The organism is Microbacterium esteraromaticum, from assembly GCF_016907315.1.
Taxonomy (GTDB): domain Bacteria; phylum Actinomycetota; class Actinomycetes; order Actinomycetales; family Microbacteriaceae; genus Microbacterium; species Microbacterium esteraromaticum.
Window position 1 is genome coordinate 2,028,848 of record NZ_JAFBBS010000001.1, and the last position, 56,911, is coordinate 2,085,758.

General features: G+C 69.5%; 49 protein-coding genes and 1 pseudogene (2 of these 50 cut by a window edge). 29 read left to right on the plus strand and 21 right to left on the minus strand.

The annotated features are described in order from the left end of the window. Positions 1–552, plus strand: the end of a protein-coding gene (locus JOE67_RS09765; protein WP_204976869.1) for a heavy metal translocating P-type ATPase. Its footprint begins 1,779 nt before the window's first position; only the last 552 of its 2,331 coding nucleotides appear in the window; its start codon lies beyond the left edge, outside the window; it ends in the stop codon at positions 550–552. A gap of 192 nt (positions 553–744) precedes the next feature. Here the strand turns inward: JOE67_RS09765 and JOE67_RS09770 are convergent, their stop codons facing one another. Beyond that, positions 745–1,329 (minus strand): DUF305 domain-containing protein, encoded by a 585-nt coding sequence (locus JOE67_RS09770; RefSeq protein WP_204975395.1) that lies wholly within the window; start codon positions 1,327–1,329, stop codon positions 745–747. Positions 1,330–1,422: 93 nt separating this feature from the next. Beyond that, a complete protein-coding gene (locus JOE67_RS09775) occupies positions 1,423–1,827 on the minus strand; it encodes a DUF6153 family protein (protein WP_204975396.1) in 405 nt (134 codons plus the stop codon). A 179-nt stretch (positions 1,828–2,006) separates the two neighbouring features. Here JOE67_RS09775 and JOE67_RS09780 point away from each other — a divergent pair, with 179 nt between their 5' ends. Then, positions 2,007–4,118, plus strand: a complete 2,112-nt coding sequence (locus JOE67_RS09780) for a heavy metal translocating P-type ATPase (RefSeq protein ID WP_204976871.1) — start codon at positions 2,007–2,009, stop codon at positions 4,116–4,118. Between the two features lie 46 nt (positions 4,119–4,164). On the opposite strand, the gene JOE67_RS09785 is transcribed toward JOE67_RS09780, so the two are convergent. After that, positions 4,165–4,752: an NADPH-dependent FMN reductase gene (locus tag JOE67_RS09785; protein ID WP_204975397.1), complete on the minus strand. Its 588-nt coding sequence runs from the start codon at positions 4,750–4,752 to the stop codon at positions 4,165–4,167. A gap of 99 nt (positions 4,753–4,851) precedes the next feature. Then, positions 4,852–5,442, minus strand: coding sequence for a GNAT family N-acetyltransferase (locus tag JOE67_RS09790; protein WP_204975398.1), 591 nt, complete (start codon positions 5,440–5,442; stop codon positions 4,852–4,854). Positions 5,443–5,559: 117 nt separating this feature from the next. Here JOE67_RS09790 and JOE67_RS09795 point away from each other — a divergent pair, with 117 nt between their 5' ends. Further along, complete coding sequence (locus JOE67_RS09795) at positions 5,560–6,651, plus strand: VanZ family protein (protein ID WP_204975399.1); 1,092 nt, start codon at positions 5,560–5,562, stop codon at positions 6,649–6,651. On the opposite strand, the gene JOE67_RS09800 is transcribed toward JOE67_RS09795, so the two are convergent. Then, a complete protein-coding gene (locus JOE67_RS09800; protein ID WP_338041563.1) occupies positions 6,618–7,523 on the minus strand; it encodes a siderophore-interacting protein in 906 nt (301 codons plus the stop codon). The two genes, JOE67_RS09795 and JOE67_RS09800, sit on opposite strands and share 34 nt — an antisense overlap. A 29-nt stretch (positions 7,524–7,552) precedes the next feature. On the opposite strand from JOE67_RS09800, the gene JOE67_RS09805 reads away from it, so the two are divergent. From JOE67_RS09805 to JOE67_RS09820, 4 genes are all read left to right on the plus strand, one after another. Continuing rightward, the gene (locus JOE67_RS09805) at positions 7,553–8,452 is read left to right on the plus strand and encodes an ABC transporter ATP-binding protein (RefSeq protein WP_420827643.1); all 900 of its coding nucleotides are present in this window, start codon (positions 7,553–7,555) and stop codon (positions 8,450–8,452) included. Between the two features lie 39 nt (positions 8,453–8,491). After that, on the plus strand, positions 8,492–9,526 hold the full coding sequence (locus JOE67_RS09810; RefSeq protein ID WP_204975401.1) for an ABC transporter substrate-binding protein: 1,035 nt from the start codon (positions 8,492–8,494) through the stop codon (positions 9,524–9,526). Positions 9,527–9,567: 41 nt separating this feature from the next. After that, entirely contained in the window at positions 9,568–11,631 is a 2,064-nt protein-coding gene (locus tag JOE67_RS09815) for an iron ABC transporter permease (protein ID WP_204975402.1), read from the plus strand. 218 nt (positions 11,632–11,849) lie between these two features. Continuing rightward, positions 11,850–12,515, plus strand: coding sequence for a GTP pyrophosphokinase (locus JOE67_RS09820; protein WP_204975403.1), 666 nt, complete (start codon positions 11,850–11,852; stop codon positions 12,513–12,515). Positions 12,516–12,600: 85 nt separating this feature from the next. Here the strand turns inward: JOE67_RS09820 and JOE67_RS09825 are convergent, their stop codons facing one another. Continuing rightward, complete coding sequence (locus JOE67_RS09825) at positions 12,601–13,815, minus strand: amidohydrolase (RefSeq protein ID WP_204975404.1); 1,215 nt, start codon at positions 13,813–13,815, stop codon at positions 12,601–12,603. A 298-nt stretch (positions 13,816–14,113) separates the two neighbouring features. Between JOE67_RS09825 and JOE67_RS09830 the strand changes: the two genes are divergently transcribed. Next, positions 14,114–14,317: a cold-shock protein gene (locus JOE67_RS09830; RefSeq protein WP_204975405.1), complete on the plus strand. Its 204-nt coding sequence runs from the start codon at positions 14,114–14,116 to the stop codon at positions 14,315–14,317. Positions 14,318–14,374: 57 nt separating this feature from the next. On the opposite strand, the gene nhaA is transcribed toward JOE67_RS09830, so the two are convergent. The 7 genes and pseudogenes from nhaA to JOE67_RS09865 all read right to left on the minus strand — a co-directional run bounded on the left by nhaA (position 14,375) and on the right by JOE67_RS09865 (position 23,741). Next, the gene (gene nhaA, locus JOE67_RS09835; protein WP_204975406.1) at positions 14,375–15,655 is read right to left on the minus strand and encodes a Na+/H+ antiporter NhaA; all 1,281 of its coding nucleotides are present in this window, start codon (positions 15,653–15,655) and stop codon (positions 14,375–14,377) included. Between the two features lie 77 nt (positions 15,656–15,732). Beyond that, positions 15,733–16,428 (minus strand): potassium channel family protein, encoded by a 696-nt coding sequence (locus JOE67_RS09840; protein ID WP_204975407.1) that lies wholly within the window; start codon positions 16,426–16,428, stop codon positions 15,733–15,735. Positions 16,429–16,460: 32 nt separating this feature from the next. Then, positions 16,461–17,828 (minus strand): TrkH family potassium uptake protein, encoded by a 1,368-nt coding sequence (locus JOE67_RS09845; protein WP_204975408.1) that lies wholly within the window; start codon positions 17,826–17,828, stop codon positions 16,461–16,463. Next, positions 17,825–18,505 (minus strand): response regulator, encoded by a 681-nt coding sequence (locus tag JOE67_RS09850; RefSeq protein WP_204975409.1) that lies wholly within the window; start codon positions 18,503–18,505, stop codon positions 17,825–17,827. Before JOE67_RS09850 ends, JOE67_RS09845 begins: the two co-directional genes overlap by 4 nt. Further along, positions 18,502–19,980 (minus strand): annotated as a pseudogene (locus JOE67_RS09855) (sensor histidine kinase); the annotation flags it as partial. The gene JOE67_RS09850 and the pseudogene JOE67_RS09855, both read right to left, overlap by 4 nt. 8 nt (positions 19,981–19,988) lie before the next feature. Then, positions 19,989–22,046, minus strand: coding sequence for an APC family permease (locus JOE67_RS09860; RefSeq protein WP_239528541.1), 2,058 nt, complete (start codon positions 22,044–22,046; stop codon positions 19,989–19,991). A gap of 231 nt (positions 22,047–22,277) precedes the next feature. Next, positions 22,278–23,741, minus strand: a complete 1,464-nt coding sequence (locus JOE67_RS09865) for an alanine/glycine:cation symporter family protein (RefSeq protein ID WP_204975411.1) — start codon at positions 23,739–23,741, stop codon at positions 22,278–22,280. A gap of 83 nt (positions 23,742–23,824) precedes the next feature. Here JOE67_RS09865 and JOE67_RS09870 point away from each other — a divergent pair, with 83 nt between their 5' ends. Further along, on the plus strand, positions 23,825–25,015 hold the full coding sequence (locus JOE67_RS09870) for an MFS transporter (RefSeq protein ID WP_338041565.1): 1,191 nt from the start codon (positions 23,825–23,827) through the stop codon (positions 25,013–25,015). Positions 25,016–25,057: 42 nt separating this feature from the next. On the opposite strand, the gene JOE67_RS09875 is transcribed toward JOE67_RS09870, so the two are convergent. The 3 genes from JOE67_RS09875 to JOE67_RS09885 form a co-directional block, all read right to left on the minus strand. Further along, positions 25,058–26,062, minus strand: a complete 1,005-nt coding sequence (locus tag JOE67_RS09875; RefSeq protein WP_204975412.1) for a LacI family DNA-binding transcriptional regulator — start codon at positions 26,060–26,062, stop codon at positions 25,058–25,060. A gap of 37 nt (positions 26,063–26,099) precedes the next feature. Further along, a complete protein-coding gene (locus JOE67_RS09880) occupies positions 26,100–27,773 on the minus strand; it encodes a glycoside hydrolase family 13 protein (RefSeq protein WP_204975413.1) in 1,674 nt (557 codons plus the stop codon). A 137-nt stretch (positions 27,774–27,910) separates the two neighbouring features. Then, positions 27,911–28,846, minus strand: coding sequence for an NAD(P)-dependent oxidoreductase (locus tag JOE67_RS09885; protein ID WP_204975414.1), 936 nt, complete (start codon positions 28,844–28,846; stop codon positions 27,911–27,913). Positions 28,847–28,960: 114 nt separating this feature from the next. Between JOE67_RS09885 and JOE67_RS09890 the strand changes: the two genes are divergently transcribed. The 11 genes from JOE67_RS09890 (at position 28,961) to JOE67_RS09940 (ending at position 41,700) form a co-directional block, all read left to right on the plus strand. Beyond that, positions 28,961–30,574: an amidohydrolase gene (locus tag JOE67_RS09890; protein WP_204975415.1), complete on the plus strand. Its 1,614-nt coding sequence runs from the start codon at positions 28,961–28,963 to the stop codon at positions 30,572–30,574. A 28-nt stretch (positions 30,575–30,602) separates the two neighbouring features. After that, complete coding sequence (locus tag JOE67_RS09895) at positions 30,603–31,556, plus strand: ABC transporter substrate-binding protein (protein WP_204975416.1); 954 nt, start codon at positions 30,603–30,605, stop codon at positions 31,554–31,556. A 1-nt stretch (position 31,557) separates the two neighbouring features. Further along, positions 31,558–32,517, plus strand: a complete 960-nt coding sequence (locus JOE67_RS09900; protein WP_204975417.1) for an amino acid ABC transporter permease — start codon at positions 31,558–31,560, stop codon at positions 32,515–32,517. Continuing rightward, positions 32,514–33,278 (plus strand): amino acid ABC transporter ATP-binding protein, encoded by a 765-nt coding sequence (locus JOE67_RS09905; RefSeq protein WP_239528072.1) that lies wholly within the window; start codon positions 32,514–32,516, stop codon positions 33,276–33,278. Before JOE67_RS09900 ends, JOE67_RS09905 begins: the two co-directional genes overlap by 4 nt. 158 nt (positions 33,279–33,436) lie before the next feature. After that, complete coding sequence (locus JOE67_RS09910; protein WP_204975418.1) at positions 33,437–34,750, plus strand: ABC transporter substrate-binding protein; 1,314 nt, start codon at positions 33,437–33,439, stop codon at positions 34,748–34,750. A 2-nt stretch (positions 34,751–34,752) separates the two neighbouring features. Next, positions 34,753–35,715: a carbohydrate ABC transporter permease gene (locus tag JOE67_RS09915; protein ID WP_204975419.1), complete on the plus strand. Its 963-nt coding sequence runs from the start codon at positions 34,753–34,755 to the stop codon at positions 35,713–35,715. Between the two features lie 8 nt (positions 35,716–35,723). Further along, positions 35,724–36,653: a carbohydrate ABC transporter permease gene (locus JOE67_RS09920; RefSeq protein ID WP_204975420.1), complete on the plus strand. Its 930-nt coding sequence runs from the start codon at positions 35,724–35,726 to the stop codon at positions 36,651–36,653. After that, positions 36,653–38,338, plus strand: coding sequence for an amylo-alpha-1,6-glucosidase (locus JOE67_RS09925; RefSeq protein WP_204975421.1), 1,686 nt, complete (start codon positions 36,653–36,655; stop codon positions 38,336–38,338). The genes JOE67_RS09920 and JOE67_RS09925 overlap by 1 nt, the downstream gene beginning before the upstream one ends. Positions 38,339–38,546: 208 nt before the next feature. Further along, positions 38,547–39,866: an ABC transporter substrate-binding protein gene (locus JOE67_RS09930; RefSeq protein ID WP_239528074.1), complete on the plus strand. Its 1,320-nt coding sequence runs from the start codon at positions 38,547–38,549 to the stop codon at positions 39,864–39,866. Between the two features lie 95 nt (positions 39,867–39,961). After that, positions 39,962–40,810, plus strand: coding sequence for a carbohydrate ABC transporter permease (locus tag JOE67_RS09935; RefSeq protein ID WP_239528076.1), 849 nt, complete (start codon positions 39,962–39,964; stop codon positions 40,808–40,810). Then, positions 40,807–41,700: an ABC transporter permease subunit gene (locus JOE67_RS09940; RefSeq protein ID WP_204975423.1), complete on the plus strand. Its 894-nt coding sequence runs from the start codon at positions 40,807–40,809 to the stop codon at positions 41,698–41,700. The genes JOE67_RS09935 and JOE67_RS09940 overlap by 4 nt, the downstream gene beginning before the upstream one ends. Before the next feature lie 124 nt (positions 41,701–41,824). Here the strand turns inward: JOE67_RS09940 and JOE67_RS09945 are convergent, their stop codons facing one another. Then, positions 41,825–42,481 carry a GntR family transcriptional regulator gene (locus JOE67_RS09945; protein WP_204975424.1) on the minus strand — a complete coding sequence of 219 codons (657 nt, stop codon included), beginning with the start codon at positions 42,479–42,481 and terminating at the stop codon, positions 41,825–41,827. A gap of 119 nt (positions 42,482–42,600) precedes the next feature. On the opposite strand from JOE67_RS09945, the gene JOE67_RS09950 reads away from it, so the two are divergent. The 6 genes from JOE67_RS09950 (at position 42,601) to JOE67_RS09975 (ending at position 50,308) form a co-directional block, all read left to right on the plus strand. After that, complete coding sequence (locus tag JOE67_RS09950) at positions 42,601–44,703, plus strand: beta-galactosidase (RefSeq protein ID WP_204975425.1); 2,103 nt, start codon at positions 42,601–42,603, stop codon at positions 44,701–44,703. Continuing rightward, a complete protein-coding gene (gene gcvPA, locus JOE67_RS09955; protein ID WP_204975426.1) occupies positions 44,700–46,079 on the plus strand; it encodes an aminomethyl-transferring glycine dehydrogenase subunit GcvPA in 1,380 nt (459 codons plus the stop codon). The genes JOE67_RS09950 and gcvPA overlap by 4 nt, the downstream gene beginning before the upstream one ends. Next, positions 46,079–47,650 carry an aminomethyl-transferring glycine dehydrogenase subunit GcvPB gene (gcvPB, locus tag JOE67_RS09960; protein WP_204975427.1) on the plus strand — a complete coding sequence of 524 codons (1,572 nt, stop codon included), beginning with the start codon at positions 46,079–46,081 and terminating at the stop codon, positions 47,648–47,650. Before gcvPA ends, gcvPB begins: the two co-directional genes overlap by 1 nt. A 4-nt stretch (positions 47,651–47,654) precedes the next feature. Beyond that, positions 47,655–48,986, plus strand: a complete 1,332-nt coding sequence (locus JOE67_RS09965) for an NAD(+)/NADH kinase (RefSeq protein WP_204975428.1) — start codon at positions 47,655–47,657, stop codon at positions 48,984–48,986. Positions 48,987–49,024: 38 nt separating this feature from the next. Continuing rightward, positions 49,025–49,783 (plus strand): SDR family NAD(P)-dependent oxidoreductase, encoded by a 759-nt coding sequence (locus JOE67_RS09970; protein ID WP_204975429.1) that lies wholly within the window; start codon positions 49,025–49,027, stop codon positions 49,781–49,783. 96 nt (positions 49,784–49,879) lie between these two features. Beyond that, positions 49,880–50,308, plus strand: coding sequence for a DUF1761 domain-containing protein (locus JOE67_RS09975; RefSeq protein ID WP_204975430.1), 429 nt, complete (start codon positions 49,880–49,882; stop codon positions 50,306–50,308). A gap of 88 nt (positions 50,309–50,396) precedes the next feature. Here the strand turns inward: JOE67_RS09975 and JOE67_RS09980 are convergent, their stop codons facing one another. The 3 genes from JOE67_RS09980 to purS all read right to left on the minus strand — a co-directional run bounded on the left by JOE67_RS09980 (position 50,397) and on the right by purS (position 53,724). Beyond that, positions 50,397–52,679, minus strand: coding sequence for an immune inhibitor A domain-containing protein (locus JOE67_RS09980; RefSeq protein ID WP_338041566.1), 2,283 nt, complete (start codon positions 52,677–52,679; stop codon positions 50,397–50,399). Positions 52,680–52,771: 92 nt separating this feature from the next. Next, positions 52,772–53,479, minus strand: coding sequence for a phosphoribosylformylglycinamidine synthase subunit PurQ (gene purQ, locus JOE67_RS09985; RefSeq protein ID WP_204975431.1), 708 nt, complete (start codon positions 53,477–53,479; stop codon positions 52,772–52,774). Further along, positions 53,476–53,724 carry a phosphoribosylformylglycinamidine synthase subunit PurS gene (purS, locus tag JOE67_RS09990; protein WP_204975432.1) on the minus strand — a complete coding sequence of 83 codons (249 nt, stop codon included), beginning with the start codon at positions 53,722–53,724 and terminating at the stop codon, positions 53,476–53,478. Before purS ends, purQ begins: the two co-directional genes overlap by 4 nt. Before the next feature lie 132 nt (positions 53,725–53,856). Between purS and JOE67_RS09995 the strand changes: the two genes are divergently transcribed. The 3 genes from JOE67_RS09995 to JOE67_RS10005 all read left to right on the plus strand — a co-directional run bounded on the left by JOE67_RS09995 (position 53,857) and on the right by JOE67_RS10005 (position 56,254). After that, positions 53,857–54,336, plus strand: coding sequence for a transporter substrate-binding domain-containing protein (locus JOE67_RS09995; RefSeq protein ID WP_204975433.1), 480 nt, complete (start codon positions 53,857–53,859; stop codon positions 54,334–54,336). Beyond that, the gene (locus JOE67_RS10000; RefSeq protein WP_204975434.1) at positions 54,333–55,328 is read left to right on the plus strand and encodes a cation diffusion facilitator family transporter; all 996 of its coding nucleotides are present in this window, start codon (positions 54,333–54,335) and stop codon (positions 55,326–55,328) included. Before JOE67_RS09995 ends, JOE67_RS10000 begins: the two co-directional genes overlap by 4 nt. Before the next feature lie 257 nt (positions 55,329–55,585). Continuing rightward, positions 55,586–56,254 (plus strand): MerR family transcriptional regulator, encoded by a 669-nt coding sequence (locus tag JOE67_RS10005; RefSeq protein ID WP_204975435.1) that lies wholly within the window; start codon positions 55,586–55,588, stop codon positions 56,252–56,254. 174 nt (positions 56,255–56,428) lie between these two features. Here JOE67_RS10005 and JOE67_RS10010 read toward each other — a convergent pair whose 3' ends face one another. Then, positions 56,429–56,911 carry the 3' portion of an adenine phosphoribosyltransferase gene (locus tag JOE67_RS10010; protein WP_204975436.1) on the minus strand. 36 nt of this gene lie beyond the right edge of the window, so only the last 483 of its 519 coding nucleotides appear in the window; its start codon lies beyond the right edge, outside the window; it ends in the stop codon at positions 56,429–56,431.

Genomic DNA, 56,911 nt, shown 5'->3' on the forward strand with positions numbered 1-56,911 from the left:
AAGGGCATGATCGTGGTGGCCGACGAGGTCAAAGCCACCAGTGCAGAGGCCGTGGCCTCGCTCAAGGCCCTCGGCCTGCGGCCTGTGCTGCTCACGGGAGACAACGAGGCAGCCGCCCGCCACATCGCCGCGCAGGTGGGCATCGACGAGGTCATCGCCGAGGTGCTGCCCGCCGACAAGGTCGCCGTGGTCTCACGCCTGCAGGGCGAGGGGCGGGTCGTGGCGATGGTGGGCGACGGGGTGAACGATTCTCCGGCGCTGGCTCAGGCCGACCTCGGCATGGCCATGGGCACGGGAACGGACGCCGCGATCGAGGCATCCGACATCACCCTCGTGCGCGGCGACCTGCGCGCGGCCGCCGACGCGATCCGCCTTTCACGGCGCACCCTCGGCACCATCAAGGGCAACCTGTTCTGGGCGTTCGCATACAACGTCGCGGCCATCCCGCTCGCGGCCCTCGGGCTGCTGAACCCCATGCTGGCGGGTGCCGCGATGGCGTTCTCGAGCGTGTTCGTGGTGGGCAACAGCCTGCGCCTGCGCACCTTCCGCTGAGTGCCCGTCGGAACTGCCAGGTCATCCGGCCCGGCGCCGGCGCGTCCCCGCACGACACGCCGCGAGGCGACCGTGTCGTCTGAGACTTCCGGCACGACACGACATGGCACGGCACGGCACGGCATGACACGGCACGGCATGGCACGGCAGATGCAGGACGGGGCGGGTCGCTGACCCGCCCCGTCTGGTGCGTCAGAGAGCGTCGAGCATCGAGCGCATCTCGGCGATCTCGGCCGTCTGGTCGTCGATCACCCGCTGAGCGAGCTCGAGCGCGCGGGCATCCTTCCCGTCTGCCAGCTCCTGCTCGGCCATCTCGATCGCACCCTCGTGGTGCACGATCATCTGCACGAGGAACAGTCGTGATGCCGCAGGGCCGTCGGCGTCTTCCAGCGCGGCCATGTCGTCGGGCGACATCATGCCGTCGCCGTGGTCCATGCCGCCCATGGACGGATCCTCGCCCCACGCGGTAAGCCACTGCGTCATGGTGTCGATCTCCGGCTGCTGAGCGGCCTTGATCCGTTCGGCCAGCTCTGCGACCTCGGGGGCGGCGCCCTGCGTGCCGAGCAGCACGTCGGACATCTCGATCGCCTGCTGGTGGTGGGCGATCATGTTCATCGCGAAGGCGACGTCGGCCTGAGCCGCGGCGTCAGCGCTGTGCGGCGCGCTCGATGATCCGTGATCCATTCCGCCCATCTCGCCGCCAGGGGCCGAGCATCCGGTCAGCGTGAGGACGGTGGTGACGGCGAGGGCGCCGATGGTGAGTGTGCGGATTCGCATGAGGTTTCTCCTTGTTGATCAGTCGTTGAGGGTCGTCAGTGAGCGCCGTCGGTTCGACGGCGAGCGAGTCCGGCGCAGGCCGGCGACGGCCGCTCAGGTCCGGCTGATGCAGAGGACGATGTGCGACGGCGGGCGGGGTGCGGCGGCGCGCGACAGGCATGCCATGCCTCCCGGCATCCGCTGAAGGCGGGGCCGCAGGCCGAGGGATGCCGAGGGTGGAACGATCAGCGGGAGAGCGGCCAGCAGGACGAGCACGCAGGCGCTCAGCATGCCCGGATGCACGGGCGACTCGCTCGCAGCTGTCGCGGATGCCTCGGACGACCCGTCGGGCGCGGTGGCGGCCGAGTCGTGCGGTGAGGTGCCGGATGCATGGGCGGCGCTCACCGGTGTGCCGGGGCCGTGGCCCATCGCGTCGCCGCTGAGGGTGTGCATGCCGAGGAGGCCGAGCAGGATTCCGAGCACGACGGCGAGCGTCCAGACGTGGCCGCGGTGCTGCATCCTGTTCCTCCGTCCAGCCGGGTTGTCGTGGGAATACCCCCTAGGGGTATGGTAGTTGATGCATGCAGAAGCCGGCCAGTCCGGCCCGATGCTGAGGAGACCTGATGGACCGGCACTCGAACCACGAACACGCACCCGGCCGCGCGGCGACCCATGAGGGCCACGGCGGCGAGCACCGCATGGGGCGCGAGGGACATGAGACCCACGGCGGCCACGGCGATCACGGCGGCCACGAGGCCCACGGCGGCCACGGCGGCCACGGCGGCCATGAGGCCCACGGTGGCCACGAGGCTCACGGTGGCCACGAGAACCACGGCGGCCACAAGGGCCACGGCGGCCACGGCGATCACGTCGGCCAGTTCCGCCGGCTGTTCTGGATCAACCTGCTGATCGCGGTTCCCGTGGTCGCGACCAGCGGCATGTTCGCGATGATCCTCGGATACCAGGTGCCTGACTGGGCGCGCTGGGTGGCCCCGCTGCTCGGCACCGTCATGTACGTCTGGGGCGGACGCCCGTTCCTCACCGGCGCAGTCGCAGAGCTGAAGGCCCGCAGGCCGGGCATGATGCTGCTGATCGGGCTCGCCATCACGGTCGCGTTCCTCGCGTCGTGGGGTGCGAGCCTGGGCATCCTGCACCACGAGCTCGAGTTCTGGTGGGAGCTCGCGCTGCTCATCGTGATCATGCTGCTCGGTCACTGGCTCGAGATGCGATCGCTCGCCCAGACCACCTCCGCTCTCGACTCCCTCGCCGCGCTGCTGCCCGACGAGGCCGAGCGTGTCGACGGCGACGAGATCACCAAGGTCAGCCCGGCCGACCTGCAGAAGGGCGACGTCGTCATCGTGCGGCCAGGGGGCAGCATCCCGGCCGACGGCATCGTCGTCGACGGTCGCGCCGATCTCGACGAGTCGATGCTCACCGGCGAATCGCGCACGGTCAGCCGCGGCACCGGCGACCACGTCACGGCAGGCACGGTCGCCACCGACTCGGGCCTGCGCGTCGAGGTCACCGCGACCGGCGACGACACCGCGCTCGCCGGCATCCGCAGACTGGTCGCCGACGCGCAGGCGTCGAGCTCGCGCGCGCAGCGGCTGGCCGATCGCGCGGCTGCCTGGCTGTTCTGGTTCGCCCTCGGCGCCGCAGTGATCACCGCGCTCGTCTGGACGCTGGTCGGGATGCCCGATGAGGCCGTCATCCGCACCATCACGGTGCTCGTGATCGCCTGCCCGCACGCGCTGGGTCTTGCCATCCCGCTCGTCGTCTCGATCGCGACCGAGCGCGCGGCGCGAGCCGGAGTGCTCGTGAAAGACCGCCTCGCGCTCGAGAGCATGCGCGACGTCGACGCCGTGCTCTTCGACAAGACCGGCACCCTCACCAAGGGCGAGCCGACCGTCACCGCTGTCGCGCCCGTCGAGGGGTGGAGCGACGACGAGCTGCTCGCGCTCGCCGCGTCGGCCGAGGCCGACAGCGAGCACCCGCTCGCGAAGGCCATCGTGCGGGCGGCGTCGCAGCTGACGCTCGCGAAGGCGACGGGGTTCACCTCGTCTCCCGCGGTCGGGGTCACGGCCACCGTCGATGGGCACGAGATCCGCGTCGGCGGGCCGCGGCTGCTCGACGAGGTCGGCGGGGCGGAGATCCCGGATGCTGCAGGCTGGCGCTCAGAGGGAGCCATCATCCTGCATGTGGTGCGCGACGGTCAGGTGATCGGCGGGCTGGCGCTCGCCGACGAGATCCGCGCGGAATCGCGGAAGGCGGTCGCCGCGCTGCAGGGCCGGAGTGTCGAGGTAGTGATGATCACGGGCGACGCCGAGGCCGTGGCGCATGCGGTGGCCGCCGAGCTCGGCATCGACCGCGTCTTCGCCGGAGTGCGCCCCGAAGACAAATCGGCGAAGGTCGCCGAACTGCAGAGCGAGGACAAGAAGGTCGCGATGGTCGGCGATGGGGTCAACGACGCCCCGGCGCTCGCGCAGGCTGACGTCGGCATCGCGATCGGCGCGGGCACCGACGTCGCGATCGCCTCGGCAGGGGTCATCCTGGCATCCGACGATCCCCGCTCGGTCGTCTCGGTGATCGAGCTGTCGCAGGCGAGCTACCGCAAGATGACGCAGAACCTGTGGTGGGCCGCCGGCTACAACCTGATGTCGGTTCCGCTGGCCGCTGGCGTGCTCGCACCGTTCGGATTCGTGCTGCCGATGTCGGTGGGCGCTGTGCTGATGAGCCTCTCGACGATCGTCGTCGCGCTCAACGCCCAGTCGCTGCGCCGGCTCGACCTGCGCCCCGACCGCATGTCCTGACCCGCCGGCCGACCCGCCGGCTCGCGGCAGGGCGCAGGCGTCGGCGTCAGGAGTCGCGGTCGCCCATGTGGCCGGGCAGCGTGCTCGAGAGCACGCGCTCGACGAGCGCGGCGTACTCGTCCATGTAGTGCCGCAGGAACTTCGCGGTGTCGTCGTCCTTCACCTCGCCGCCGGGGCCGTAGACCTCGGGTTTGAAAGTGATGTACGCCTCCGGGGCGTTCAGCTGCGGGGCGTTGAGAAAGCTCAGCACGCCGCGCATCGACGACTGCATGACGGCCGTGCCGATCGCGCCGGTCGAGGCGCCGATGATGCCCGTGGGCTTGCGGGCGAACGAGTTGTGACCCCAGGGGCGCGAGCCCCAGTCGATCGCGTTCTTCAGGGCGCCGGGGATCGAGCGGTTGTACTCGGGCGATACGAACAGCAGGCCGTCCGAGGCCTCGATCGCCTGCTTGAACTCGGTGACGGCGGCCACCGGCGAGTTCTCGTCGTCACGGTTGTACAGCGGCAGGTCGCGAATGGGGATCTCGGTGAGTTCGAGACTCTCGGGCGCCAGGCGCACGAGGGCGCCGGCGAGCACGCGGTTGATCGAGTCGCTGGCGAGACTGCCGATGATGTAGCCGATGCGGTAAACCATGTCGTTCTCCGATCTCCTGGGATGGGGTGCCTCAGGTCTACCCGGTCGAGCACGACACGACAACAGGGGTTGCGCGATCGGATGCCGGTGCCGCGGCGCTCAGCGACGACCAGGCCACTCCTCGGACAGCAGCCCGTAGTTCATCCCGTCCATCCACTCGCCGGATCGGTGCAGCGCGGTCTTGCGGCTGAACTCCTCCCGGCGCATGCCCAGGCGCTCCATGAGGCGCCATGACGGCTCGTTCGCGGCGAAGCATCCGGCGTGCACACGGCGCAGGCCGAGCGATCCGAAGCACAGGTCGATCACGGCGCTGACCGCTTCGGTCGCGATGCCCTGGCCGGCTGCCGACGGCGCGAGGACCCACCCCAGCTCCGCCTCGGTACCCGCGGCCTGCTCGGCGGCCTCGGCCTGCGCCCAGCCGTCGCCGGTCTTGACCATGAGGTCGCCGATGATTCCTGAGTCCGCGCCCTCGCCTTCCCGCCGCACGATGACCAGCGTCATCGCGAGCCGCGCCGGATCGGAGTACGTGTCGCGGAAGGCCTCGAGCGTGGCCGGTGCCCGACCGAGCCAGCGGTTCACCTCCGGCAGCCGGCGGAATGCCCAGACGGCGTCGAGGTCGTCGACGGTGCAGGGGCGGATCTCGAGCCGCTCGGTGCGAACCGGCCAGGCCACGTCTTCGAGGGAGGGCATTCCGTCAGCGTAGCGGCGCCGCCGCGGTCACGTCTGCCTCCTCATGGGGGCTCTCCACGAGGCCCGGACCGCCGGCGGAAGCGGGTGGTCGCGGGCTCCGCCGTAGACTCGCTGACCATGGGGGAACAGGTGCTGCTCGGAGTGCTCGCGATCGTCGTCGGCATGCTCGCAGGGGTCGCGCTCTTCGTGCCGTTCGTATCGATCAGCTACCGGCGTCAGGGTCGGCTGAGTGTTACGCGGCTGCTGATGTGGTTCGCGGCTCTGGTGTACTTCTGGGCGGTCTGGGCGTACACCCTGCTGCCGATGCCCGACCCCGACGCGATCCACTGCGTGGGCATGATCACCGATCCGATGGAGATGGTGCGCGATGTGCAGAAGGCGATCGCCGCACCAGGCAGCACCCTGACTCATCCTGCGCTGCTGCAGCTGGCCTTCAATGTGCTGCTGTTCGTTCCGCTCGGATTCTTCGTCCGCGTGCTCTTCGGCCGCGGCATCGTCACCGCGCTGCTCGTCGGTCTCGGGTTGTCGCTCTTCATCGAGACGACGCAGCTGACCGGCGTGTGGGGCATCTACCCGTGCGCCTACCGCTTCTTCGACGTCGGCGACCTGATCACGAACACGAGCGGTGCGCTGCTCGGCGCCGTGTTCGGGCTCGTCGTGCCGCGGGCGCGACGCGGTCTGACGAAAGCGGCGGATGCCATGCAGCCGCGGCCCGTCACGCGCGGACGCCGCGCTCTGGCCATGCTGTGCGACGGCCTCGGGTTCCTCTTCGCGTCGGCGACGGTGTCGATCGCCGCGCAGCTCTTCATCGACCTGGTGCTGCACGACAGGGCGACCATGCGGGAGGGCTCTGTCGCAGAACTCGCCGGTACCGGAGGAGCCGCCGTGGTGTGGCTGGCCGTCACGCTGATCACCGGCCAGTCGGTCGGCGATGCCGCGGTGCAGCTTCGCTATGCGGGATCGCCGAGGCCGCTCATAGCCGCTCGCCTGCTGCGGTGGCTCGGCGGCGTGGCCGGGCTCTCGACCATCGGGCTGTTCGGCGGCGTCTTCGACACGCTGTCGGGTCTGCTGCTGCTCGTCGCCTGCGTGCTGTTCTTCGTCACCCCGCTCGGGCGGGGGCTTCCGGGCATCCTCTCGGGTCAGCAGCTCGTCGACGCGCGCGAGGCGCGCTCGATTCAGGATGCCTCGGCGCGGCCCTCTCGCCAGTAGCCCATGAACGCGACCGAGCGACGGTCGATGCCGAGGTCGCGGACGAGGTGACGGCGCAGCGCCGTGATGGTGCCGGCCTCGCCGGCCAGCCAGGCGTACTCGCCCCCGTCGACGGCCTCTGGGACCTCCCAGAGCACCTCGTCTGCGTCCGGCTCGGCGAGCGTCTCGGTCGCCGACCTGGCACCGCGATCGCCGCGGCGCACGCCCCACTCGTGCACGGCTGCGCTGAGCCGCACACCGTGCGCGCCGCTGCCGCGTGCGAGCCACCGCACGTTCACGCCATCGGGCGCCGTCAGCTCGAGCGCATCGGCCTCGGTCGGCACCTCGATGCAGACCTCGCCGACGGCGTGGGCGGGCAGCGCTTCGACGATCGAGCAGATCGCCGGGGTCGCGGTCTCGTCGCCGGCGATGAGCACCGAAGTCGCGGCACCCGGCCGCCACTCGATGCCGCCGCCCTGCTGGTCCGAGCGTGAGTCGGGGCCGACCACCGCGAGCGCGTCGCCGACGCGGGCCCCGGTCGCCCAGGCGGATGCGGGGCCCTCTGTGCCGTGCAGCACGAAGTCGATGTCGATCTCCCGCGCCTCGGGGCGCGGTGAGCGGATCGTGTAGGTGCGGATCGGATTGCGCTTGTCGTCGGGCAGCTCGCGCCAGCGGCGGTACCACTCGGTCATGCTCTGCGTCTCGTCGAACTGACCGACGTCGGTGACCGAGCCGTCGGCGAACGGGATGATCAGCTTGATGCGCTGGTCGAGTCCGTCTGTGCCGAAGTGCGCGAGGTCGTCGCCCTGCAGCGTGATGCGCGTGAAATGGGGCGAGAGGGCGGTGACGCGCGCGACGGTTGTGCGAAATGTCCGGTACGGGTGGTGGCTCACGATTCCAGCATAGGTTAGGCTCTCCTAACGTGACCAATCCGATCGAGGAAACCGGCCTTCCGACGGTCTCGCCGGCAGAGCACGCCGACGGCAGAAGCGCCGGCGAGCTGCACGGCGATGCGCTGGCGCTGAGCTACGGGCGCACCCGTGTGGTGCACGAGGTCTCGCTGCACCTGCGCCCCGGCGTCGTCACCGCGCTCATCGGCCCCAACGGCAGCGGCAAGTCCACGGCGCTGCGCGCCCTCGCCCGCCTGCACAAGGTCGACGCAGGCGCCGTGCGCGTCAGCGGCGCCGCCGGCGAGCGCGATGCGTCGTCGCTCTCGGCGAAGGAGTTCGCGCGCACTGTCGCCATGCTCTCGCAGTCGCGCCCGCACCCCTCCGGTCTCGAGGTGCGCGACGTCGTCGCCTACGGCCGGCACCCGCACCGAGGACGCTTCGCAGGCATGTCCGACGCCGATCGCGCAGCGATCGCGCACGCCCTCGAGCTGACCGGACTCGACGGCATGGCGCACCGCCCGGTCGACGAGCTGTCGGGCGGAGAGCTGCAGCGCGTGTGGCTCGCGACCGCGCTCGCCCAGGACACGGGAATCCTGCTGCTCGACGAGCCCACCAACCATCTCGACCTGCGCTACCAGGTCGAGACCCTCGACCTGGTCTGCGACCTCGCCGACCGCGGCACCGCCGTCGGCGTCGTGCTGCACGACCTCGGCCATGCGGCATCGGTGGCCGATGAAGTCGTGCTGATGCATCGCGGCCGTGTGCATGCCGCCGGAAGCCCGGCATCCGTCCTCACCTCCGATAACCTCACCGCGGTCTACGGCCTGCCGATCGACGCCCACGTCGATGCGCGCACAGGCCGCGTGCTGGTCACCCCGCGCGGCCGCCACCACGACCGCGCCCGCCGCGCGCTCACGGCGCTGTCCGCCTGAACCCCCCTCCCGCACCCTCACTCCCCGGAGCCCACCCTGATGAACAAGCCCCTTGCCGCCCTCGCGACCCTCGGCGCCCTCACGCTCGCCCTCACCGCCTGCGGCACCACGCAGACCGCTGAGAAGCCCGCCGCCGACAAGAGCACCACTTCCGCGAGCGGCGCCGGCTGCGCCGACGACAGCACCAGCACCTCGACCGGCCCGGTCGAGCTGACCGACGCCTTCGGCCGCACGGTGAAGCTCGACAAGCCGGCAGCCAAGGTCGCGGTGCTCGAGTGGCAGCAGATCGAAGACGTGCTCTCGCTCTGCCTCACTCCCGTGGCCGTCGCCGACGCCGAGGGCTACAGCACGTGGGACACCGCCGAGAAGCTGCCCGAGGGCGTGAAAGATGTCGGCACCCGCCAGGAGCCCAACCTCGACGCCCTGTTCGCCGCCGAGCCCGACCTCGTGATCGTCGAGGCGTACACGCGTGACGACGCCATCATCGGCCAGCTCGAGAAGTACGGCGTGCCCGTGCTCGCCACCCTCGGCGCGAACGCCGAGGACCCCATCGCGCAGATGCTCTCGACCTTCGACCTCATCGCCGAGGCGACCGGCCGCACCGAGCGCGCCGACGTCGTGAAGGACGAGTTCGACGCCCACCTCGCCGACGCCAAGAAGCAGGTCTCCGACGCCTCGCTCGAGGGTGCGCCGTTCGTGTTCTTCGACGGCTGGGTCGACGGCGGCAACGTGTCGCTGCGTCCCTTCGGCCAGGGCTCGCTCATCGGCGAGATCGGCGAGGAGCTCGGTCTGAAGAACGCGTGGACCGGCGAGGTCGACCCGGCGTACGGCCTCGGCCAGACCGACATCGAGGGCATGACCACGATCGGCGACGCGATGCTGCTGCACACCGGCACCGCCGACCCCGACTCCGAGAGCTTCGTCGACGCCGCCGAGAAGAACCCGGCCTGGGCATCCATCCCCGCGGTGAAGAACGACGACGTGCACGCCTTCCCGGCCGGCATCTGGACCTTCGGCGGCCCGCGCTCGGCCGAGCAGATCATCGACGCGTACGTCGACGTCATCACCAAGTGACCGTGGGGGCGCCCCGCGTCGATGGCCGGAATGAAGGACGAATGCAAGAAGCAAGGACGGATGCGCCCGGCGGATCCTTCAGAAGCGCAGATGTCCTGAATCCGGATGCCTCCCGCGGGCGCCTCTCGGCAACGGCGGCGCTGCTGGCCCTCGTGGCGGTGCTGGTGGCATCCGCCCTCTGGCACCTCACGCAGGGCACCAGCGGGCAGATCCTCGCCGACCCCGAGATCCTGTTCGGCTCACGCCTGCCGCGGCTCGCGGCGGGCGTGGCCGTCGGCCTCGCTCTCGGCGTCGCGGGTCTGCTCATGCAGTCGCTCTCGCGCAACCCGCTCGCCTCTCCCGACACCCTGGGCGTCACGGGTGGCGCGTACTTCGCGGTCACCGCGGTCACGGCGTTCGGACTCAGCATCCCGTTCTGGGCGTCGGGGCTCGTCGCCTTCGCCGGCGGTCTTGCGGCCGCGACCCTCGTGCTGGGGCTCGCCGGGGGAGCGGCCTCATCGACCACGCGTCTCGTGCTCGCAGGATCCGCCCTCGCGCTCGCCCTGCAGGCCGGCACATCGACCCTGCTCGTGCTGTTCGACGAAGAGACGAAGGGGCTGTTCGCGTGGGGCAGTGGCAGTCTGTCTCAGCTGGGTCTCGAGTCGTTCCTACGCGCGGCTCCGGTGGTCGTGGTGGGCATCGCCCTCGCGCTCGCCCTCACCAGACGGCTGGATGTGCTCGCGCTGGGGGACGACACCGCATCGTCGCTGGGTGTTCCGATCCGCTCGACGCGCGTCATCGGCATCCTGCTCGCTGTGGTGCTGACCGCCGCCGCCGTCACCCTCGCGGGGCCCATCGGCTTCGTCGGCCTGTGCGCCCCCGTGCTGGCGCGGCTGCTCTCGCGGCTGGTGCCTGCGCTCGGCCGCCATCTGCTGCTCATCCCGACATCCGCGCTCATCGGCGCGATCGTCGTGGTGCTCGCCGATGCCGTCCTGCGCGCGATCATCGGCGCCGAGGGCGCCATCGCCGTGCCCACGGGCGTCGCCACGACGCTGCTCGGCGCGGTCGTGCTCGTCACGATGGCTCGTCGCCTGCGCGACGCGGGCCCCACCCGTCGCCCGCCGAGCATCCGCTTCGGCGTGCGCAGCACCCGCCGCTTCGCGGTGGTGCTTTCGGTCGGCGTCGCCGCGCTGATCGCCGTCGTGCTGATCGGGATGCTGGTCGGCGCGACTCCGCTGCTCACCGGCGACATCGTGCTCTGGCTGCAGAAGCAGGCTCCGCCGCTCGTATCGTTCGCGCTCGACGAGCGGGTGCCCCGCGTCATCGCCGCGGTCGTCGCGGGCGCCGCTCTGGCCCTGGCCGGAACCGTGACCCAGGCGGTCAGCCGCAACCCGCTCGCCGAGCCGGGACTGCTCGGCATCACGGGAGGGGCCGGACTCGGCGCCGTGCTGATCGTCACGAGCGCCGCGGCCTCGACGTTCGGGATGCTGGTCGCCGCGGTCATCGGCGCCCTGCTGGCCTTCGGGCTCGTCTACTCGCTCGCATGGCGCGGGGGCCTCAGCGCCGATCGGCTCGTGCTCATCGGCATCGGGGTCTGGTACGGGACGACCGCGCTGACCACCTTCGTGCTGCTCCGCTCGAACCCGTGGGACACCCCGAAGATCTACACCTGGCTCTCCGGCACGACGTACGGCCGCATCTGGGAGCAAGTGGTGCCGCTCGCGATCGTGCTGGTGGTGGCGCTGCCGTTCGTGATCTCGCAGCGCCGCGACCTCGACATCCTCGCGATGGACGAGGACACGCCTCGCCTGGTGGGCATCAGGCTCGAGCGCACGCGTCTCGCGCTGCTGCTGGCGGCGGCGCTGCTCGCGGCCTTCAGCGTGTCGGCGGTCGGAGTGGTCGGGTTCGTGGGCCTTGTCGCTCCGCATGCGGCGCGCGCCCTCGTCGGCGCCAGGCATTCGCGGGTGATCCCCGTCGCGGTCGTGCTGGGTGCGGTGCTCGTCGGGGTGGCGGATGCCATCGGCCGCACGGTGCTCGCGCCCGCGCAGCTGCCCGCCGGCCTGGTCGTCGCGATGCTCGGCGCGCCGTACTTCGTCTGGCTGCTCTGGCGCTCGCGCGACGCCTGAGCCTCCGCCCCTCCGCCCCCGCGCCCCGCGGCGTCGCCGAAACCTGCACCTGTTGCCGAGACCTGCCGTTGCAACCGCAGGTCTCGGCGGGGAGTGCAGGTCTCGGCGAGCGGACGGCACGCGGAGGGCGCGCCGACGGCGAGCGGAGGGCGAGCGGACGGCGAGCACAGGGCGGGATGCCCAGGGGATTCCGAACGGACGCGCGTAGCCTCGGGGGCATGACCATCCCCGTCGACGACGCCGCGATCGTCCAGGCGAAGCAGCTGAGAGATGCGTTCCAGCGGTTCCTCCGCGAGTACGAGTTCGGCATGCGGGAGGTCGAGACGAAGATCTCGATCCTGCGCGACGAGTTCACGCACATGCACGCGTACAACCCGATCGAGCACGTCAAGAGCCGTGTGAAGACGCCGGACAGCATCGTCGAGAAGGTGGCGCGCAAGGGCATCGAGGCCGACTTCGAGGTGATCCGCGGCGAGATCACCGACATCGCCGGGGTGCGCGTGACGTGCAGCTTCGTCAGCGACGTCTACCGGCTGTTCGACCTGCTCACCCAGCAGGACGACGTGACCGTGCGCATTGTGAAGGACTACATCGCCGACCCCAAGCCGAACGGCTACCGCAGCCTGCACGCGATCGTCGAGGTTCCGGTGTTCCTGTCGACCGGGCCGGTGTCGATCCCCGTCGAGGTGCAGTTCCGCACCATCGCGATGGACTTCTGGGCGAGCCTCGAGCACAAGATCCACTACAAGTTCTCGGGCCGCGTGCCGGCTCACCTCGTGCAGAGCCTCACCGACGCGGCGGATGCCGCCTGCGAGCTCGATCAGCGCATGGAGCGCCTGCACCGCGAGGCCCACGAGAGCAACCAGCGCGTCATCGAGGCCTGACGAATTCAGGAGCAATGCGATTCTGAAGGACGCCGCGGCGCCGAGCATCCTTCAGAATCGCATTCCTCCTTCAGAGGTGACCGCCTCAGGCGAGGAACTGCCGCGCGGCCGTCGCCATCGCCGTCACGCCCGTCTCAATGGTGGGGTGGATCACCGGGGCGTAGAACGGGGAGTGATTCGTGGGGATGTCCTTGTCGACGGTGTCGTTCGCGACGGCATCCGCGTACACCTTCGGGTCGACGCCGCCCCAGAACCAGAACACGAGCGGCACACCCGCATCGCGGGCGAACCACGACACGTCCTCGCTGCCGGTGAACAGGCCGGGGTCGATCACCGACTGCTCGCCGAAGACGCCTCGGAACGCCGAGACCACGCGGGCGGTCGCGTCTGCGTCGTTGATCGTCGCTGGCAGCTTGTGCAGGGTCGAGATCTCGGGCTCGCGCTCGGCGCCGGATGCCATGGCCTCGGCGCGGATGATGCGCTCGACCTTTTCGAGGACCTTCTCGCGCAGCTGCTCGTCCGGGTAGCGCAGGCTGAGCTGCAGAGTGGCATCGGCCGGGATGATGTTGTTCTTGGTGCCGGCGTGGATCGCGCCGACGGTGACGACCGCGAGGTCGTGCGGGTCGACCTCGCGAGAGACGACGGTCTGCAGTCGCATGATGGTCGACGCCGCCATGACGATCGGGTCGATCGTCGAGTGCGGGCGCGACCCGTGCCCGCCGCGGCCGTGCAGCACGACCTGGATGCCGTCGGATGCCGACATCTGCGGGCCAGGGCGCACGCCGATCGTGCCGGCGGGCAGCGGGGTGACGTGCTGGCCGAGCACCACGTCGGGGCGGGGGAAGCGATCGAGTGCACCGTCGTCGAGCATCGCGCGGGCACCCGCACCGTACTCCTCGGCAGGCTGGATGACCACGACGACCGTGCCGCTCCACTGCGCGCGCTCGGCGACGAGCCGTTCGACGGCGCCGATCATGGCGGTCACGTGCATGTCGTGTCCGCAGGCGTGCATCACCCCGACGGTGTTGCCGTCGGGGTCGATCCCTGTCGCCGTCGACGCGTAGGCGAGCCCTGTCTCTTCCACGACGGGCAATGCATCCATGTCGGCACGCAGCCAGACCACGGGGCCCTCGCCGTTGGCCAGCACCCCGACGACACCGGTGACGCCGACCCCCTCGGTGACCTCGAGCCCCAGGTCGCGCAGGTGCGTGGCGGCGATGCCGGCGGTGCGCGTCTCCTGGAACGACAGCTCGGGATGCTTGTGCAGGTCGATGTAGAGGGCTTCGAGGTCGACGGTCATGGCACCGAGCCTAGCCACTGGTGCCCGTCTGACAGGCACTCAGGGCCGACTCCCGGCTGCGACGTGATACCGTTACGTGTCCCTCCGCCGGAGGGCCCACTCTCAAAAGGCTCGCGAATCTCGCTGCAGCCCATCACCCCGATCCCGTCCCGCGTGTGAGTTCCGCGGACTCGGATCCCCGATCCCGTCGGATCGCGCATCGCGCCAGCCGATCGGCATCATCATGACGTGCCCGCCGGACAGTTCAGCGGGGCATAACGATCGCGACAGCGATCAGATCAACAGAAAGCAGAAGCACATGGCCACTGGCACTGTGAAATGGTTCAACTCGGAGAAGGGCTTCGGCTTCATCGCTCCCGACGACGGCTCGGACGACCTGTTCGCGCACTTCTCGGCGATCGAGGGCAACGGCTACAAGGAGCTCACCGAGAACCAGAAGGTGGAGTTCGACGCTGAGCGTGGCCCCAAGGGCATGCAGGCGGCGAACATCCGCGCGCTCTGATCTGAGCATCATGAACCGGCCGGGGCCTTCGGGCTCCGGCCGGTTCTGCGTATGCGGTCAGTTCGACTCGTGCCTGCGGTAGCGGCGGTTGCGCAGGCCGAGCAGGACGGATGCCAGCAGCGCCGCCCCCACGGAGGCGGTGAGGATCGCGACCTTCGCCTGGTCGTGGTGCGGGTCGTCGATGCTGAAGCTCAGCTCGGCGACCAGCAGCGAGACGGTGAAGCCGATGCCGGCGAGCAGCCCTACCCCGATGATGTCGACCCACTGCAGCGCGGGGTCGAGGTTGATCCGGCGCACTCTGGTCACGATCCAGGTCGCCGCGACGATGCCCAGTGGCTTTCCGAGAACGAGGCCGAGGATGATGCCCAGCACGACCGGGTCGCCGAGCGCCGAGATGAAGCCCTCAGGTCCGCCGATCGCCACACCGGCCGAGAAGAAGGCGAAGACGGGCACCGCGATTCCGCTCGAGATCGGGCGGAATCTGTGCTCGAACACCTCGGCGAGGCCGGGGCCGGCATCGCCTCGGCGGTCCTTCCGGCGGTGCAGCACCGGGATCGTGAAGCCCAGCAGCACGCCGGCGATCGTCGCGTGGATGCCTGAAGCGTGAACCAGTGCCCATGCGAGGAAGCCGAGCGGAAGCAGGATGAGCCACGCCGCCGCCGGGCGCAGGTGGAAGAACTGCCGATATCGCTGGGCGATCGCGCCGTACGCGGCGATGGCCGCCATGGCCAGCAGCAGCGGCACGATCTCGATCGTGTCGGTGTAGAAGATCGCGATGATCGCGATCGCGACCAGATCGTCGACGACGGCGAGGGTCAGCAGGAAGATGCGCAGTGCGCTGGGCAGGTGCGAGCCGATGATCGCCAGCACCGCGACGGCGAATGCGATGTCGGTGGCGGTCGGGATGGCCCAGCCGTCGGCCGCGCCAGGCGTGCCCGAGGTGAGAGCCACGTAGATCAGGGCGGGCACCGCGACGCCGCCGAGGGCCGCGACCACAGGGACGACCGCGGTGCTGAACTGGCGAAGATCACCCGCGACGAATTCGCGCTTGAGCTCAAGGCCGACCAGGAAGAAGAAGATGGCGAGCAGGCCGTCTGCGGCCCATTGCCCCAGCGTCAGCCGCAGGTGCCAGGGCTCGTAGCCGAGCTCCACGTCGCGGAGGGCGAAGTAGCCCTCCGCCCACGGCGAGTTCGCCCACAGCAGTGCCGCCGCAGCCGCGACGACCAGGAGGAGGCCGCCGACGGTCTCTTTGCGGAGGATCCGGCCGATGCGGACGGACTCCGCCTTCGATGAGGAGGGGAAGAAGGAGCGGCGCAGCCGCGAGGATGAGCGGATCATTGAGATCTTTCCGGTCGACCGACGATGTCGTCGACCAGGCTTCCCGACACTCCTCGTCCAGCATATCGGAGGCGTCGTCAGCGCAGCTGAGCGAACCTCTCCACGCGATGGATCGGACCCACCACCAGCATGGTGTCATCGGGACCCAGCACCGTCTCGGGGGTGGCATTGGTCCACTCGCCGTCTTCGTGCCTGTACGCGGCGACCGTGATCCCGTAGGTGCTGCGTACCCCGGCCTCGGCCAGCGAGCGCCCCTGCACCACCTGCGGGGCGACGGTCTTGACCACGGCGAAGCCGTTGTCGATCTCGAGGTAGTCGGCGGCGGCGCCGCGCACGAGGTGCGCGACCCGGCGCCCCATGTCCTTCTCGGGGTAGATCACCCGGTGCACGCCGAGCTGCTCGAGTACGGCTCCGTGCCGCTCGTCGACGGCCTTCGCCCAGATCACGGGCACCTGCAGCTGCAACAGCAGCGAAGCGGTGAGGATGGAGGCGGTGATGTCGCTGCCGATCGAGACGACCACGCGGTCGAAGTCGCCGATGCCGAGCTGCTCGAGCACCTCCAGCTGTGTCGAGTCGGCGCGCACCACCTGGGTCAGCTCGCCGTTCAGAGACTGGACGATGCCCTCGTCGGCATCGACGCCCAGCACGTCGGTGCCGGAGGCCATGAGCTCGAGCGCCAGCGAGATGCCGAAGCGACCGAGACCGATGACCGCGACGGAGTCGGCCTCGGCGATCCGGCGAGGGGTGCGTCCGAAGGAGAGGAAGGACGACATCGCGTTCCTTTCAGGTGATGAGCGTCCGGCGATCAGCCGATCGCCGGACGCTCCTTGGGCAGTTCGTAGGCGATCCGGCGCTCGCGCAGGGCGAGGGCCGAACCGAAGGTCAGCGGGCCGATGCGGCCCAGGAACATGAGCAGCACGAGGATCATCTGCGCGGCCGGCGGCAGCGACGCCGTGATGCCGGTCGACAGCCCGACGGTGCCGAAGGCCGATACGGCCTCGAACAGCACGCGGTCGAGGTCGAGTTCGGTCATGGCGAGGATCGCGATCACGCCCGCCATGACCGCACCGATCGCCATGAGCACCACAGCGATCGCCTCGCGGTGCACGGCGCGGGAGAGCCGTTTGCCGAACACGTTCACGGCGGCGCCGCCGCGCAGTTCGGTCCACAGGATGAAGAACAGCACCGCGAAGGTCGTCACCTTGATGCCGCCCGCAGTACCGGCTGGGCCGCCGCCGATGAACATCAGCACGTCGGTGATCAGCCAGGTCTCGTCGTGCATCGCGCCGACGTCGACGCTGTTGAACCCTGCGGTGCGGGCCTGGGTGGAGTAGACGAAGCCGGCGAGCACACGCGACCACGGGTCGAGGGCGCCGAAGGTGCGCGGGTTGCTCCACTCGATGACCGTGACGCTCAACGCGCCCAGCGTCAGCAGGGTGACGGTGGCGGCGAGGACGATGCGCGTGTTCATGGTCCAGTGCAGAGGACGGCGCAGCTCGCGCCTGAGCTGGCGCAGCACGGGGAAGCCCAGACCGCCGAGGATGATCGCCGCGCAGATCGGCAGGTTGATCCACGGGTCGGACACGAAGCCCATCAGGCTGTCGGAGTAGAGCGCGAATCCGGCGTTGTTGAACGATGAGACGGCATGGAACACTGCGTGCCACGCAGCCCTGCCGAGGTCGTAGTCATAGCCGATCAAGAACCGCACGAACAGCATCGCGGCCACAACCGCCTCGATCGTGAGGGTGGTGAACAGGATGCCCGTGGCCAGCCGGCGCACGTCGCCCGCTCCAGGAGTCTTCGTCTCGGTGGTCGCGAGCATGCGTGATCGCACGGACAGGCGCCGCGCGAGCGCCAGTCCGATCAGGGAGGCGAACAGCATGATCCCCAGCCCGCCGAGCTGGATGAGCAGCATGACCACGACCTTGCCGAACGGGCTCCAGTACACGGCGGTGTCGACGACGATCAGCCCGGTCACGCACACGGCCGAGGTCGAGGTGAACAGGGCCTCGAGCGGTCCGGTCCACCGGCCGTCGGCCGACGCGACGGGCAGCATCAGCACGAGCGCGCCGATCAGGATGGTCGCTCCGAAGCCCGTCACGATGACCTGCGCCGGAGCGAGATGACGCGTTCGGGTGCGAGGGGCCGCTGGCCTGGGCAGGCGCGGACTCATCCGAGAACCAGCCGGTAGCCCATGCCCGACTCGGTGAGCAGATGCTCGGGTCGTCCCGGCTCGCGTTCGAGCTTCTTGCGCAGCTGGGACATGTAGAGGCGCAGGTAGCCGGAGTCGGTCACCTGGTCACTGCCCCAGATCTCGCGCAGCAGTTCGAGACGGGTGACGAGGGCGCCGGGATGCCGGCAGAGGTGCTCGAGCATGCGCCACTCCGTGGGCGTGAGGTGCACGGGTGCTCCCGCACGCGTCACGAGAGTCGCGGCGAGATCGACGACGACATCGCCGAAGCGCACCACCGACTCGGTCGCCTCCCCCGCCGGCGCGGAACGGCGGGCGAGGGCTCGCAGCCGGGCCAGCAGCTCGTCGACCTGGAACGGCTTGGTCACGAAGTCATCGGCGCCGGCATCCAGCGCGTCGATCTTGTCCGCCGACCCGGTACGGCCGGACACGACGATGATCGGGGCGCGGGTCCAGCCGCGCAGTGCATGGATCACCTCCATGCCGTCGAGCCGGGGCATGCCGAGGTCGAGCAGGATGATGTCCGGATGCGACTGCGCGGCGAGCGTGACGGCCTCAGCGCCGTCGGACGCGGCGATCACGTCGTACCCGTGTGCGGCCAGCGTGATACGCAGGGCGCGCACGAGCTGCGGATCGTCGTCGGCGATGAGCAGCTTCACTCGATCCCCTCCCCGCGAGAGACCGCCGTCGCTGCGGGTCGCGATCCGGATGCCGTGTCGAGAGGCAGCGAGATGACCATGGTCAGTCCTCCTCCGGGGGTGTCCTCGGGGATGAGCGTTCCGCCCATGCCCTCAGTGAACCCCTTCGACAGAGCGAGGCCGAGCCCCAGCCCCGTGGTGTTGTCGGTGTCGCCCAGACGCTGGAAGGGAGCGAACATGCGCTCCTGCCGTGCAGCCTCGACCCCCGCGCCGCGATCGATGACGCGGATCTCGCCGTAGCCGCCTCGACGCGCCGTCGAGACCACGACGGGGTCGCCTTCGGGCGCGTGACGATGCGCGTTCGCGAGCAGATTGACGACCACCCGCTGCAGCAGCACGGGATCGGCCTGCAGAGGAGCGAGTGAGGAGTCGAGCTGCAGCTCCACCTCAGACGGCGGCAGGCCGAGCTCGTCGAGCGCCGCGAGCACGGTGTTCTCGGCATCGGTCGCGGTGAGCGACACGGCCAGCACACCGGCCTCGACCCGGCTCACGTCGAGCAGATCTGTGATGAGGGTCGACAGCGTCGTGAGGCTCTCGTCGGCGGTGGCGAGCAGCTCGTCTCGGTCGGCGGCGGAGAGCTCGTGCGCTCCGCGCAGGCCGCCGACGGCGGCCATGGCCGAGGCGAGCGGGCGTCGGAGGTCGTGGCTCAGCGCCGAGAGCAGAGCGCTGCGCACCTGGTCGGTCTCGGCCAGCGCCTCGGCCCGCTGCGCGGTGGCGCTGAGGTCGGTGTGCTCGATCGCCGCTCCGAGCTGCGCGACGATCACTTCGAGCAGGCGTCGTGCGGGGGCATCGAGCGGGCCGCCGTGCAGTTCGAGCACGGCCGCGGCGGCTCCGTCGCCGTCGCGGCCCACATCGACGGTGGTGAAGCGGCCGTCGCGCACCGGCTCGCCGTCGACGGCGAGCACCTCGCCGCTGCTCGCGACGAGCCGGACGCCACTGAGCCCGAACGCCTCGCGTGCACGCGAGATCAGCGCCTGCACGGCGTGCTCGCCGCGCAGCACGTTCCCCGCTACCGACACGAGCAGCTCGGCCTCGGCCGTCGCTCTCACCGCTGCGCGCCCCCGGCGGGCGGCGACGCTCACGATCAGCCCGACCAGCACCGCGATCAGCACGTAGAGGGCGAGCGCCACCGCGTGCAGCGGATGCGCGACCGTGATCGAGAACTGCGGGGCGACGAACAGCAGGTCGAGCGTGAGCCCGGAGAGCACGGCCGCGAAGACGGCGGGGAACAGGCCCCCGATCAGAGCGACCACGACGACGAGCAGCTGATACCAGAGCACCTCTGCGGTGATCGACTCGGGGCTGCGCAGCAGGAACAGCATCCAGGTCAGCAGCGGCCCGCAGATCAGCGCGACCGCGAAGCCGGCGACCTGACGTCGCCAGCCGAGAGCGACCCCGGTGACACGAGGCAGGATGCCCCGCGCGCCGACCGTGCTCCCGCTGCTCATGACTGCCCTCCCGTTCGCATCCTAGACGCGAGCTCCTCGCGGACGGGGCCGCCCGCGTCACGAGCATCGGGATGCCAGGCATCCGGACCCTCACCGGCACTCCGCTCCGCATCCGGAGGGCCGGCGGGGCGCTGTGCGCGGCGGCCCGCCGCCACCATCGGGCGGCCAGCCCGCTCCTGCCCTGGCACCGGGCGGGAGCGCCGGCCGTAGATCAGCTCCGACGAGTCGAGCAGCCAGGGCACGAGCGTGATCGAGACGCCGTGCACGAGCATCAGCTGGTTCGCGATGCGCCGAGCGCGGCGGTTGTGCAGCAGCGCCTCCCACCAGTGGCCGACGATGTACTGCGGCAGGTACACGGTCACGACGCTCGAGCCGTGCTTCTCGCGGTAGCGTTCGATGAACTCCGCGACCGGCTGCGCGTACGAGCGGTACGGCGAGTCGAGGATGACCAGCGGCACCGGCATCCGCCGTGTGCTCCACTCGCGCTGCAGCTGCCTGCCGTCTTCGGCGCTGAGAGCGACGTGCACCGCCAGCGTCTTCGAGTGCTCGGCCGCGATCGCGTAGTCGATCGCCTTCAGCACCGGCTTCTGCAGCCGGTTGACCAGGATCAGCGCGACGTCGCCGCTCGAACCGAAATGGTCGGAGTCGTCGATCGCGATCTCATGCTCGACGTCGCGGTAATACCGCTTCACGCCCATCATCAGCAGAGCCAGCAGCGGGATGGCGAAGAACACGAGATACGCGCCGTGGGTGAACTTGGTGATCGTGACGATCACGAGCACGAGCACCGTCAGCGTCGCACCAGCCGAGTTGATCACCAGGCCCGTGCGCGCCGAGCGCCGGGTCGACGCGATGTCGGCACCCGAGCCCTGCGCCGTCTCGCGCAGCAGTCGCCGCCAGTGCCGCACCATGCCGATCTGCCCCAGCGAGAACGACACGAACACGCCGATGATGTACAGCTGGATGAGCGTGGTCAGCTGCGCGCGGAACACGATGAGCACGGCCATCGCACCGATGCCCAGCAGGATCATGCCGTTCGAGAAGACCAGGCGGTCGCCGCGGGTGTTCAGGGCCTTGGGCGCGTAGCCGTCGCGGGCGAGCACCGCCCCGAGCAGCGGGAAGCCGTTGAACGCGGTGTTCGCGGCCAGCAGCAGCACGCAGGCGGTCGCCGCCTGGATCAGGTAGAACGCGATGCTGCCCCCGCCGAACGTCGCCGACGCGACCTGCGCCATGAGGCTCGGCTGGGGAGAGGTGCAGTCGAAGCCGATCAGCTCGCACGGGTTCTCGGCGTAGTGCACGCCCGAGATCAGAGCCAGCGCCGTGAGCCCCGCGAACAGGCAGATCGCGATCGTGCCCATGAGCGTGAGGGTCATCTGGGCGTTGCGCACCTTCGGCGCGCGGAACGCCGGCACGCCGTTCGACACGGCCTCGACCCCGGTGAGGGCCGAGCAGCCGCTCGAGAACGCCCGCAGCACGAGCAGGATCACCGCGGCCTGACTGAGATCCTCGGCGTGCACGCCGAACCCGGCGCTCGAGGCCACAGGCGGGTCGCCGAGGAAGGTGCGGATCAGGCCGGTCACGATCATGACGCCGACCGAGCCGATGAAGACGTAGGTGGGGATGGCGAAGACGAGGGATGCCTCTCGCACGCCGCGCAGGTTGATCACCACGATCAGCACGACGAACCCCACGGCCAGTTCGACGCGCGCAGGATCGAGCTCGGGGATCGCGGAGATGATGTTGTCGACCCCGGATGCCACCGACACCGCCACCGTGAGCACGTAGTCGACGAGCAGAGCGGCGGCGACGGTCACGCCGGGGATCTCGCCGAGGTTCTTCGACGCCACCTCGTAGTCGCCGCCGCCCGACGGGTAGGCCTTGATGAGCTGTCGATAGCTGAGCACGACGACGGTCAGCAGCACCACGACGGCACCAGCCACCCAGGGGGTGAAGCTGAGGAACGCGAGGCCGCCGAGCGCGAGGATCATGAGCAGCTCCTGCGGGGCGTACGCCACCGAGCTCAGCGCATCTGACGCGAAGATCGGCAGGGCCATGCGCTTGGGCAGCAGCTGCTCGTCGACCTGCTCGCTGGTGAGCGGGTCGCCGATGATCAGGCGCTTGGCGATCTGCGGCGCCTCCGAGAGGTCTTTTCCATCCACGCCACGAGACGCTACGCGCGCCGCGACGGCCGCATGCGGATCCTCACGGTTTCCCTACGGGTGCGACCGGCGTCCTCACACGATCCATACGGCCGGGCCGGCCCGGCGAGGGCCGCCCCGGCGGGCTCAGCGCTTGCGGCTGCCCTGCAGCGGCACGGGGCCGGTGACGCTCAGCTCGTCCTCCCAGCACTGGATGCCCGTGACCTCGGGCATCCGCTCCCGGGTGAAGACGGGGTCGAGCCCCGCCCGGCGCTGGTCGAGGTAGTCGCGCAGCAGCTTGAACGCGACTCCCGACAGGAGGGCGATGGCGATCAGGTTCACGATCGCCATGATGCCCATGATGCTGTCGGCCGTGTTCCAGATCACGTCGGCCGAGGCGATCGAGCCGAGGAACACGACAAGCACGACCAGGGCGCGGTAGCCCTGCAGCACACCGCGGTGCGCGCGGATGAACTCGATGTTCGACTCGCCGTAGTAGTAGTTGCCCAGGATCGAGCTGAACGCCAGCAGGAAGATGATGACACTCAGGGCGATGTTCGACCACGACCCGAGCGAGCTGACCAGCGCGTTCTGCGTGAGCACGATCCCCTGCTCGGCGTTCTGCAGATCGGGGGTGGCGACGAGCACGATGAACGCGGTGATCGAGCACACCAGGAACGTGTCGAAGTACACGCCGAGGGTCTGCACGAGGCCCTGCTTGACCGGGTGCGTGACGGCCGCGGTCGCGCCGGCGTTCGGAGCCGAGCCGAGACCCGCTTCGTTCGAGAACATGCCGCGCTTCGCGCCGATCATGATGATGGTGCCCAGCGCGCCGCCGGCGACCTCCTTGGTGCCCCACGCCTGCGTGTAGATCGACGCGAACACCTCGGGCAGGCGCTCGATGTGGATCGCGACGATCACGAGACCGAGGATCAGGTACAGCAGCGCCATCAGCGGCACGACCGCCTGCGACACCGAGGCGATGCGGCGCACGCCGCCGAAGATCACCAGCGCGGTGAGGGTCGCGAGCACAGCCCCGACGACCCACGGGATCCAGGTGACGTCGCCGCCGAAGCTGCCGGAGACCGTCGCGCTGATCGTGTTGGCCTGCAGCGAGTTGAACGAGAACGGGAAGCACAGGATGAGGATCACCGCGAAGACGATGCCCATCCAGCGGGCCTTCAGCCCGTGCTGCATGTAGTACGCGGGCCCGCCGCGGAAGCCGTCGCTGTCGCGCACCTTGTAGGTCTGCCCGAGGGTCGACTCGATGAAGCTCGAGGCGCCGCCGATGAACGCCATCGTCCACATCCAGAACACCGCGCCGGGGCCGCCGATCGCGATGGCGGTGCCGACGCCGGCGATGTTGCCCACTCCGACCCGGGACGCCGCCGAGATCGTGAACGCCTGGAACGCCGAGACCGACTGCGGGCGCCCGTCGGCGTCCGTCGGAGTGCGGTCGGTGAGCGTGCGGAACATCTCGGGGATCAGCCGGAACTGCACGACGCCGGAGCGGAACGTGAAGTAGAGGCCGAGCAGCAGCAGGATGGGCAGCACCGCCCAGGTCCAGAGCTTGTCGCCGAAGAAGAGCACGAAGTCGTTGAGTGCGTCCATGCCGACCAGTATCCAGGGCGCTGACGCCACAGGGCACAGCGCCGGGCGGAATCCGGCAACCCGGATTCTGGTTGGATGTGTTTGTGAAGACGACTGACGAAACGCGCCCCGTCGGTTTCGGGGCGCTGCTGTGGCTCGCCCTCGCGACGTTCTCGATGGGGATCGACGGCTACGTGCTGGCGGGTCTGCTACCGCAGATCGCCGATGATCTCGCCGTCAGCGAGGCTGCCGCCGGCCAGCTCGTCGCCGTGTTCGCGCTCACTGCGGCTCTCGCCGGTCCTGTGCTGTCGTCGTTCACCGGGCGGTGGGAGCGCAAGCTCGTGATCTCGCTGTCGCTCGGCGTCTTCGTGCTCGGCAACCTGCTGATCGCGGTGTCGGCGAACTACGCCATGGCCATGGCCGGACGCGTCGTATCCGCTCTCGGCGGCTCGCTGCTCAGCGCCGTCGTCAGTGCATACGTGCTCGCGAAGACCGCGCCCGAACGACGAGGACGTGCGCTGTCGTTCGTGCTCGGCGGCTTTCTCGCGGCCACCGCGCTGGGCGTCCCCGTCGGTCTCGTGATCGGCCAGGACGACTGGCGTCTGCCCCTGTTCCTCGTCACCGGCGTCGGCGCGGTCGCGCTGATCGGCATCCTGATCAAGGTGCCGCGGCTCCACCTGCCCTCGCTCACCCTTCGTCAGACGCTCAGCCCGCTCGCGCGCCCCGCGGTGATCGGGGCGATCTTCGTCGCGACCGGCATCATGTGCGCGAGCTACCTGTGCTTCACCTACGCGACGCTGATCTTCGAGCCGCGGGTGGGGGCGGGCGGGCCCATCATCGCGGCGATGTTCGGCTACGGCATCGTGAGTCTCGGCGGCAACATCCTCTCGGGCCGCATCACCGATCGCATCGACCCCAAGCACGTGATCGCGCTGATCATCGGCATCCTGATCGTGGTCGCCCTGCTGGGCACCGCTGGCCTTCTGCTGCCCGGTGTCGCCGGCGCGGTCGCCGCGTTCGCATGGTTCTTCGGCTGCGCGTTCTTCAACGGCGGCTCCGGCGTCGCCCTGCAGTCGCGCCTCGGCGACATCGCACCGGACTCGATGTCGCTCGTGCTCGCGCTGAACGGCAGCGGCATGCAGCTCGGCTCGGCCCTCGGCGGGATGCTGGGCGGTGCGCTGCTGGCATCCGGTGCCCCCGCAGACGGTCTGCTGCCCGCCTCGGCCGTCGTCCTCGCCGTGACGATGGGCCTGCACCTGCTCGTCTCGCGCGCCGCCCCTCGCGCCACCGCCTGACTCAGCGGCGGAGATCCGCACCGAACGGAAGCGGGGCGGATGCTACGCGCGGGCGGTGGTGCCGCGCACGATGAGCTCGTAGGGCAGGTCGGTCGACGCGGCGGCATCGGGTTCGCCCTCCAGCTGCGCGAGGATCGCGCCCGCCGCACGCTCGCCCTGCGCGAGCGGGAACTGGTCGACGGTCGTGAGCTGGAAGAACTCACCGAGCTCGTGCCCGTCGATGCCGACGATCGAGAGGTCCTGCGGAACGCGGAAGCCGAGGTCGCGAGCGGCGAGCAGGGCTCCGACGGCCATCTCGTCTGAGGCGGCGAAGATCGCCGTCGGGCGCGGGCCCGGCCGGCCGAGCAGCTGCTTGGCCGCACGGAAGCCGCCGTCGACGGTGAAGTCCGCCGGCTCGAGGAACGTGTGCTTCGCCGTGATCCCCGCATCGGCCAGCGCCTGCTCGAAGCCGAGGCGACGGCGGGTGGGCACGTGGAAGTCGATGTCGAACTCGGGGTTCGCGCCGATGTGGGCGATGTCGCGGTGGCCGAGCCCGATGAGGTGCTCGGTCGCCAGGCGCGCGACCGCGGTGTCGTCGACCGTCAGCGTGCGAAGACCAGGGTTCGGGCCGCCGATGCCGATCACGGGTAGACCCAGGTCGAGCAGCTGTGCCGTCTCGTCGTCGTCGAGCTCGATGGAGACCGCGATCACGGCGTCCACCCGCTGCCGGCGCAGGAACGTCGAGAAGACCTCCCGCCGCACGGCCGCGTCGGCCGTGATGTTGTACAGCGTGACGTCATAGCCGGCGCGCATCAGCGCGCTGGTCGCGCCCGACAGCACGGTGCTGAAGAACCAGCGGTCGAGGAACGGCACGATCACGCCGATGTTCTGCGTGCGGCCGGATGCCAGGCTCGATGCGCGCGACGAGACCACGTATCCGAGTGACTCGGCCGCCGAGCGCACGCGCTCGCGCGCGCCCTCGGAGACATGCCCGCGACCGCTCAGCGCGCGCGACACGGTCGCCGTCGAGACGCCCGCAAGCTTCGCCACCTCGTCGATGCTCACCATGTCGTCAGCTTCTCACGGTCAGGCCGGCCGCCCGCGCTCAGGCGCGGGTGAACCAGGCGGCGGTGTTCGGCGGCAGCGCGGTGCCGGCGAACGGCTCGCTCTGCACGACGAAGGTCACGTCCTCGCCGAGTTCGATCGCCTGCTCGCCCAGGTTCGCGACCACGTGCAGCTCGCCGCGGTGGAACGCGACAGCCGAGGCATCCACGTCGTCCCACACCAGCGAGCCCGAGCCGAGCCCGCGCTCGCGGCGCTCGGCGAGCAGGCGCTTGTAGAGGTTGAGCGTCGATTCGGCGTCGCCCTCTTCGGCATCGCGCGCGAACGTCGCCCACTCCGCGGGCTGCGGCAGCCACGAGGCACCGGTGTCGTTGAAGCCGAACGCCGGCCCCGACGCCGTCCACGGCAGCGGCACGCGGCAGCCATCGCGGCCGTAGCGCTCGCCGTTCGTGCGGAACCAGGTCGGATCCTGACGGAACTCGTCGGGGATCTCCATGGCCTCGGGAAGACCCAGCTCCTCGCCCTGGTAGACGTAGGCCGAGCCGGGCAGCGAGAGCATGACGGTGGTCGCCGCGCGGCCGCGCGACAGGCCGATCGCCGGGTCGGGCTTGCCCTTCGAGTTCGGGCCGATGCCGTCGCCCTGCGGGCTGTCGGCGGTGAGCGCGAGACGCGAGGCGTGACGGATCACGTCATGGTTCGAGAGCACCCAGGTGCTGGGAGCGCCGACGCTGCCGAACTCCTCGAGCGATTCGCGGATGACGAGGCGCAGCTCCTGGGCATCCCACGGGGTCATCAGGTACGGGAAGTTGAAGGTCTGGTGCATCTCGTCGGGGCGCACCCAGAGCGCGGTCTTCTTCAGCGTCGGCAGCCAGGCCTCACCGCACAGGGCGCGGTCGCCGTCGTACTCGGCCAGCACCTTGTGCCAGTCGCGGTAGATGTCGTGAACCTCGTTCTGACCCCAGTACGGCACGTTCTCCTCGCCGCCGCCCATGGAGTCGGCGTCGGCGACGGGGGCGTAGTCGGGCAGGCCGGCCTCTTTCATCATCCCGTGCGCGACATCGACGCGGAATCCATCGACGCCGCGGTCGAGCCAGAAGCGCAGGATGCTGCGGAACTCCTCGCGCACCTCTTCGTTGGTCCAGTCGAAGTCGGGCTGGGTGGCGTCGAAGATGTGCAGGTACCACTGGCCGGGGGTGCCATCGGCCTCGGTCACGCGCTCCCACATGCCGCCGCCGAAGACGCTCTGCCAGTTGTTCGGGGGCAGCTCGCCGTTCTCGCCGCGGCCGTCGCGGAACACGTAGCGGGCGCGCTCGGGGCTGCCGGGGGCGGCCTTCAGTGCCTCCTGGAACCAGGCGTGCTGGTCGGACGAGTGGTTGGGCACGAGATCGACGATGACCCGGATGCCGCGCGCGTGCGCCTCGTTCAGCATGACGTCGAAGTCGGCGAGGGTGCCGAACAGCGGGTCGACGTCGCGGTAGTCGGCGACGTCGTAGCCGGCATCGCGCTGCGGGCTGGTCATGAACGGGCTCAGCCAGATGGCGTCGATGCCGAGGCTCTTCAGGTCGTCGAGGCGGCTGGTGATGCCGGGGAGGTCGCCGATGCCGTCGCCCGAGGCGTCGGCGAAGGACCGGGGGTAGATCTGGTAGATGACGGCGGTGCGCCACCACTCGGAACCGGGGGCTGCCATCTGCTCACGCTGCTGCTCACGCTGTGCCATGTGCTCAGGCTAGTGCAAGCGCTTACAGTTCTGCACGCATCGGGGTACGGTTACACGTCTGAAGGATGATCGCAATTCTGAAGGATGCCTGTCGGCGCAAAGTCCTTCAATGTTGAGAACGTCCTTCAGAGTGTGGGTCAGGAGCCGGGCAGCACGACGTTCACGGGAGGCTCACCCGCCAGCATCCGGTCGATCTGTCGGCGGATGAGCCGAGCGATGCGCGGGTTCATCGCGGTGGACGCGCCTCCGCCGTGCGGCGTGATCAGCAGGTTCGGTGCGGTCCACAGTGGGTGGCCGGCCGGCAGGGGCTCTTCTTCGAAGACATCGGATGCCGCGCGGATCGCATTCGAGCGCAGCGCGGCGACCAGGGCATCCGTCTCTACCAGCGGCCCGCGCCCGACGTTCACCAGCAGTGCGCCTGGTGCCATACGGGCGATCCGCTCTGCGTCGAAGAGGTGGTGGGTGTGGTCGTTCGCTGGGAGGCTCAGCACGACGATCTCGGCCTGGGGCAGCAGCGCGTCGAGTTCGTCTATGCCGTGCACCGCCATCTCGCCGACGCCGTCGACCAGCTCGGTGCGGGCCGTGCTCGCCACTGCCGTCAGCGCGACCTCGAACGGCGCGAGCCGTCGCGCGATCGCCGTGCCGACGCCGCCGAAGCCGACCAGCAGCACGCGCCGGTCGGCGAGGCTCTCAGCGAAGACGGGTGACCACTCGCCACGCTCCTGGGCAAGAGCGAAGCGCGGCAGCCGACGCTGCGCGGCGATCATCATGCCGACCGCGAGCTCGGCGGTCGAGGCCTCGTGCACGCTGGCGGCGTTCGCGAACGGGATGCCAGATGGCAGCGCCGCGGCGACGCCGTCGTAGCCGATCGACTGGCCCTGCACGAGCCCGATGTCGATCCCGTCGAGCGCTGCCAGCACGCCGGGCCCGCCCATATAGGGAGGCACGACGATGTCGATGCGGTCGGCAGGGGCCGGCGAGCGCAGATCCCAGAGGCGCAGCTCGACGCCGTCGGGCAGATCGCCGAGACCCTTGGCGAGGCGGTCGGTGGGCACGGTGACGAGAAGGCTCACGGCTCGACCCTAGCCCGTGGAGACCGGCGAAGTTGCGCAGAATATTGAATGCGGTATTCTGCATACAGAGCGACGATGCTTCTGACTCGTCGACCCCGTCCTAGAGAGAGCCGAATGTCGACGACGATCTTCGAGAACGCCACCGTGCACACCCGGCTCGGCCGATCTTCGACCGCTGGCACGCGCCCACCCGACGCGCAGGCCATGCTCGTCGTCGGTCAGCGGATCGCTCTCATCGGATCCGTCGACGAGTGTCGCGACGCCGCACCCGCAGCAGCCGCCCGCGTCGATCTGCAGGGCGCACACATCGCGGCGGCGTTCATCGACGCCCATGTGCACACCGTGCAGCTCGCCACCCGGTCGCTCGAGGTCGACCTCTCGGCAGCCGACGGCTTCGAACAGCTTGCACAGCAGGCGGGGGCAGCGCTGCGCGCAGGGGCCGGGCGCACCGACACCGGCTGGCTGCTCGGCGCCGGATGGAACGCCGGCACGTGGTCCGACCGCCGGCCTGCCGACCTCTCCGCACTCGACCACGCCACCGGCGACCTGCCCGTCGCGCTGCACTCCGCAGACCTGCACGCCTACTGGCTCAACACCGCGGCACTCACCCGTCTCGGAGTCGACCCGCGCCTCGCGCCGGACGGGGTCGTCGCCGAGGCGCCGGCTTTCGCTGTGCAGCACGAGATCGAGCGCAGCATCCGCGGCACGATCGAGGCCCGCATCCTCGGGGTGCTGCACGACCTCGCGCGAGCGGGAGTCGCCGGCATCCACGACATCGACGACCGCATCGCCCGCGAGACGTTTCAGCGCCTCGCCGCCGACCGCGCCCTGCCGCTGCGGGTGCACAAGCTCACCATCGAGGCCGAGCTCGACGAGGCCGCCGCGGCCGGCATCCGCACGGGAAGCGGCGACGAGTGGCTCGACTTCGGCGGCGTCAAGCTCTTCTCCGACGGGGCCCTCGGCTCGCACACCTGCTTCCTCACCGAGCCGTTCGCCGACCGCCCGGACAGTCACGGCGTCGAGGCCATCGACGCCGTCGAACTGCGCCGCGCGATCGCACGCTGCGCAGACCTCGGATTCTCGACCGCGATCCACGCGATCGGCGACGGCGCCGTGCGCAACGCGGCCGGCGCGCTCGCCGCGTCACGGGGCGTCGCGATCGGCGCGGCCGTGCCGCACAGGATCGAGCACGCACAGCACGTGCGCCATGACGATCTCGCGCTGGTCGCCCGCAGCGGTGCGGTCGCCGTCATGCAGCCCGAGTCGTGCACGTCCGACATCGACATGGTCGAGCGGCGGCTCGGCTCGCGCGACCTCGTCTCGTACGGCTGGCGCACGCTGCTCGACCATGACGTGCCTGTCGCGTTCAGCTCTGACGCCCCGGTCGAGGGCATCCGCCCGCTGCACGGCATCCATGCCGCCACCACCCGCCAGCGACCAGACGCGACGCCAGCCGGGGGCTGGCAGCCGCACGAGCGGCTGACGCGCTCCGAAGCCTGGCGCGCCTACACCTCGGCGGCCGCCCGCACGGCGGGGCACGGCGACCGAGGCCGGCTCGCGACGGGCATGCTGGCCGACTTCATCGTGCTCGACCGCGACCCCGCGGTCGTCGACGCGACCGCCCTGCGCGACGCCGAGGTGCTGCGCACCGTCGTCGGCGGCACGACCCGATGGAACGCCCAGGAACCGCACACCCCACCTGTCATCGCCGAACCCATCACCCGGTGATGACCACTCACACAGAGAGATGAACATCATGAAGATCACGCAGGCCAGAGTCGTCCTGACCGCAGCCGCCGTCGCAGGCGCACTCATGCTCGTCGGCTGCGGCGGCAAGCCGGTCGGTTCCACCGACGACGACACCGGCGCGGCTGCGGCCTCCGCCGTCGAGATCCCCACCGGCGACCTCGCCGCCGATGTGCTGAAGACGCTCGACGTCGACGACGACCTCGCGGCGCGCGTGCCGGCCGACATCAGGAAGAACGGTCTCGCGGTCGCGACCGCCGACGGCTACCCGCCCATGGAGATGTTCGACGGCGACGGCGAGACCATGATCGGCGTCGACATGTCCTTCGCCCGCGCGCTCGCCACGCTCTGGGGCGTCGAGCTCAAGATCGAGAACTCCGATCAGAACGCGATGGTGCCCGGTGTCGCATCCGGTCGCTATGACATGGTCATCTCGGGGCTCAACGACACCGAGGTGCGTCGCGAGAAGGTGTCGTTCGTCGACTATGCCACGTCGGCCGGAGCGTTCGTGGTCGCGAAGGGCAATCCGAAGGGCATCAAGACTCCCGAGGACATGTGCGGCAAGACTCTCGCCGTGCTCGACAACGGCTACTACATGCAGCTCGCCCAGACCTACAGCGAGGAGTGCGTCGCGGCCGGTGCCGACAAGATCGAGATCCTCGGCTTCGCCAACGACCCCGAGGCGCTGCTCCAGCTGCAGAACGGCCGCGCGGACGCCGGCATGAACGACTTCCCTGTCGCGCAGTACCGCGTGAGTCTGTCGGGCGACAAGCTCGAAGCGGTCGAGATCCCCGGCGACGCGCTCTTCGGCATCGGCATCGCGCCAGAGGCGACCGACCTGATCAGCCTGACGCAGGACACCATGAACCAGCTCATGCAGGATGGCTCCTACCGAGACATCCTCGATGCCTGGGACCTGGGCGGCATGGGAATCGACGAGGCGACCGTCAACAAGGGCAATTGAGATGACGTCGTCGACTGACGTGACGACCCGTGCGGATGCCTGGCCGCACGCGGGCAACATCGTTCGCCTGAGGCACCCGGGCCGGCTGATCGTCGCGCTGATCTGCATCGCCGCCGTCGCCGGCTTCGGCTATGCGCTCGCCGTGAACCCGCATCTGTCGTGGGCGGACGTGGGCTACTACGTCTTTTTCCCGAAGATCCTCTCGGGCGTCGGCGTGACGATCGCGCTGTCGATCATCTCGACCGTGATCGGTCTCGCGATCGGCGTGCTGCTCGCCGTGATGAAGCTCTCGTCGAATCCCGTCGCGCAGCTGCTCAGCACGCTGTACATCTGGTTCTTCCGCGGTACACCCGTGCTCGTGCAGCTGATCTTCTGGTTCAACCTCGCCTTCCTGTTCCCCACGCTGGTGATCGCGATCCCCGGCACCAGCGTCGGATACGAGTGGGACACGAACACGGTGATGACAGGGTTCAACGCCGCGGTGCTCGGTCTGGCACTGAATCTCGGCGCGTACGCGGCCGAGATCGTGCGAGCGGGCATCCAGGCGGTCGACCTCGGGCAGTCCGAGGCGGCGAGCTCGCTGGGCATGACCTCATCTCAGCGGCTACGCATCGTCGTGCTGCCTCAGGCGCTGCGCATCATCATTCCGCCGTTCGGCAACGAGTTCATCGGCATGCTGAAGACCACCTCCCTGGTGTACGTGGTGGCGGGCAACGACCTGATGACCAACGCGAGCCAGATCTACAAGGAGAACAGCAAGATCATGGAGCTGCTCATCGTGGTGAGCCTCTGGTACATGCTGCTCACCGCGATCGCGACCTATCTCCAGAGCAAGCTCGAGAAGAAGTTCGGCAACAGCACCGTCGTGCCCTTGTCGCGGCGGCGCCCGTCGCCGGCGGCGGGCGAGGGCGGACTGTTCAAGACCGGCGTGATCCGGGTGCCGACGGAGGACCTGAAATGACCGAGAAGATCATCGTCGCCGAAGGGGTGCGCAAGTCGTTCGGGCACGCCGAGGTGCTGCGGGGCATCGACTTCACGGTCGAGCGGGGAGAGGTCGCGTGCATCATCGGCCCGTCCGGCTCGGGCAAGTCGACCTTCCTGCGATGCCTGAATGCCCTGGAGCGCATCGACGACGGCGTCATCCGGGTGAACGGCGAAGCAGTCGGGTACACCCCCCGCGAGGGTCGGTTCCACGAGTGGCGCCCGCAGGACTTCGCGCGCTTCCGCCGCGACATCGGCATGGTGTTCCAGCGCTTCAACCTGTTCAACAACATGAACGCCCTCGAGAACGTCATTTGCGCTCAGGTGAAGGTGAAGGGGATGACCAGGGCGGATGCCGTCGAGAACGCTCATTATCAGCTCGAGCGCGTGGGCATGCGCGACCATGCGCACAAGTATCCGAGTCAGCTGTCGGGTGGTCAGCAGCAGCGTGTGGCGATCGCGCGCTCGCTCGCCATGCAGCCCGCCGTGATGCTGTTCGACGAGCCGACGTCCGGACTCGACCCCGAGCTGGTCGACGAGGTGCTCGAGGTGATGAAGTCTCTGGCTGAGGCGGGGATGACGATGGTCCTCGTCACCCACGAGATCGGGTTCGCGCGCGAGGTGGCCGATTCGCTCACGTTCGTCGACGGGGGAGTGGTGGTCGAGTCGGGCGACCCGGCGCAGGTGCTCTCGCGCCCGTCGAGCGATCGCACCCAGCGCTTCCTGTCGCGCGTGCTCTGATCGTGCGCCTCGAGTGCCTGCCCGGAGCAGGCGCTCGAGGCGCTGGCGGTCTCGGTATGGTCACGGAGATTGACAGATGGTGTGTTCTGTATACAAAATACTTAGGTTCGACTCGTGGCCGGTGCTCCGGCTCTTCCAATGATGAAAGAGGTGGCGGAATGTCCCGCTCCAAGTATCGGAAGTATCTCGCCGGCGTGGCCGTCGGCGCGCTCACCCTCGGCTTGGCCGCCTGCAGCGGAGGCGGCGGAAACGGCGGCGGCGTCGCCGCAGACGGCACGGCGACCGTCGTGTGGTCGACCTGGGGCACCGCAGACGAGCTCACCCGCTACAAGGAGTTCAACGAGGACTTCATGGACCGTCACCCCGACATCAAGGTGAAGTTCCAGCCGGTCGCCGGCTACGGCGACTACCACTCGAAGCTGCTCGCCCAGCTGACCAGCAACACCGCCCCCGACGTCTTCTACGTCGGCGACGACATGATCGGCCAGTTCGTCGACTCGAACCGCCTGATGCCCCTCAAGGAGCTGATGGATTCGAAGGAGAGCAAGACGAAGCACGACGACTTCTACCCCGGTCTCTTCGGCGCCGCCGAGAAGGACGACGAGGTCTACGCCGCGCCCAACGACTCCAACCCCGACGTGCTCTGGTACGACAAGGAGGCGCTGAAGGCCGCCGGCATCACGGAGGACCCGGCTGCACTCGCCGAGAGCGGCGAGTGGACGACCGACAAGTACCTCGAGATGAACGAGAAGCTGCACGACGCGAAGCTGACCGGCTCGATGTTCTGGAACTACTGGGCGACCCACTGGAGCTGGCTGTCGTCGCAGGGCGTCGACGCGCCGTACGACGACAGCGGCGCGTTCGTCGGCAACGAGGACGAGGCCACGGTCGACGCGATGCAGCAGCTCGGCGACCTCTTCCAGGACGGCACCTTCGTCGTGGCAGACACCCTGCCCGACGGTGCGGGGGCCGACAGCGTCTTCGTCACCCACAAGGCCGGGTTCTTCGTGCAGGGCCGCTACACGATCGGCACCGTGAAGTCCGCCGGCGTCGAAGACGCGTACGACATCGTGCGCTGGCCCACGCCCGACGGCGAACCCGCACCCACCGGTGTGGCCACCAGCTTCCTGGCGATCAACGGCAAGACCAAGGTCAAGGACGCCGCCTTCACCTTCTGGACCGAGTTCCTGAGCGCCGAGGGACAGATCTTCCGCCTCAAGGGCGGCGGAAACGCCGTGCCGTCGATCAAGGGCGCCGATGAGGTCGTGCTCGAAGACGACTACCCCGCCCACGCCCAGACCTTCCTCGACATGCGCGACATCGGCTTCGAGGACTATGCCGCAGAGGCCCGAGTGCCCGGCCTGCCCGTGGCGATCGCGGAGGAGTTCCAGAGGCTCTATGAGGGCAAGACCGACGCGCAGCAGAGCCTCGACACCGTCGCGAAGCTGGTCGAGGAACGGTCGAAGAAGTAACCATGGCTCAGCTCACCGAGGCAGAGCGGATGCCGCAGGTCACCCCTGCGGCATCCGCCCAGCCCATGCGCAAGGAGGCGGCGTGGCGCCGCCGCGACCGACTCTGGGGGTACGTCTTCGTCGGCCCCCAGCTGATCGGCATGGGACTGTTCGTCGTCCTGCCGTTCGTGGCGAGCCTCGTGCTCGCCTTCGCGGACTGGGACGGCCTCGGTGAGCTGACATGGGTCGGCCTCGACAACTTCGTCGATCAGCTGCAGGACCCGCTTCTCGGCCGCTCGATCCTCAACACCCTGCTCATCGCGATCATCACCGTCCCCATCGGCCTCGCCCTTGCAGTGATCGTCGCGGTGGCGCTCGAGAAGCTGAAGACCCGCGCGCTGTACCTGGTGCTCTTCTTCTCGCCCGTGGTCACCGCGACCGTCGCGATCGCCATGATCTGGCAGCAGATGTTCCGGGTCGACGGCGTGCTCTCGACCACCATCGCCCGCGTGTTCGGCATCGACCCGCCGAACTGGCTGCAGGACCCGCGCCTGGCGCTGCTGGCGGTGTGCATCGTGACGATCTGGTCGTCGCTCGGCCTCAACGTCGTGATCTTCCTCGCCGGTCTGCAGAACATCTCGCCGTCCGTTATCGAGGCCGCCCGCATCGACGGCGCAGGTGCCGTGCGGCTGCTGCTCAGCATCCGCCTGCCCCTGCTCTCGCCCATCGTGTTCTTCTCGTCGGTGATCGCCTTCATCTCGTCTCTGCAGACCTTCGACATCGTCTACGTGCTCGTCTCGGGCGGCGGACCCGACAACGCGACCAGGACGATCGTCTACCACATCTACGATCTCGGCTTCGGGCGCTTCGAGTTCGGCCTGTCGAGCGCAGCGAGCATCATCCTGCTGCTGCTCACGCTCATCATCACGGCTGTGCAGTTCGGCGCCCAGAAGAAGTTCGTGCACTACGAGGACGACCCGGAATGAGCGGCACCATGACATCTCCGCTGACCGAGGGCCGCCAGGGCCCGCCCACCGGCTCGACGATCGCGATCGTCGCACCCGGTTCGACGCGCGGCCGCCCCGGCGGCGCGGCGAGGCGCCGCCGCGGACCCGTGCTGCTGCACATCGTCCTGATCATCGCCGGCATCTCGATGGTCTTCCCGTTCATCTGGATGGTGCTGACCTCGTTCAAGACGCTGCCGCAGCTGCTGCAGAACCCGCTCGAGTTCCTGCCGAACCCGTGGACGGTCGACAACTACAGCGAGGCCTGGAACGCTGTGCCCTTCGGGCAGGCGTACCTGAACAGCGCGTACATCACCGTGCTGGTCGTCGTCGGCACCCTCATCACCGCGTCGATGGCGGGGTACGCGTTCGCGCGCATCCGCTTCAAGGGCAGCAAGGTGCTCTTCATCGTCTTCCTCGCGACGCAGATGATCCCCGCGCAGGTCACGCTGATCCCCTTCTACCTGCTGATGTCGAACCTCGGCTGGGTCGACTCGCACCTCGCGCTGATCGTCCCAGGCATGATCGCCAACCCGTTCGCCGTGTTCCTCATGCGCCAGTTCGTGCTCTCGCTGCCGAAGGAGCTCGAGGAGGCGGCCCTCGTCGACGGTGCAGGGCGACTGCGCACCTTCTTCAGCATCGTGCTGCCGAACCTGCGTCCTGGCCTCGCTGCGCTCGCGATCATCACCGCGCTCGGCGTGTGGAACGCCTTCCTGTTCCCGCTCGTGCTGCTGAACTCCCCCGACCTGTTCACGGTGCCGCTGCTGCTCACCTCGTTCCAGGGCCAGCATGGCTCGATCAACTACGGTCTCGTGATGGCGGCCTCGGCGATCGCCACCGTGCCGATGCTCATCGTGTTCGTGATCGGTCAGCGCAAGATCCTCAACAGCATGGCCGCGTCGGGGCTGGGCGGTCGATGATGGCTGATGCCCTCACGCCGGATGCCGTGCTGCCGGATGCCATGACGCTCGCCGCGCTCGCCGGCCGACACCTCGACCTGGTCACCGCACCGTTCACGCTGCCGCGCTCGCGCGTGCTCGTGTTCCGCGCCGAAGACGGCGAGGGCGTGCGCGTGCACACCTCGGAGTACGAGAAGCGGCTGAGCGCCTGCCGGGTGCTGGATGCCGTACGTGTGACGGATGCCGAGGGCCGTGCGCTCCCCGTGTCCGACGTGCAGCCGCACCGCATCGCCTTCGGCGACGGCGCTGTCGAGACCGTCACCCTCACCTTCGACGGTGCGGGCGCACTGAGCATCGGCGGCGTAGACGATGCGCACGTGACCCTCGCCCACCCGAACGGCCGCCTGGAGGAGCATGCGCTCTCGGACGCCGGCATCCGGATCCGCGTCGGGGCCGATCGCTCGGTCGCCGTCGAGCGGGGCGACCACCCTGCCGCGCTCGCCGCGTGCGAGCGGCAGTGGCTCGAGTGGTTCGCGAAGTGCCCCCTCGTGCGCGACGACCTGCAGCAGATGGCCGCGTTCTGCTGGTGGGTGCTCGGTGCGAACATCGTCGAGCTGCCGTCGCTCGGCGATGCCCGCGCGGTCGTGCCGTCGAAGATCGGCTACGTGGGGCTGTGGCAGTGGGACGCCTACTTCATCGCCGTGGGCCTTCGGCACGGAGATCCCGAGCTCGCCCGCGAGCAGCTCGAGATCGCCTTCCGCTTCCCGAGCGACGACGGGCAGCTTCCCGATGTCGTGCATGAGGAGGGCATCCTGGCGACCAGCGATGACCTTCCCGACAGCGACCGGGCGAACCTGCGCCGTGCCGGCTCGCAGATCGCCGACCCGTCGAGGCCCGTGCCGCTCACCAAGCCGCCTCTGGCCGCCTGGGCGCTGGGCAAGGTGCTCGAGGTCGAGGATGCGCCCGAGTGGGCGCGCGAGCAGCTGGGGCGGGTGATCCGGTCGCAGGACTGGTGGTTCGCCGGCTCCGATCTCGACGGCGACGGGATGCCCGAGTACGGCCACCCCTATTCATCGGGTCTCGACGACAGTCCCATCTTCGACGGGCCGATCCCGACCGCGGCGCCCGACCTCGGCGCGTATCTCGTGTGTCAGGACCGTGAGATCGCGGCTCTGCTCCGCCGGTATGAGCCGGATGCCGAGACGGCCCGCTTCCTCTCCCGCGCCGAGCGCACGCAGTCGCTGCTCGACGAGATGTGGGATGCCGATGCCGGTCGCTTCCTCGCCCGCGGGGCGGGTGAGGAGATCCGCTCGGACACCGTCGTGGGGCTCATGCCGCTGCTCACGGGCACGCTGCCCGAGGGCATCCGGGACTCGCTGCGCACAGCCGTCGACGACCCGGCCCGCTTCGCGCTCGAGTGGGGCCTGCCGACCGTCGCCGCCTCCGATCCCGACTTCTCGCCTGAGCGCATGTGGCGCGGGCCGGTCTGGGTCAACACGAGTGCCCTGGTCGCCGATGGGCTCGAGGCCTCTGGTTTCCCGCAGCGCGCTCGCGAGCTGCGCGAGCAGACCGTGCGCCTCGTGGTGCACGGCGGGGGCCCGCACGAGTACTACAACCCGCGCACGGGGCTGAAGGCCGAGCGCGCCACGACGGCCTTCGGCTGGTCGGCGGCGCTGTTCATCGACCTCGCCGTCGCGCTCAGCTGACCCCTTTCGCGCGCGCTCCGCGCCCGCGGATGCGCGTCGAGCCCGCACCCCGGATGCCGGGCGGATCCCTCCGATCCGCCCGGCATCTGCCGTTCCCGGGCCCTTCTCCTCCCGCAGCGGGCCGGTCTCTACCAGCGACACCGCTCGCTGGTGTTATCGTCACCACGCGTGTACTGTATGCAATATCCAATTACGTGACGAGGAGGTCATGATGAAGCGACGCGGGATGCTGGCAGCCGCACTCACTGCGACGGCGGCGGTCGCCCTGACGGGATGCGCGTTCGGAGGCGGAGCCCCCACATCCGGCGGTGCGGACCTCGAGAAGGACGCCGCAGCCTCCGGAGAGATCACCATCTGGTCGTGGGATGTCGCCGCGACCGCGCTCGAGCGGCTCGGCGCGGAGTACGAGAAGCAGCACGACGGGGTCACGATCACCGTGGTCGACATCGGCTACGACAACGCGTACGACAAGATCTCGGTCGGACTGCAGGCCGGAACCGGCCTCCCCGACATCATCACGCTGGAGACCGACAAGAACCAGAGCTACCTGAGCCAGTTCCCGAAGGCGTTCACCGACCTGTCTCCGGTGTTCGGCGATGCGAAGGACGACTTCGACCCGTTCAAGTGGGACACCGGCACCGACGAAGACGGCAAGCTGCGCATGGTGCCGTGGGACTCCGGCACCGTCGGCCTCTTCTACCGCACCGACTACTTCGAGGCGGCCGGCGTCGACCCGGCATCGGTCACCACGTGGGACGACCTGGTCGCGGCGGGCGAGAAGATCAAGGCCGAGACCGGCAAGACGCTGCTCACCGCCGACCTCTCGGCAGGCGGCCCGTTCTCGATGATGCTGCAGCAGCAGGGTCAGGGCCTCTTCGACGAGAACGGCGACATCGCCGTCAACAGCCCCGAAGCGGTGCAGACGCTGACTCTGCTGCAGAGCATGCAGCAGAAGGGCCTGATCAAGAACGCCAAGGGATGGGACGCGAGCGTCACGAGCGCGAAGGACGGCGACTCGGCCGTCACCCCCGAGGCGGTCTGGTGGATCGGCACGCTCGAGGGTGAGGCGCCCGAGCTCTCGGGCACGTACGCCGTGCGCGAGCTGCCCGTCTTCGCCGCGGGCGATGCCGCGACGTCGAACAACGGCGGATCCGGGCTCGCCATCCCCACGCAGGCGAAGAACCCGCAGCTGGCGGCGGACTTCATGGAGTTCGTGCTGGCGGATGCCGAGAACCAGGCCGGCATGATGAAGGCCGAGGGCCTGTTCCCCTCGTACCTGCCGGCCTTCGAGTCCGACTACTTCCAGCAGCCGAGCGAGTACTTCAGCGGCCAGCAGGTCTTCCAGACTTTCGGCGTGCTGACGAAGCAGATCCCGACGATCACCTTCACCTCCGACCAGTCGGTGGCGGCCGACGCCGTCTCGAACGCGGTCGCAGCGGCCGTGCTCAACGGCGAGGACCCGAAGAAGGCGCTCGACGACGCGGCGGCGCAGATCGCGAACTCGACAGGTCGGAAGATCGCGGACTGATGGCCGTCGTCAGTCCCACCCGGGGTGACGCCGTCACGCGGCGCGCCCCGGGGCCCGCCCGAGGGGCAGGATCAGGGCGCCGGTTCGGTGCCCGCATGCAGCGACCGGGCATGTGGTTCGTCCTGCCCGCCGCCGCTCTGCTCGTCATCTTCTTCGCCTATCCGCTCGCGGTCTCGCTCATGCAGAGCTTCTTCCGCACCGAGGGGGGCGTCTCGACCTTCGTCGGTCTCGACCAGTACGCCCGGATGCTGCGCGACCCGCTCGTCGCGAAGAGCCTCGGCAACGCGCTGCTGATCCTCGTCGTGCAGGTGCCGCTGATGATCGCGCTCGCCGTCGGACTGGCCTACCTGCTGAACCAGTCGTGGCTGAGGTTCCGCTCGGGCTTCCGGCTCATCACCTTCCTGCCCGCCATCACGACTCTCGTCGCGTACTCGGTGGTGTTCCGCGTGATCATGACGACCGACGGCGGCCTGCTGAACCAGGCGCTCGGGCTGTTCGGCGCTGGTCCGATTGACTGGCTGAACAACGACTTCTGGGCGCGCGTCGCCGTGATCGCCTCGATCACGTGGCGCTGGACCGGCTACAACATGGTGATCATCCTCGCCGGTCTGCAGGCCATCCCGCCCGAGCTGTACGAGGCGGCTCGCATCGACGGCGCTGGGCGCTGGCAGACGTTCTGGCACGTCGTCGTGCCGCAGCTGCGCCCGGTGCTGATCTTCACCAGCGTCACCTCGACCATCGGGGCGCTGCAGCTGTTCGACGAGAACTTCATCCTGACGGGCGGCGGACCCAACAACGCCACGCTCACGCCGGTGCTGTACCTGTACAAGATCGGCTTCCAGCAGTTCGACTTCGGCTACGCGAGCGCCATCGCCTGGATGCTCGTCCTGCTCACCGCGATCATCGCGCTCGTCCAGTTCCGCATCATGAGGGAGAAGCCGTGACCACTCAGCTGATCACGACCGGAAGAGCGCGCCGCACGGGCGTTCCCGAGCGCCGCGGCGAACCGCTCGCGCGCCGGATCGTGCTGCGCGCGCCTGTCTACGCGCTGCTCGTCTTCGCCGGCATCCTGGCCCTCGTGCCGTTCCTGTGGATGGTCATCGCCTCGACGCACAAGACCTCGGATCTGTTCGTCACCCCGCTGCCGCTGCTGCCAGGCGGGGAGTTCTGGCAGAACCTCGGCCGTCTGCAGGAGAGCATCGGGTTCGGGCAGGTGATGCTCAACAGCGTGCTCGTCGCGGTGATCTACACCGTGTTCAGCGCGATCGTCAGCGTGATGTGCGGCTACGGCCTCGCGACCTACCGCTTCCGCGGGCGGGGGGTGCTGCTCGGGGTCATCCTCGTGACCATGATGATCCCCATGCAGGTGCTGCTCGTTCCGCTGTTCCAGATGATGGCGAGCGTCGGCTGGATCGACAGCTATCAGGCGCTCATCGTGCCGTTCCTGGCGAACGCCTTCGGCATCTTCCTCATGCGCCAGGGCTTCCTCGACTTCCCGGTCACGCTCATCGAGGCGGCGCGCATCGACGGGGCCTCCGAGCTGCGCACGTTCTACCGGATCGTGCTTCCGGTGGCGCGGCCGCAGATCGCGGCGCTGATCATCTACACCTTCATCAGCCAGTGGAACTCGTTCATCTGGCCGCTGCTCATGCTGAACACCGAGTCGAACTACACGATCCCGGTGGCGCTGAACACGATGATCGGCCTCAGCCGGGTCGACTACTCCGGGCTCATGCTCGGCTCGCTGCTGGCCACCCTGCCGCTGTTCATCCTGTTCCTGGTCTTCCAGAAGCAGTTCGTCGCCGGCCTGCTCGGCGGCGCGGTGAAGGGCTGACGCCGGCAGACGGATGCCGGTCGGCGGACACGCCGGATGCCGGACGGATCCCCGCGATCGGTCCGGCATCCTGCATGTCGGCGCCGCGTCTCGTCACGGGCGGCCGTGCCGCCGAAACCGCGGCTCAGGCGGTGAAGTACGCCGAGGACGCGTTGTCGAGGATGCGGCGCATGCCCTGCATCCAGTTGACCTTCAGCGCCTCCACGGCGGCGGGCACATCGCCCTCGGCGAGGGCGCGGGCGATCGCCGCGTGCTCTGCCGCGACGCGCTCGACCTTGACGTCCTCGGCGACGAGAAGCGACTCGTAACGGTGGAACGAGCCGCGCACGCTCTCGATCACGTCGAGCAGGCGCTTGTTGGGGCACACCGAGAGCATGACCGCGTGCCACTCATCGTCACGGCTGATCACGAGGCTGTGCTCGACGAGCTCGTCCTTGAAGGCATCCGCCAGGGCGACCAGGCGCTCGCCGACCTTCTTCAGCTCATCGATCGGCGACAGCTCGAGGGCCAGGCTCTCGAGAGCGGCCATGACGGGGGCGAGGTCCTCGAACTCCCCGGCGCTGAGCGGAACGAACCGGAATCCCTTGCCGTTCTCGCTGGTGATCTGGCCTTCTGACTCGAGGGCGATCAGCGCCTCACGCAGGGGAGTGCGGCTCACGCCGAGCTCCGCGGCGAGCTGAACCTCGTTGATGCTCTCGCCGGGCTTCGCCAGCCCCGTGCGCATGCGCGCGAGCAGCTCGTCGCGCACCTGAGACCTGAGGTTCTTCCGTTCGATCGCCATGTCGTTCCCTCCCGAGCGTCAGCCTACGGCTTGACCGGTCCCCGGATTCGCCCTAGTGTTGTGTATACAGAATACATTGGACAATGCATCTCGTCCACACATCTCAGTGAGGAGCCCCCGTGACCCAGCACCGCGACGACGAGCGCATCCGGGAGGTCCGGATCGACGCCCTCGCCTACGGCGGCGACTACAACCCCGACCAGTGGTCGGAGGAGACCTGGCACGAGGACATCCGCCTCATGAAAGAGGCCGGCGTCACGATGGTGAGTCTGCCGATCTTCAGCTGGCCGCAGCTCGAGCCCGAGCCCGGCGTCTACGACTGGGGCTGGCTCGACCGCATCATCGACCTGCTGCACGAGGCCGGCATCCGCATCGACCTCGCCACCGCGACGGCCACCCCGCCCTCCTGGCTGCTGCGCGAGCACCCCGAGATGGGGCCGTGGGACTCCGAGGGGCACCGGCTCGAGTTCGGCTCACGCCAGACCTACTGCCCGTCGTCGCCGATCTGGCGCGAGAACGTCGCCCGCATGACCCGCGCGATGGCCGAGCGCTACGGCGAGCACCCCGGCCTCGCGATGTGGCACATCTCGAACGAGTACGGCGACCACGTCTCGCGCTGCTGGTGCCCCGAATCCGCCCGGCACTTCCGCCGCTGGCTGCAGCACCGCTACGGCGACCTCGACGGACTGAACGAGGCCTGGGGCGTCAACGTGTGGGGCCAGCGCTACACGTCGTGGGACCACATCGAGACGCCGAAGAAGGCTCCAGGACCCATCAACCCCACGAAGCTGCTCGACTTCGAGCGCTTCTCGTCGGATGCCATGCTCGAGCTCTTCCAGATCGAGATCGACGTGCTGCGCGAGGTCACGCCCGACATCGCGGTCACCACGAACTTCATGAGCATGTTCCGCGACCTCGACTACTGGGACTTCGCCGCAGTCGAAGACATCGTCACCGATGACGCGTACCCCGAGCCGGCCGACCCGACCTCGCACGTCGGCGCCGCGCTGAACTACGGGCTCATGCGCTCGCTCAAGGGCGGGCGTCCGTGGCTGCTGCTCGAGTCGTCGGCGAGCGCGACCAGCTGGCGCGACATCAACGTGCCCAAGGCGCCGGGAAAGATCCGCGTCGAGAGCCTGCAGGCCGTCGCGCACGGCTCGGACGCGGTCATGTTCTTCCAGTGGCGCCAGGCCAAGTACGGGCAGGAGAAGTTCCACTCGTCGATGCTCGGCCACCGTGGCGAGCGCTCGCGCAGCTACCAGGAGACGAAGGCGCTCGGACTCGAGCTCCGCAAGCTCGAGCCGGTGCGCGGCACACGGGTGCGCTCGCGCGTCGCCCTGGTCGTCGACTGGGATTCCTGGTGGGGGTCGAGCGCGGTCGAGTCGCTTCCCTCGCAGCGTCTGCAGTGGGCCCAGCAGGCCCGTGCCTGGCACCGCGCGCTGCACACGCTCGGCCACCCGGTCGACACCGTGCGCGCCACCGGGCCGTTCGATAAGTACGACGTCGTCGTGGTGCCCAACCTCTACATCGCCGAGCACCCGCAGGCCGAGGCGGTGCGGACCTTCGTCGAGCGCGGCGGTCACCTGATCGTCGGCCCGTTCTCGGGAGTGGTGGATGCCACCGAGAAGGTGCACGACGGCGGCGCCCCCGGCCCGCTGCGCGACCTCCTCGGCATCGAGGTCGACGAGCAGTGGCCGATCGCCGACGGACTCGTCGAGCGGATCGCGTACGGCTCGGCCGACGCGGGGCACGGCACGATCGACGTGCCCAGCTGGGCGGAGTGGATCGAGGCGGATGCCGATGTCGACGTCCGCGGTCGCTACGCCTCCGGGGTGCTCGAGGGGCTGCCCGCCGTCACCCGACGCCGCAGCGGCGCGGGCTCGGCGAGCTACGTGAGCGCCATGCTCACGCCCGATGGCATGATCACCGTGTTCGCCGATCTGCTGCGCGCCGCCGGGCTTCCCGTCCGCGACCAGATCGACGTGAACGCCGAGGCGGTCACCCGCTCCGACGACCAGACCGACTACACGTTCCTGCTCAACCACGGCGCACAGCCCGTGGCGCTCCGGCTTCCGGCATCCGGCATCGACCTCCTCACCGGGGCCGAGGCCGCCGACGTCGTCGAGCTCGACGGCTACGGCGCCGCGGTCGTCGCCTCTCCTCGCGCGGCCGAGATCCCCTTCATCACCCTGACCACACCCACTGCGAAGGAGCAGGCATGACGCAGCCGTTCGTGCATCCGTACATCCCCAATACCGCGCCCGAGTCGCGCGCGGCGATGCTCGCCGCCGTCGGCGCCACCTCGGTCGACGAGTTCTACGCAGACGTGCCGGAGTCACTGCGCCTCGGCCGTCCGCTCGACCTGCCGGCGCCGTTCGTCGCCGAGCAGGACCTCGCCCGCCACGTGCGCGGCCTGCTCGCGAAGAACCGCTCAACGCAGGAGCGGCTGAGCTTCCTCGGCGCGGGCACCTACAACCACTACGTGCCCGCCGTCGTCGACGAGGTCATCGGACGCAGCGAGTTCCTCACCGCATACGCCGGCGAGCCCTACGAAGACCACGGGCGCTTCCAGGCGCTGTTCCAGTACCAGTCGCTGATGGCCGAGCTGCTCGAGATGGACGTCGTGAACGTGCCCACCTACGACGGCTACCAGGCCACCGCCACCGGGCTCACGATGTCGGGCCGGATCACCGGCCGCAGCCGCGTGCTCGTCGCGAGCGACGTGCTGCCGGCCAAGCTCGCCAAGGTGCACGACTACGTGCGCGCCCACGTGGCCCTCGAGCACATCCCGACGGCCGACGGCACCGCCGACGTCGCCGCGATCACCGCGGCGCTCGGCGACGACGTCGCCGCCGTGTGGATCGAGACCCCCAGCGCGACGGGAGCCGTCGAGGCGGCCCTGCAGCAGATCGCGGATGCCGCGCACGCGGCCGGTGCGATCGTCGTGGTCGGCACCGACCCGATCGGCTACGGCGTGCTCACCCCGCCGGCGCTGCACGGGGCCGACATCGTCACCGGCGACATCCAGTCGCTCGGCCTGCACCAGTGGTTCGGCGGCGCCCACGGCGGCTTCATCGCCGTGCACGACGACACCCGCTTCGTCATGGAGATGCCCTCGCGCCTGTTCGGGCTCGAGTCCACCGACGTGCCAGGCGAGTACGGCTTCGGCGACGTCGCCTACGACCGCACCTCGTTCGCACACCGCGAAGAGGGCAAGGAGTGGGTCGGAACGGCCGCAGCCCTCTGGGGCATCGCCGCCGGCGTCTACCTCGCGCTCATGGGCCCCGACGGCATGGCCGAGCTCGGCGAGACGCTGCTCGCCCGCACCCGCTACGCCCAGCAGGCCCTCGCCGCGATCCCTGGCGTCACCCTCGACGACCACGCCGTGCACCTGCGTGAGTTCACCGTCACGCTGCCGATCCCGGCATCCGACGTCATCCGCGGCCTGCGCGAGAAGGGCATCGAGCCCGGTGTCGCTCTCGGCGAGCACCGCCTGCTCGTGTGCGTCACCGAGATGACCACGCAGTCCGACATCGACACCCTGGCCTCGGCGCTCGCCGCGGTCACCGCCCCCGCCTTCGCAGAGGAGCAGAACTGATGGCCCTCCCCGTCGCACCCAAGCCCGCCCTGCGCCGCTTCCAGCAGGCCCGCTGGGACGAGCCGATCATCTTCGAGCTCTCCACCTCCGGCGAGCGCGGCGTGCTCGTCTCGCGGGTCGAGTCAGGCATCCGGGATGCCGTCGGCGACGTCGTCGCCGACCTGCCGGCCTCGTTGCGCCGCCCCTCGAAGGCGAAGCTGCCCGAGATGGGCCAGATGCGCGTGCTCAAGCACTACCTGCGCCTGTCGCAGGAGAACCTGGGCGCCGACTTCAACGTCGACATCGGCCAGGGCACGTGCACCATGAAGTACGCGCCGAAGATCAACGACCAGCTCGCGGGCGCCCCGCAGGTCACCGCCATGCACCCGCATCAGGATCCCGCCGACGCGCAGGGCGTGCTCGAGATCCTGTGGCAGCTCGAGCGCATGCTCGCCGAGATCTCGGGCATGGATGAAGTGTCTCTGCACACGCAGGGCGGCTCGGCCGCGATCTGGTCGAACATCGCCATGATCCGCAAATACCACGAGGCCAACGGCGAGGGCGAGCAGCGCCGTGAGGTCATCACGACGATCTTCAGCCACCCGTCGAACGCCGCCGCCGCGAAGGCCGCCGGCTACGAGGTCATCACCGTGTATCCCGATGCCGAGGGCTACCCCTCGCTCGACGCGCTGAAGGCCGCGCTGTCGCCCCGCACCGCGGCGATCATGGTCACCAACCCCGAGGACACCGGCATCTACAACCCGGCGATCAAGGAGTGGGTCGACGCGGCGCACGCGGTCGGCGCCCTCGCCTCGTATGACCAGGCCAACGCCAACGGCATCCTGGGCATCACCCGCGCCCGCGACGCCGGCTTCGACGTGTGCCACTTCAACCTGCACAAGACCTTCGGCACCCCGCACGGCTGCGGCGGCCCCGGCTCGGGCGCCAACGCGGTGAGCTCGGCGCTCGCGCCGTTCCTGCCGGGTCCGCGCGTCGTGCGCGAAGACGACGGCACCTTCGCCGTCGCCGAGGCCGGTGCCCAGTCGATCGGCGCGGTCGGCCCGTTCTTCGGAGTGATCCCCGCGCTCGTCAAGGCCTACTCGTGGATCATGGCGCTGGGCGCGGATGGGCTGCTCGCCGCGGCCGAGACCGCGGTGCTCAACAACAACTACCTGATGGCGAAGGTGCTCGAGATCCCCGGAGCATCGGCGCCGTACGCGACCGGCCGCCGCCGCATCGAGCAGGTGCGCTACTCGTGGGAGGGGCTGTACCAGGAGACCGGCATCTCGTCAGAGGAGATCGGCATCCGCATGTCGGACTTCGGCATGCACTACTGGACCAGCCACCACCCGTACGTCGTTCCGCAGCCGTTCACGCTCGAGCCCACCGAGTCGTACTCCATGGCCGAGCTCGACGAGTACGCCGCGACCCTGGCCGAGGTGGCGCGCGAGGCCCGCGAGACCCCGGAGGTCGTGCGCACCGCTCCGCACAACCAGACCGTGCACCACACCCATCACGACGACCTCGACGACCCCGAGCGCTGGGCCGTCACGTGGCGCGCCTACCGGCGCAAGCACTTCGCCGAGGCGTGATCGCGTGATCGGACTGGTCGTCAACCCTGTCGCCGGTGTCGGCGGGCCCGCGGGCCTTGCCGGCTCCGACGGCGCGGAGGTGCAGCGTCTCGCGGTCTCGCGCGGCGCGCACTCCCGCGCGCAGGAGCGGGCGACCGTCGCACTGCAGACGCTGGCCGCCAGGCATCCGTCTCTCGTCATCGCCACCGCAGCGGGAGCGATGGGCGCAGACGCCGTGCACGCCGCGGACCTGGAGGCCCGGGTCGTGTACGTCCCCCGTGGCGGGGCGACCCCATCTGAGTCACCGAGCACAGGAGAATCCGCGAGCACAGGAGAATCCGCCGCGGATCGTCCTGCGTCGGCGAGATCTCCTGTTCTCGTGCGGTTCGCGACCTCGGCATCCGACACCTCGGCATCCGACACCTCAGCCGCCGTCGCCGCGCTCGCCGAGGCCGGCGCGACGCTGATCCTCGTCGCGGGAGGCGACGGCACGCTGCGCGATGCGGCGGCGGGGCTCGCCGGGTTGGCGTACATAACTCAGGAGAATCCTGGCCGGTCGGTCGCAGGGGACGCCCCGCAGACCGGTTCCCCCGCGGGTCTCCTGAGTTGTGAACAGCAGCCGGCCGTGCTCGGCATCCCGTCCGGCGTGAAGATGTACTCGCCGGTGTTCGCGGTCAGCCCTCGGGCAGCCGGCTCGCTCGCAGCCGACTGGGTCGACGGCGGCCTGCCTGTCTCCGAGCGCGAGGTGCTCGACATCGACGAGGCGGCGATGCGCCGCGCGCGCGTCGAGCCGCAGCTGTTCGGAATGCTGCGTGTGCCGTTCCGCATGGGCCGCACGCAGGCGCGCAAGGCCGCGACCCCTGCCTCCGAGGCCGCAGCCGTCGCCGCAGCCGCTCGTGGCGCGGTCGCGCGCATGCAGCCGGGCGTCCGGTACCTGCTCGGACCTGGCGGCACCACCGCCGAGATCGCCAGGCAGCTCGGCATCGAGAAATCGCCGCTGGGCGTCGACGTCATCCGCGACGGCCGTCGGCTGCTGTCCGCCGCGAGTGAGGAGCAGCTGCTCGCCGAGATCGCCAAGGGCCCCGCCCAGGCGGTCATCACGGTGATCGGCGGCCAGGGGTTCCTGCTCGGCCGGGGCAACCAGCAGCTGTCGGCAGCCGTCATCCGTGCGCTCGGCGACGATCCGCTCCTGGTCGTGGCGCCAGAGCAGAAGGTCATCGACCTGCACGGCCGCCCGCTCATCGTCGAGACCGGCGACCCCGCCGTCGACGCGCGACTGGCCGGCCACATCCGCATCATCACCGGGGCGTCGACCACCAGCCTGTACGCTGTCGCCGCCCCCGAGCTCGTTCCCTGACCCCTCGACACCGACCCGCAACGAAGTAAGGAATCCCCATGCGTCTCGAGAACAAGAAGGCCATCGTCACCGGCGGCGCCGGAGGCATCGGCCGTGCCACCTCGCTCGCCTTCGCCGCCGAGGGGGCGTCGGTCGCCGTCGTCGACCTCAACGCCGACGCCGCCGAAGCCGTCGCCGAAGAGATCCGTGCCGCGGGCGGCACCGCAGTGGCGATCGCCGCTGACGTCTCGAGTGAAGACGACATCGTCCGCGTGGTCGAGACGGCGAACGAGGCGCTCGGCGGCATCGACGTGGTGTTCAACAACGCCGGCATCATCCGCCGCACCACCGCGGTCGAGACGACGGTCGAGGAGTGGGACCGCGTGTTCGGCGTGAACGTGCGCGCGATCTTCCTGATGTGCAAGCACGTCGTGCCGATCATGAAGGCGAACGGTGGCGGCTCCATCGTCAACACCGGCTCCGGCTGGGGTCTCAAGGGCGGCGGCCAGGCGATCTCGTACTGCGCGTCGAAGGGTGCCGTCGTGAACATGACGCGTGCACTCGCTATCGATCACGGCCCCGACGGCATCCGGGTCAACTCCGTCAATCCGGGCGATGTCGACACCGGGATGCTGCGCGACGAGGCACGCCAGCTGGGACAGGACCAGACCGGGTTCCTGGCCGAGGCGGCCGAGCGCCCGCTCAACCGCATGGGCCAGCCGAGCGAGATCGCGGCGGCCGTCGTGTGGCTCGCCAGCGACGAGGCGTCGTACGTCACCGGATCGGCGCTCGTCGTCGACGGCGGCGGCATCGCCTGACGCGCCCCGCCGGAGGCGTCCCTGCACGGATGACGGATGCCAGGGCGCGCGCTGCCCGCCGGGAGTATCCTGACCGCAACCGAGCGAGGAGACGTCATGGTTCCCGAGATCAACTACTGGGCTGTGCTGGTCGCTACGGCGTCGAGCATGGTGGTCGGCGCGATCTGGTACGCGAGGGGAGTGATGGGCGAGCGATGGGCGCGCCTCGCTGGCGTCGATCTCGAGCATCCCGCCCGCGGGCCGCTGTGGCCGATGGTCACCACGGTGCTGGTCAGCTTCGTGACCGCCTGGGTGCTCGCGGGAGCCGCGACCATCGCCTGGCACTTCTACGAGGGCTCGTACTTCTGGGCATCCGTGGTCACGTCGGTCACGCTGTGGGCCGGTTTCACGGCTGCCCGCTTCATCACGCACGATGCCTTCGAGGGGCGCTCGACCCGGCTGACCACGCTGAACATCGGGCACGAGCTCGTCACGGTCGTCGTGATGGCCCTCATCATCGGCGCGTGGCCGCCGGCCGGTCTCTGACCGCCCGCCGGGTCTCTGGCCCGGCATCCGGATGCAGTTCGGGCCCGACCCCGGGAAGGGGACGGGCCCGAACCGCGTCAGCGCACCGTCACTTGTTGGTGACAGCCACCGTCATGGTTCCTCCGGTGACCTGCGAGAGCACCTCGATGCTCACGCCGTGACCGGCGACGATCACGCCCGCGAGGGGGTTCGACTCGTCGTAGTAGGCGTGGGTGTCGGCGTCGCTGAACGTCGACTTCTGCATGCCAGGCGCCGAGCTCGCGGCCAGCGTCTCGACAGTGGCCTTCTTGCCCTTGCCGACCATGACCTCCTTGTGAAGGCTGACCTGGTCGAGCGGGTTCAGGCCGAACGCGGCGTCGAAGGGCTGGCGCCGGTTGCTCGGCATCGTCCCGTCGGGGTACGTGATCGGCACCGGGTTGGCGTCGACCGGCAGTGCGAGACCATGACCGAGGTGGTCGATCGTGTTGTTGTCGCTGTACGACTCATCGACCGCCCACACCACGAGGCCGTCCTGGAACGGGAAGTGCTCGACCCAGTCCGGCGCGGTGATGCCCTTGCTGAACTGGTAGGGGCCCACCTCGAGGGTGCTGTCGTAGCCGACGTAGGTGCGGTTCTCGGCCAGGTAGTAGCGGTCGCCGGATGAGGTCATCGTGCCGTCGCTCCAGACGAAGCCGCCCTCGGCGGGGTCGGCTGTCCAGCCCTCCTGATCGGTGTACAGCGTCGTGCCGCCGCTCTTGACGACGATGTCGCGGATGAACGCGCCGGCCAGGTGCACGCCGCCGTCGGTCTGGTAGCGGAAGCGGAACTGGGTGTCTGCGCCGCCGCCTGGCACCGAGTAGCGCACGCCCTTCCAGCGGTCGCTCGAGCTGTCGCTGATCGGGGATCCTGCCGTGGTCCACGTCTTGCCGCCGTCGGTCGAGTACTCCGCGTGCAGGTAGTCGTAGCCCGCCTCGATGTCGTACCAGGCGCTCGCGGTGACGGTCGCCGACTTCACTGCGCTCAGGTCGAGCGTGCGGGTCAGCGACACGTTGAGATCGTCGGCGCTCGACGTCCACCATGCGTGTCCGCCGGCGAGGTCGACGACCGTGCTCGTGCGCTCGTCATCGGGGATGTCGACCACGAGAGCCTGCTCCTGGCCGTCGGTCTGCAGCGCGGCCGGGCTGAGCGTGAACTCGCCGTTCTCACCGGGGTTCACGATGCTGTAGTCGAGCCAGCCGAGCTGCAGCTTCTCCCACGGGCCCATGAAGTTCGGCGTGGTGCCGATGTCCTCCTTGCCGTCGCCGAGCCACGAGCCGCTCGACATGAGCGTCCAGAACGAGGTCGAGTTCTCGCCGCCGGCGGTGTCGTAGAAGTCGGGAAGACCGAGGTCATGCGCGTACTCGTGCGCGAACACTCCGAGCCCGCCGTTCTCGGCCTCTACGGTGTAATCGCCGATCCAGATGCCGCTGTCGCCGATCTGGGTGCCTCCGAACTCGGCGCCGTCGGGTCCCGTCGCGCCGAAGTCGGTCTGGTTCACGTACCAGCGGTGCGACCAGATGGCGTCTTCGCCCTGCAGTCCGCCGCCGGCGTCTTCGCCCTCACCGGCGTGCACCGCCTGGAAGTGATCGATGTAGCCGTCGGGCTCGTCGAAGTCACCGTCGTTGTCGTGGTCGTAGCGGTCCCACACGTCGAAGGTCTTGAGCTCTGCCAGCACATCGGCCGCGGAACGGCCCGCGTCGATCTGCGCCTGGTACCAGGCGTTCGCCGAGTCGGCGATGAACTTCCAGGCTCCGCCGTAGTCCTCGACCGTGTTGTCGCCGTAGGTCGAGGCGTTGCCAGGCACCTTCACCCAGTCGCTCACCTCTCCGTCGACCGTGTAGTTGCCTGCAGACTGCTTCGAGTAGAAGTCCGCCATCGAGTCGGTCTCGCCGAAGAAGAGCGTCTCGTAGTAGTCGGTGTCGAAGTCGGCGCGCCAGTGCGTGCTGTTGTTCACGGTGCGGTCGGGCTCGGGGATCTGGTTGTGCAGCGGGCCCGGCGTGGTGCCGAGCTTGCCGCTGCCCTGATCGCCGAACTCGGCGAGGATCGTGAACAGACGGCCGGTGCCGGTGACCGCTGCTTCGTAGTACTTGTCGTTCTCTGCGTTCAGCGAGACGACGCCGTCTTCGTTCGGCGAGGCCTGGCCCGAGAGGATCAGCCGCTGAGCCGCCTTGCGGCGCTCGTTCTGCCGATCGGTCAGTGGGCCGGGACGGTTGTCGGCCCGCTGCACGGCTGCGCCGTCAGCGGGATCGACGGGGCTGGGTGCTGCTGTTGCGGCGGGCATCATCATCACACCGGTGATGACGGTGGCTCCGGCCGCTGCTGCGGCGACGATGCCGCGCGTGCGTCGTTTCACGTTCACTCCTTCGTGCGCTGGTCCGGGGTCTCCGGACACGACTCGCAAAAAGTATCACGCGTGAAACGCCGTCAGGGCGGCGTCTGCGAACGCTACGCGGCGATGCGGGCGACGGCGGCGATCGCGCTCTCGAAGAAGCCCAGTCCGTCGACCCCCGAACGCATCGCGGCGCTCGTGTCGGGGCCGAATCCGGCCTCGGTCGCGTGCTCGGGGTGCGGCATCAGGCCGACCACGTTGCCGCTCTCGTTCGTGAGGCCCGCGATGTCGCGCAGCGAGCCGTTCGGGTTGACGCCCGCGTAGCGGAACGCGACGAGGCCTTCGCCCTCGAGCCGGTCGAGGGTCTCGTCGGCGGCGATGTAGCCGCCCTCGCCGTTCTTCAGGGGGATGACGATCTCCTGCGCCTTCGAGAACGTGTTCGTCCACGCCGTGTCGTTGTTCTCGACGGTCAGTCGCTGGTCGCGACGCACGAAGTGCTGGTGGTCGTTGCGGATCAGGCCGCCTGGCAGCAGGTGCGCCTCGACGAGCATCTGGAATCCGTTGCAGATGCCGAGCACGGGCATGCCCTTGGCGGCGGCGTCCTTGACCTCGGCCATGATCGGCGAGAGCGCCGCGATGGCGCCGGAGCGCAGGTAGTCGCCGTAGCTGAAGCCGCCGGGCAGCACCAGCGCGTCGACGCCCTCGAGATCGTGCGAGCCGTGCCAGAGGGCGACGGGCTCGGCGCCGGCGATGCGCACCGCGCGCTGCGCGTCACGGTCGTCGAGCGAACCGGGGAAGGTGATGACGCCGATGCGCACGCTCACTGCGCGACCTCGACTCCCACGACATCCTCGATGACGGAGTTCGACAGCACGTCCTCGGCGAGGCGGCGGGCCTCGGCCAGCACCTCGTCGGTGACCTCACCGTCGACGGTGAGCTCGAAGCGCTTCCCGATGCGGACCTGACTGAAGTTGTCGACACCCATGCGGGCGAAGGCGCCGGAGACGGCCTTCCCCTGCGGGTCGAGCAGTTCGGCCTTGGGCATGACGTCGACGACGATGGTGGGCATACCCCCGATTCTAGGCGATGGGAGGGCATCCGTCCGCCGCCGGGACGACCGACTCTGGCCGACCCCGACAGCCGTTGTCAAGGGGTGCCGTCGGGCGTGCGGGGGTGCGTGGCGCGTGGCTATGGTCGCCTCATGAAGACGTCTCGCCTCGCCCTGGCTTCGCTGGTCTGCGCCGCAGCCGTCGGGCTCTGCGGCTGCGGCATGCGGATTCCGGCCGACCCGCACGGCACCATCGAGCGCGTTGAGGGCGGCACCCTGCGGGTCGGCGCGACCGAGCTCTCGCCGTGGGTGGAGCTGGATGCCGATGGCGAGCCGTCCGGACTCGAGCCCGAGCTCGTGACGGAGTTCGCCGAGACCCTCGACGCCGAGGTGCAGTGGGCGACCGGCAGCGAGGCGCACCTGCTCGACGCCCTGGAGCGCGGGGAGATCGACATGGTGATCGGCGGGTTCCGCGACGACACCCCGTGGACCGAGGGCGGGGCCGTCACACGGCCCTACACCGAGCGGCGCACCGAGCACGGCGTCGAGAAGCACGTGATGATCGTGCGCATGGGCGAGAACGCCCTGCTCACCGAGCTCGAGACGTTCCTGCACGAGGAGGGCGCATCATGACGACGCGATTCGGGCACACCGAGCTTCCGGAGCAGCAGGAGAAGGCGCTGCGCGCGGCCGTCAGGATCGAGTGGGGCTCTCTGGCCTTTCTCGCCGTGGCGATCACGGGCATCTATCTGGTGATGGGCAGCTCGCAGGCGATGAAGGCAGCCTGGGTCGAGGATCTGCTCTCGCTTGCCCCGCCGATCGCATTCCTGGTGGCTGTGCGCATCGTCAACAGGGCGCCCAACGCCCGCTACCCCTACGGGTACCACCGTGCGGTCGGGGTCGCGCATCTGGTGGCGGGCGTCGCGCTGTTCGCGATGGGTGCCTTTCTCATCATTGACTCGGCCACAGGGCTGATCGGCGGCGAGCATCCGCCCATCGGCACGGTCGTGCTGTTCGGTCATCCCGTCTGGCTGGGGTGGCTGATGGTCGGCGCCCTCGCGCTGACGATCCCCCTGCCCATCTGGTTCGGCCGGGTCAAGATGCGGCTGGCCAAGCAGCTGCACGACAAGGTGCTCTACGCCGACGCCGACATGAACAAGGCCGACTGGATGACGGCGGCCGGGTCGATCGTCGGTGTTCTGGGCATCGGGATCGGATGGTGGTGGACGGATGCCGCTGCCGCGATCTTCATCGCCGGCAGCATCCTCTGGGATGGCGTGAAGAACCTGCGCGCAGCGATCACCGACCTCATCGACACAGCGGCGACCACCTTCGACGATGGGAAGAGGCATCCCCTCACCGGCCGGATCGACGAGCTGCTGCGAGGGCTTCCCTGGGTGGCGGAGGCGGGGTCGCGCGTGCGCGACCAGGGCCACGTGCTGCACGTCGAGTCGTTCGTCGTGCCCCGTGACGGCCGGATGCCGTCGCTCGAGCAGATCACGGATGCCAGGGACGCGTGCATCGACCTGGACTGGAAGGTGCAGGACATCGTGCTCGTGCCGATCGACCGTCTGCCGGAAGAGGTCGGGGGCGGACGCACCAGGCAGTCGGAGCGGAACATCTGAGGCACCTGCTCGAGCGGTGCGATCAGGGCCGAGTCCGGACAGCCCGGCCGAAGCGACGCACCCCCCGGCGGTGCTTCGACCGGGCCAGCCGATGAGTCCCCACTCGTCGGCGCCTGCGCGCAGAGCCCTCAGGCGCAGATGAGTCCGGCGCGTACCAGGCTAGAGTCGTCGCAGCAGATGCGCATCGTGGAGAGCGTCGTCGTCGATTGCTCTCCAATGCGCCGGGCGACCGCAGCGACCTCGGGGGAGAAGAGAGCATGAAGCTCAGCGCGCTCGCAGTGCAGAGCGGCGTCAGCACGACGACGCTGAAGCACTGGATCAGGGTGGGCATGATGCCCGCCGGATCGTTGAAGAACCGCACCACGGCGGTGTACGAGCAGCGGCACGTCGAGCGCGCGAGGCTCATCCTCGTGCTGCGCGACATGTACGGCGCATCGACCGCCGCGATCCTGTCGCTGACCGGGTTGATCGACACCCCCGGTGTCACCACGCTCGAGGTCATGAACGCGTGTCAGGAGTTCGCGCTGGGGGTTCCCCACGACATCGCTGCAGACCCTGCGGTCGCCGAGTTCCGCGAACGGACGCACGAGCTCATGCGCCGGCGAGACTGGCGCGGGTATCCGGGTGCGGCGGAGCGCGGGCTCACCCACGCCCTCGCGCAGGCGTCGGAGGTCGGTCTCGACTACGACGTCGAGACGCTCATGCAGTACGCCGACGCTCTCGAGCCGCTGGCCGGCGGCAACGTCGCAGCCCTCGGGCCCGACGGATCGCCCGACGAGGTGGCGAGGCGGATGCTGCTCGCGGTGAACGCCCGCGCTCGGCAGCTCGTCGCGATCAGCAGCCTCGCCCACGCTGCGGCATCCGTCCGTTCGGCGATCGAGCGAGGCGTCGCCCCTGCCGACATCGCCCGTCCGCCGGCCCGCTGACGGGCGGTTGTCCGGCGGCCGGTTGTCGGCGGGGCGGTTGTCGGCGGCTGGTTGTCGGCGGGGCGGTTGTCGGCGGGGCGGGCGTCGGATCCCTCGGACGATTCGAGCCCTGGCCGGCGTGGCGGCGTGCGCCACGCCGGTGCGGGACCGGATGCTCTGGCGTTTCCGACCTGGTCAGGCCGAGCGGAAGACGGTGTGCAGGTCGCCGATGACGTCGCGTCCGCCGAGGCCGTCGATCTCGAACAGCACGCTGATGCCGGCGACCGCGTACCCGAGGTTCTCGACGATCTCGCGTCCGGCGGCGAGGGTGCCGCCCGTGGCGAGCACGTCGTCGATCAGCAGGATGCGGGTTCCCGAGGGCAGGTCGTCGTGCATCTCGACCGTCGCCGAGCCGTACTCGAGCGCGTAGTCGACGGATGCCGCGGGGCGGGGCAGCTTGCCGGCCTTGCGGATCGGCACGAAGCCGACGCCGGCGGCGATCGCGGCTGCGCCGGCGAGGATGAATCCGCGCGCCTCGATGCCCGCGACCACGTCGAACGATCCGGCGAAGGGCTCGATGAGCGCCTCGGTGGTCACGCGCAGCGCCTCGGCATCGGCCAGAAGCGGGGTGATGTCGCGGAACAGGATGCCCGGCTGCGGGTAGTCGGGGATCGAGGC

Excerpts from the sequence above, each read along its gene's own strand:
- JOE67_RS09810 (WP_204975401.1), top strand. The coding sequence starts at position 8,492 with ATGAACAAGCCCCTTGCCGCCCTCGCGACCCTCGGCGCCCTCACGCTC.
- JOE67_RS09860 (WP_239528541.1), bottom strand. The coding sequence starts at position 22,046 with ATGGCCCTGCCGATCTTCGCGTCAGATGCGCTGAGCTCGGTGGCGTAC.
- JOE67_RS09865 (WP_204975411.1), bottom strand. The coding sequence starts at position 23,741 with ATGGACGCACTCAACGACTTCGTGCTCTTCTTCGGCGACAAGCTCTGG.
- JOE67_RS09790 (WP_204975398.1), bottom strand. The coding sequence starts at position 5,442 with ATGCCCTCCCTCGAAGACGTGGCCTGGCCGGTTCGCACCGAGCGGCTC.
- JOE67_RS09815 (WP_204975402.1), top strand. The coding sequence starts at position 9,568 with ATGCAAGAAGCAAGGACGGATGCGCCCGGCGGATCCTTCAGAAGCGCA.
- JOE67_RS09830 (WP_204975405.1), top strand. The coding sequence starts at position 14,114 with ATGGCCACTGGCACTGTGAAATGGTTCAACTCGGAGAAGGGCTTCGGC.
- JOE67_RS09915 (WP_204975419.1), top strand. The coding sequence starts at position 34,753 with ATGGCTCAGCTCACCGAGGCAGAGCGGATGCCGCAGGTCACCCCTGCG.
- gcvPB (WP_204975427.1), top strand. The coding sequence starts at position 46,079 with ATGGCCCTCCCCGTCGCACCCAAGCCCGCCCTGCGCCGCTTCCAGCAG.
- JOE67_RS09930 (WP_239528074.1), top strand. The coding sequence starts at position 38,547 with ATGATGAAGCGACGCGGGATGCTGGCAGCCGCACTCACTGCGACGGCG.
- JOE67_RS09785 (WP_204975397.1), bottom strand. The coding sequence starts at position 4,752 with ATGGTTTACCGCATCGGCTACATCATCGGCAGTCTCGCCAGCGACTCG.
- JOE67_RS09910 (WP_204975418.1), top strand. The coding sequence starts at position 33,437 with ATGTCCCGCTCCAAGTATCGGAAGTATCTCGCCGGCGTGGCCGTCGGC.
- JOE67_RS09825 (WP_204975404.1), bottom strand. The coding sequence starts at position 13,815 with ATGACCGTCGACCTCGAAGCCCTCTACATCGACCTGCACAAGCATCCC.
- JOE67_RS09775 (WP_204975396.1), bottom strand. The coding sequence starts at position 1,827 with ATGCAGCACCGCGGCCACGTCTGGACGCTCGCCGTCGTGCTCGGAATC.
- JOE67_RS09900 (WP_204975417.1), top strand. The coding sequence starts at position 31,558 with ATGACGTCGTCGACTGACGTGACGACCCGTGCGGATGCCTGGCCGCAC.
- JOE67_RS09905 (WP_239528072.1), top strand. The coding sequence starts at position 32,514 with ATGACCGAGAAGATCATCGTCGCCGAAGGGGTGCGCAAGTCGTTCGGG.
- JOE67_RS09970 (WP_204975429.1), top strand. The coding sequence starts at position 49,025 with ATGCGTCTCGAGAACAAGAAGGCCATCGTCACCGGCGGCGCCGGAGGC.
- nhaA (WP_204975406.1), bottom strand. The coding sequence starts at position 15,655 with ATGATCCGCTCATCCTCGCGGCTGCGCCGCTCCTTCTTCCCCTCCTCA.
- JOE67_RS10000 (WP_204975434.1), top strand. The coding sequence starts at position 54,333 with ATGACGACGCGATTCGGGCACACCGAGCTTCCGGAGCAGCAGGAGAAG.
- JOE67_RS10005 (WP_204975435.1), top strand. The coding sequence starts at position 55,586 with ATGAAGCTCAGCGCGCTCGCAGTGCAGAGCGGCGTCAGCACGACGACG.
- JOE67_RS09925 (WP_204975421.1), top strand. The coding sequence starts at position 36,653 with ATGGCTGATGCCCTCACGCCGGATGCCGTGCTGCCGGATGCCATGACG.
- JOE67_RS09875 (WP_204975412.1), bottom strand. The coding sequence starts at position 26,062 with ATGGTGAGCATCGACGAGGTGGCGAAGCTTGCGGGCGTCTCGACGGCG.
- JOE67_RS09890 (WP_204975415.1), top strand. The coding sequence starts at position 28,961 with ATGTCGACGACGATCTTCGAGAACGCCACCGTGCACACCCGGCTCGGC.
- purS (WP_204975432.1), bottom strand. The coding sequence starts at position 53,724 with ATGCCCACCATCGTCGTCGACGTCATGCCCAAGGCCGAACTGCTCGAC.
- JOE67_RS09795 (WP_204975399.1), top strand. The coding sequence starts at position 5,560 with ATGGGGGAACAGGTGCTGCTCGGAGTGCTCGCGATCGTCGTCGGCATG.
- JOE67_RS09920 (WP_204975420.1), top strand. The coding sequence starts at position 35,724 with ATGACATCTCCGCTGACCGAGGGCCGCCAGGGCCCGCCCACCGGCTCG.
- JOE67_RS09975 (WP_204975430.1), top strand. The coding sequence starts at position 49,880 with ATGGTTCCCGAGATCAACTACTGGGCTGTGCTGGTCGCTACGGCGTCG.
- JOE67_RS09995 (WP_204975433.1), top strand. The coding sequence starts at position 53,857 with ATGAAGACGTCTCGCCTCGCCCTGGCTTCGCTGGTCTGCGCCGCAGCC.
- JOE67_RS09895 (WP_204975416.1), top strand. The coding sequence starts at position 30,603 with ATGAAGATCACGCAGGCCAGAGTCGTCCTGACCGCAGCCGCCGTCGCA.
- JOE67_RS09780 (WP_204976871.1), top strand. The coding sequence starts at position 2,007 with ATGGGGCGCGAGGGACATGAGACCCACGGCGGCCACGGCGATCACGGC.
- JOE67_RS09770 (WP_204975395.1), bottom strand. The coding sequence starts at position 1,329 with ATGCGAATCCGCACACTCACCATCGGCGCCCTCGCCGTCACCACCGTC.
- gcvPA (WP_204975426.1), top strand. The coding sequence starts at position 44,700 with ATGACGCAGCCGTTCGTGCATCCGTACATCCCCAATACCGCGCCCGAG.
- JOE67_RS09945 (WP_204975424.1), bottom strand. The coding sequence starts at position 42,481 with ATGGCGATCGAACGGAAGAACCTCAGGTCTCAGGTGCGCGACGAGCTG.
- JOE67_RS09935 (WP_239528076.1), top strand. The coding sequence starts at position 39,962 with ATGCAGCGACCGGGCATGTGGTTCGTCCTGCCCGCCGCCGCTCTGCTC.
- JOE67_RS09840 (WP_204975407.1), bottom strand. The coding sequence starts at position 16,428 with ATGTCGTCCTTCCTCTCCTTCGGACGCACCCCTCGCCGGATCGCCGAG.
- JOE67_RS09845 (WP_204975408.1), bottom strand. The coding sequence starts at position 17,828 with ATGAGTCCGCGCCTGCCCAGGCCAGCGGCCCCTCGCACCCGAACGCGT.
- JOE67_RS09820 (WP_204975403.1), top strand. The coding sequence starts at position 11,850 with ATGACCATCCCCGTCGACGACGCCGCGATCGTCCAGGCGAAGCAGCTG.
- JOE67_RS09880 (WP_204975413.1), bottom strand. The coding sequence starts at position 27,773 with ATGGCACAGCGTGAGCAGCAGCGTGAGCAGATGGCAGCCCCCGGTTCC.